We start from the raw sequence: 57671 nt of genomic DNA, 5'->3' as shown, positions 1-57671 counted from the left end.
AGTCGAAAAATCGATCTAGTTATATTGAGGGTAAGACCGTATTTATTACAAATATATTAGAAAAAATAAACTAAAGCAGCATGGAATACATGCTGCCTATTGTTTTGAAATAGAAAGCTGCCATTATAAAACAAATACAAACTGGCCCTGTTGATTGATGCGGTTACTAAATATAATAGGAAACAAAATAGAAAAGAGCGGAAAAGAGGGAGCTTATGTACATACCAAAATATTTCGCAATACAAGATGAAGAGATGAAGTACGAAATAATGGAACAAAATAGCTTTGCGACATTATTTTCTCAACATAACGGAGAACCATATGCAACGCACTTGCCGTTGTTATTAAATAGGGAGGCCCTTACTTTACATGGTCACTTCGCACGGCCGAATGAACAGTGGAAAGATATTGGGACTCAGCAAGTACTAGCTATATTTCAAGGACCACATAGTTACATCTCTCCGTCATGGTATGAAACAAACAATGCAGTACCAACATGGAATTACGTTGCAGTGCATGTATATGGTGAATTAGAAATTGTTGAAGATGAGAAGACATTAGTAGATTCTCTTCAAGATTTAGTAAATAAATATGAAGATCCAGAGAGCACCTACTCACTTAATGATGTAGATCCGAATTATATGGGAGGATTAAGTAAGGGAATAGTTGGATTCAAAATAAAGATAAATAAAATAGAAGGAAAAGCGAAGTTAAGTCAAAATCATTCTGTAGAGAGACAGAATTTAGTTGTGGAGAAACTTGAGAAAGTTGGTAGTGAGGAGAGTAAGAGGATTGCGGAGTTGATGAGAAAATAAAGCCTACATGAAAGGGAAATATTCTAAATAAGCGTATTTAAAAAGACATTCTTAATTGAAGGTCTTCCGTTTTTTAAAGTGCTTTTTCAGTTGTTGTTGAGTTGTAGTCTTTACTTACGTCAACGGATTGAACAAGGTCAGGTCTTTGGGGTGCCGGGGTGTCCCCAATGTTTAATGCTACATATCCTAACTGTGTTTTCGGTGTTTCTGAGGTGAAGCTTAATCCAAGAGTTGTGATGCTAATAACAGCTAAGCCAATGATGCTCAATTTAATCTTTTTCATTATATCAAAGCTCCCTTTTCTTCATGTTTTTTTCTTGCTTGATTGGCCATGTAAAAGTATTGACTAGCTTTTATATGGTCTTCTTTTTCATAAAACATATTTGCTAGAACATCAGTGTACTCTTGTATACATTCCCAAAGGTTTTCTGTTTTAAAGTAAGAAATTCCTTCCAAAATTATCATTTCTAAATCATTTATAGAAGTTTTATTATTTAGTTCTCTTAAAATCATGAAACGATATTGAAACTCTTTGTTTTCTAGTTTATTTGAAATGTTTAATCCTTTTTTTATAAGTTCTTTAGCCTGAGTATATTCTCCAAGCTTGTAGTATTCACGTGCTTCAACAAAAAGTGCTTTAAAGTGATTTGGTTGCTTAGTTGTAACCTCTGAAATATGACGCATTGCTAACTCTGAAAGGTTTTGACTTGCATATAGCCAAGCTAAATTATGTCGTACTCTTAATGATAAAGTCTCCTCTGAATACTTCTGTAGAATATTTAATGCTGAATCAAGTCTAATTTCAGCTTGTTCAAACTGTTTTAAATCAATACAAGATAAACCAAAGATGTTATCACACAAAGCAACATTAATTTCACAGTTTATATGTTTTGAAAAAATCGCTTTAGCTTCATTTGCAGATTGGATTGCTACTAGTGGTTGATATGTTTGATAATAATAGGAAGCTAAGCGGTAGTTAAATTCAGCATTCTCTAGTTCGTCAGATACGTGTATTAGCAGCTTTTTAGCGTTCTCGAAAAGGTGTTTTGCTGCATTGTAGTTTCCAATAATTGTATTGTGAATAGCCTTGAAAAAATGATAATAATAAGAAAATAGCCCATTCTCTGGAAGTGGGAAAGAATCAATTTTATTAAAATCATCTTTATTAATATTTAAACCATCTGTTAAAATTTTGTATCTGAAATTAAAAAGTGAATAATACAATTGTAGGTTTGTATCTTCTTCTGAATTAGAGATGATATTTTCAATATCTTTTTTTATTTTTGTTGCATGGGTAGTTTGATGCTGTAAGATAGCTCTATACCAGTCATTAAATAATTTTGTAATTTGTTCATTACCTTGTAGTTGAACGTTCATGAAATCCCCTCACTTTTTGAATATTCTTATAAAATATAGTATCAAAAATAAAAATATTTAGGAATGATGTTTTATATTTCTCAATATTTGTTTAACAAGCTTACGAGTAAGTCTATTGGAATAATGTAGAATTTGTTTTGGATTAAAGAAATGGCATCGGGGGATGTGCATTTTAAAGTTTTAGTTGAGTGGGGGATATAAAAAGGGTGCGTTCACACAATTTATATGAACGCACCTTTTTACATATTAAACAATCAAGTCCCACAAAAAGTACGATAAGGGCGATTCGTCGGTGCAGGCGGAATGCAGTATTCTTCTTGATCTGTAGAATACGCATAAGGATTTGATAAAGCTTCAAGAAGTTTCTCCATTACGCTATAATCGCCATTTGTGACAGCTGCTTCTAGTGCTTCTTCTACACGGTGGTTCCTCGGGATGATGGATGGGTTATTATTTTTCATCATCTCGTAGGCGTTTTCTTTCGAATGTTCTTGTCTTTCTAATCGAGATTGCCACAGTTTGTACCATTTTTTAAATTCAGGACTATCGAATAGAGGGATATTTTCTAACGTATCAAGAGTTAATGAACGGAATGTATTAGTGTAATCTGCTTTATATTTCTCCATCATTTTTAAAAGTTGCTCAATAAGTGGTTGATCTTGTTCTTCGGTACTAAATAGTCCTAATTTCTTTTTCATTCCAAGGAACCAATGGTTTTCATACTGTACGCTAAATTTCGAAATTTCGTCTTGGGCGATTTTTAATGCTTCTTCTTCATCTTCGTGCAGAATTGGTATTAAAGATTCTGCTAATCGAGCGAGGTCCCATGCGGCCATATATGGTTGATTTCCATATGCATAACGACCTTGTGTGTCAATAGAGCTAAATACGGTTCCTTGATTGTAATTGTCCATAAATGCACAAGGACCGTAATCAATTGTTTCGCCACTAATCGTTATATTGTCAGTGTTCATTACACCGTGGATAAATCCAACAAGTTGCCATTTTGCGATAAGACTGGCTTGTCTTTTAATGACTTCTTGTAGTAATGCAGTATATCGGTTTTCATGAGCTTCAATTTCTGGGTAATGCCTTTTTATCGTATAGTCAGCTAGTGATTTCAGGTCCTCTATTGAACCACGAGCTGCAGCATATTGAAATGTACCGACGCGTATATGGCTACTAGCTACTCTAGTTAAAATTGCTCCAGGTAACTTTGTTTCACGATATGTTGCTTCACCAGTTGTGACAACTGCTAAACTGCGAGTAGTCGGAATATCAAGTGCATACATTGCCTCACTAATGATATATTCACGTAGCATCGGACCGAGTGCAGCACGACCATCTCCTCGGCGTGAATAGGGAGTAGGGCCAGAACCTTTCAGTTGAATATCGAAACGCTTACCTGAAGGAGTAATTTGTTCGCCAATTAAAAGAGCACGACCGTCGCCTAACATATTAAAATGTCCGAATTGATGGCCAGCATATGCTTGAGCTAATGGATGAGCTCCTTCTGGGAGTGCATTACCAGCGAAAATAGCAATTTCAGCTTCCTTTTTCAGTTCTTCAGGGGTCAAGCCAAGAGATATCGCTAATGAATGGTTTAGTTTAACTAACTCCGGTGAACTTACGGGAGTAGGGGGGATTTCTGTATAAAATGATTGTGGTAAAGTCGTATAACTATTATCTAAATTCCAACCTGTTTCATTATTTTTAGTCATTGTATCTCCTCCTTTTTGTATTTTAAGTTATGTATTTGTACGTATGTATTCTTTGTAAAGTTAACTAAAAGTATAATATAATATTTCCCCTTGCAATCTATTGTAAGGACTTCATTGCACTATGTCTATTTAACAGCAAATTTAAAACCTCCATTTTAAGAAAATGGAGGTTTTTATTATTGTTTAATTTTTACAATTATTTTTCCTTTTGCTCTTCCAGACTCTGAATATTCCATTGCTTTTTGAGCATCTTCAAAAGGGAAAACTCGATCGATTACCGGTTTGATTTTTCCGGCTTCAATATAGTTTGCAATAGTACGTAATTGATCCCCGCTTGGCTTCATAAATAAAAATGAATATTGAGCATTATGCTTTTTTTCAAGTGCAGTAAGTTTTTTGCTGGCTAATGAAAATAAGAGAGTTTTAAAGAAGCCTGAACCAAATTCTTTACCGAAGCGAGCATTCGGCATACCTGAAACTGAAACAATGTTTCCTCCGCTTTTTATAATATTGAATGATTTTTCAAGTGTTGTTCCGCCGATTGTATCAAATACTGCATCATAATTTTTGAGTATTTCTTCAAATTTTTCTGTTTTGTAATTAATAATTTGATCTGCGCCAAGAGACGTTACTAAATTTGTACCAGCTTCACTAGCAGTCGTTGTAACAGTAGCACCCATTATTTTTGCTAACTGAATTGCGAAAGTACCAACACCACCGGACCCAGCGTGAATTAATATTTTTTGTCCTTTTTGTAAATGCATAATATCATGTAGTGCTTGATAGGATGTTAAGCCAACGAGTGGAATCGACGCGGCTTCCTCAAAACTTAAATTTTTTGGTTTTAAAGCTATATCATCCTCATGAATGGCTATATATTCCGCGAAAGTACCGATCTTATTTTTTCTTGGACGTGCATATATTGCATCGCCGACTTTAAAACGAGTTACTTGCGATCCAACCTTCACGATGACACCGGAAAAGTCATTACCAAGGATTAGAGGCATTTCATATTTCAGTAACATCTTTACTTTTCCATCACGTATTTTAAAATCAATTGGGTTAATACTAGCTGCATGAATTTCTGCGAGCACTTCATACCCATTAATTTCAGGAGTAGGTACCTCTGCCATACGCATTGGGACTTTTCCATATCTATCAATTATCATTGCTTTCATTTCTTATACCTCCAAGTTTTAATAAAAGTTTTGCAATAGCTTCTCAATATCTAATACAAGATTTTTTAATAAACCTAATTTTGTACGTATATCAATATAATAAAAATTCTTTGTACCTTCTTTTCTCATTAAAATAATGCCAGCTTCTCGTAAAATCTTAAGGTGATGTGATACTGCTGGACGGGAAAGGTGTGTTTGCTTCGTAATTTCTCCTACACGTAATCCTGTTTGACATTCCGTTTCCATTAGCACTAATAAAATAGCTTGACGTGTTTCATCACCAATTGCCAATAATACTTTTTGAGAATCAATAAAATCTTTTTTTATAATATTTAATTGTTCTTGTTTATTCATTTCAATCACTTTGCCTCCAGGTAATTAGTCGAAAGGTTTAAGATGATGAACCATTACTTCGATACGGTAATGCTACATGATTGTTGTATGAGGTGCAATATTGAGAAAGAAAATCGAGACGAATGAATTTTTTATTGTTGAAAATTATAGGGAGATAGAAAAGGGATTGGAAGGATTACATAACACAATAGATGAAGTTTTAAAAACAAAAAATGATGTAACAATAAAATAAGCGGTCGTAACCTTGTATAATCCATAAGGTTACGACCGCTTATAATGTTTGTATTATTTTTGATTTTTACGATAGAACATGGTTCAACGTAAAGTACATTCTTTTGTTTTACACTTTCATACAGACACAATTCAGGTGGATTATAGATGTATGAAAAGGTAAAAGGAATTTTGGGGCGTAATCTATCTATATGATAATTCAAAATGAAATATAAGTCTATATTTTAATGTTTTTTTTGATTATATTTATGTCACTGAGCTCAGAACAATGATGTGGAGGGTAAATATATGAAATCGAATTATGTACCAGTTTTAATTGTTGGAGGGGGATTATCTGGGTTAGCGTCTGCGTTATTTCTTGCAAAACATAATATTGAGTACTTACTTATTGAAAGGCATCCGTCTACTGCCATTCATCCGAAAGCAGGCGGTCTTACTTTACGTACAATGGAGTTATTTCGAGAATTAGGTTTGGAAAAAAGAATTAAATTGGCAGGTAAAGCATTAGAGAACTGCAGAGGAAGAATAGCGGTTCATACAATAGCTGAGGCGAATAAAGAAGAATTGGAACAAATGAGAGCGACGCAATACGGAAACGATGAAGAGTTACTTCAAAAAATAGAAAAGATTAGTCCATCAAAACAAACTGCGTGTTATCAAATTATTTTAGAAGAGATGATGTTACAAGAAGCGAAAACATTAGGCGAGCAACTATCTTTTTATCATGAATTAGTTTCATTTGAACAAAATGAAAACGGGGTAAAAGCAACGATTCGAAATCGTGAAACAGAAAAAGAAAGTGTCATACATTGTGACTATGTAATTGCAGCGGATGGAGCGAAAAGTAAAATACGTGAGCAGTTAGGGATTAAAACTGAGGGTCGTGGAACCATTGGTGGCTATTATATGAATATTTATTTTGAAGCTGATTTAAGTGAGTTTATACAAGGAGATGCATTCGGTTTTTCGATGGTACTTCATCCGGAGGTTCTTGGTGCACTTATCCCGGTTGATAACGTAAAAAAATGGATTTATCATGTAGCCTACGATCCATTAAAAGGAGAGGGGCTAGAGGACTTCACTATAGAACGTTGTAAACAAATTATTCAAATAGCAATTGGAAGTACAAATGTTGAATCAAAAATATTAAGTGTTTTACCGTGGGAAGCCGCTGAAAGTACAGCGGTGAAATTTCAAGGAAATCGAACCTTTTTAGTTGGCGATTCTGCACATATTATGCCGCCAACAGGAGGATTTGGTTCAAATACAGGAATACAAGATGCGCACAATCTAGCTTGGAAATTAGCGGCTGTTATAAAAGGGAAGGCAAAACCAAAATTGTTAGAAACATATCATGAGGAGAGACACTCTGTTGCAAAATTAACGACAGCTTATGCAAGTAGTTTACTGTTTCGTGCTGCGAATAGAGAGGAAGGCAGTTTGAATAATATGGATGGTTTAGTTGTTACAGTTGGATATCAGTATTGTTCAGAGGCGATTATAGATGATTCAGTCACTCCGCATAGAATGGATAGCATAGAGTTGAACGGAAGACCTGGAACGCGAGCGCCACATTTATGGGGAACGTATGAGGGGAAGAAAGTTTCTACATTAGACTTATTCGGTAACAGTTTTGTATTACTTACAGGAGTAGAAAATAGTTCTTGGGCTGAGGCAGCACATGCTGTTTCAGCTAAATTAGGAATACATCTAAAAGGGTATCGTGTTGGCTTAAGTGGAGACTTTATTGTTCCAGAAGATATTTTTAGCAAATTATATGGTATAGAGAATGGAGGTGCTGTATTAATTAGACCAGATGGCTTTATCGGATGGCGTTCGGAAAAAACGGTAGTAAATCCAGATATAGTATTGGAAGAGGTAATGAGAAATTTATTATGTGATTTTTAAGTAACTACAGAAATATTGTTTTATGTACTTCACTGTACTGAAAAAAATATTCACAAATTTCAATAGGTTTGATATGATTAAATTCGACAAGTTAATAGAGGCCGGAGATATTTGAGAAAAGCCATAAATTTATTTAGGGATACAGGAGTGTATTCTAAATAATTTATGGCTTTTTTTATTGAATGAACCGTACAAAATAGGGAGTTACATGTGAAAAGGAGGGCTATAGAAATTAAATAGGATAATACTAGTTTTCTATATTAATAATATAGAAAACATTTGTAAGATTGGAATTTTAATATAGGTTTATAAAAATAATGAAAGTGTGTCTTCTATTTCGTGTAAATCTCATTAGCTTGTTGAAATTTGCAACGTAGGAAGGATTAGAAGGATGAGAAAGATTATTAGCGTTTTAGTTATTTTCTTTATGACGGGAAGTATCTTTGTTGGGGGAGCTGTTCATGCGAAAGCAGAAGGGAAGCATGAATGGAATACGAATAAGCTTTTAAATATTGCACATCGCGGAGCAAGTGGACATGCACCTGAGCATACTTTTGCTTCTTATGATTTAGTTAAAAAAATGAAAGCGGATTATTTAGAGTTAGATATTCAATTAACAAAGGATGGCCAATTAATTGCAATGCATGATACAGCAGTTGATCGCACTACAAATGGAACAGGCGAAGTACGAGATAAAACGTTAAGCGAAATAAAGAGTTTAGATGCTGGATCATGGTTTAATAAAGCGTATCCAGAAAAGGCTAAGCAAGAGTATGTTGGGCAAAAGGTTCCAACTCTTGAAGAAATCTTCCAAAAGTATGGAAGAAGTATGAAGTATTATATTGAAACAAAATCACCAGATGTGTATCCAGGAATGGAAGAGAAATTGTTGACGTTGTTACAAAAATATAATTTAGTAGGCCAAAACATGTCTTCTAGCCGTGTTATGATTCAATCATTTAGTAAAGATAGTTTGAAAAAGATTCATAGTATGAATGAAAATATTCCGTTAGTTCAATTGCTTTGGTATTATCCAAATGAAAACAATGAAATTGTTGAATGGTCTGGTATTACACATGAACCGAAAAGTGTAACAAATGATGATTTTCAAGAAATTAAAAAGTATGCAGCTGGTATTGGACCAAACTTACGTAATGATAACGGAGAACTAATTATTGATGAGTCATATATGAAAATGGCTAGGAAAAATGGACTGTTAATTCACCCTTATACAATTAATGAGAAACCCGATATGAGACTGTTAATCAAATGGGGTGCTACAGGAATGTTTACAAATTATCCGGATCGATTACATAGTGTATTAAAGGAAAAATAAGTGGAAAAGGGTATACCAGTGTTTTAGGTATACCCTTTTTAATTTAACTCCCCGATAAACGTAATCTCTTTTTCATAGCATTCATCTGCATCATAAATAATTTCTTGAAAGTGAAGCGTTTTGAAGGAATGACAAACTGAAATTTCCCATGTCTCCCAAAAATCAATTTCATTTGAAAGAAGAATCCATTTTTGAAATTCACTATCTCTATTAAAGAAATTATGAAAGTAGTCCTCATTTTTAAATATAATGATTTGCGAATCCCATAAATTATTTATAGAAATCAAAACAACAACTCGATATGTATGGGTATCGCTCGGTTTTATATTTATTAAATGATTTGCTTGATTTAATAAGGTTTGAATACATAATCGTTTTACTTTTCTAGGCGTTTTACAAGAATCGATAAAAGCTTGAGAAACTGGTAAAGGCATATTCCAGTATTCATCGTTATAGAAAGTAGAAGGGAACATTTTTGTATGTTCCTCAATTCGCTTTATCATAGTGTTTGTTTTTCGTTTCATACCACGTATTTTCTTTTCACGCATTGTGAGTCATCTCCATAAATTTTTGTAATGCAGCAGAGTGATATATATCTTTTCTAGTAATAAAAGTAGTAGGAACTTTTTGGAAGCTATTTGGTAAAGGATTGAATGATATGTCATGTTTATGACCATTTAAAATAGACTTCATCATAATTGCTATGCCCATACCTGATTTTACACATGCGAGTATCGCTTCAATTGTTCCAAACTCAAATACTCGCTTAGGTGAAATTCCTTCTTCTTGAAGCCAATCTTCTAATAAATTTCTATAATAGCACCCGTGACTAAATGCAAGTAAATTCATGTCTCCTATGTCTTTAAAGGAAGATAAAGGCTTTTTGCTAATGAGAACTAATTCTTCTTCACGAAATATATTTGTATGAAGTTCGGCATGCTGAGTAGAGCCAGCTATAAACGCTCCGTCCAGTTTTCGTTCTAGTACAAGCCTAATTAATTGTTCCGTCGTATTTGATTCTAAAATTAATTCGACTTTTGGGTATTTCTCATAATAGGCCATTAATATAGATGGAAGTCTTACAGCGGTTGTAGATTCTGTACATCCAATTTTTAAAGTGCCTCTTGGTTCTATCCCATTACTTTGAACTGCTTTAACAGATTGATCCATTAAGTGGATAATTTGTTTGGCGTATGTTAATAAAATCTCACCGTTAGAAGTTAAAGTTACACCTTTTCCGTTTCGATAAAATAAAGGCACACCTAATTCGTTTTCTAGTTGTTTCATACGCATTGTTACGCCAGACTGTACATAGTTTAAATTTTTAGCTGCATGAGATATGTTTTTTTCTTTCGCAACTTCGTAAAATACAGTTAAATCTTTTATATCCAAGTATCATCCCTCCAGAAAAGGTATCATTTTTTTTGATGGATTACATGATAAATCTTTATTTTATATGATATCAGAACTTTCATACAATGGAAGGGGATGGAGGGATTATTGTGTTAATGGAAGAAAGGGTGAATAGTACTTATAAGTGGGTTATGTTAATTTTTGCGACGGTTGCTCAAACAACAGCGACACTTATAACGTATGGTGTTGGAGCGTTTGCTTTATTTTGGAAAGAAGAATATGCATTTACGAATACGGAGATTGGATTGTTAGTAAGTGTTGTAAATATAGGACCGCTATTTTGTATGCTTTTTGTCGGGCGGCTACTTGATCAATACAATGAAAAGTTGTTAATTTCGATAAGTTCATTTTTACTAGGAAGTTCGTTTTTACTGACTAATATGGTCAATGAATTTAATAGGTTACTCTTTGTACTTTTATTAGTAGGAACGTTTTATAGTGTTTCGCAGCCAGGAGGAAGTAAGGTGATAATGAAGTGGTTCTCAAAAGAAAATCGCGGGTTAGCGATGGGGATTAGACAAGCCGGTATACCGATTGGTGGTACATTAGCGGGAGTATTGATCCCGTTTCTTACAATAAAATATAATATGGCCTATGCGGTAAATAGCATTGCATGTATTTGTATAATTGGAGGGTTTTTATTTTTTATATTTTATAAGGAACCATATATTCAAGAGAAAGTTAAACAAGAACGTAGTAAACTTTCTTTTTGGATGCAGTTAAAAGAAGTGATGTGTAAAAAAGAGTTGTATGCAATTTATATAACTGGCATTTGTATGATTTCATTGCAAATGGTGTTAGTTGCACACTTTATAAAATTTTTAGTATTGGAACAATCAATCACGCCAATTTTAGCTGGAAAAGTATTTTCCGTTATGTTCTTTTCTGGAATGGTTGGTAGGGTTATGTTAGCAGCTACTAGTGATTTGTTTTATAAGGGAAATCGGCGTATCCCCTTATTTATAACTGTTTGTATTTCTATTTTCCTCATTCTAATATTAGTAATGAGCATACATACAATAACGAATGTATTGTATGGTGTAAGTGCATTGTTAGGGTTCTTTTCAATTGGATGGTTTAGTCTTTTTATAGCTGAAGTTGCGGAATCAGCAAGTGAAGAATCGGTAGGGATGACAGTGAGTTTTGCACTTACATTAAATCAAATTGCAATTATTGCTGCGCCTGCTTTATTTGGTTATATTGTAGATAAGAAGGGATATACGTATGCGTGGTTATGTATAGTTGTATTACTAACTATTTCATCGGTTAGCTTATATGGGAAGTATAGAAAATGAAGGAATGTTAGCAATGTAAATTTTTTATGAAGAAAGTCTAAAGAAATGTTGAATGAGCGACATTTCTTTTTTTATTTGTTGTATAATCAAAATGTAAATGAGATTCGTTTTCAATTTCGTTCATTGCCTCTTTTGAAATTACCTGTAATTTTAGCCATAATTAGCTGTTTTTCTTTATCGTTATTTGCATGATTTATTTTATTTAAAAATTTTTTAGCGTCATTTCCTTTTAATGTAATAATTTGTTTTCCGTAATATTCAATTAATAACATGTTATTTTTTGTTATCCGATAATGAAACATCTTATCATCTAAACGATTGCGTTTATCGGTGTTTTTCATAGTACATCTCCACTCTTTTTAGTATGTAACAAATGTTACAAAAGAATTTGAAATTATAGTGTAATGCATCCGATTGTATGTTGGAAATTTTGCAAGAAAGAAATACAATAGAGAGTAGTCAAAATTGAAAATGAGAAAAAGGAATCTAGTTTTAACAGAGTGAATATTAAATAATATTATAATATACTTGATAATTAAAAGATATAAAATAGAATGGATATACGTTAAGTGAAACTAGATAAAAGAGGGTTCCTAGTATGTTAAAGAAATGGTTAATCATTTTCTTTATTTTTGCTGTTTTTTGTGGAAGTGTTGTTACACTAATACATGCAAATAAAGGAAAAAAATATGATACAAAGGCATTTTCTAATGTAAATAGTAAGCAAAAAGATGTTAAGCAGGAAATTGATGCGAATGAGAAAAAGCGTTATGAAATTGCAGCTGGAAAACTAGATCAGTACTTAAAAGATAAAGGATTTAATGGGAGTGTTCTTGTAGCAAGTAAAGATCATGTCATTTTACGAAAAGGCTACGGTTATGCGAATGTGAAAGATCAAGTATTAACAACGCCAAGAACGAAATATCGCATTGGTTCTATTACGAAAACAGTTGTTGCAATATCTATTATGCAACTAAAAGAAAAAGGGAAGTTGAACATTGAAGACAATGTAAATAAATATATCCCATCGTTTCCAGCAGATAAAAATATTACGTTACGAAACTTGTTAACACATACGTCTGGATTACCAGAACAGGGACAAGGTAGTGTTGACGCAGCATCACGGTTAAAGTTAGTAACGTGGATTGGGGCACAAACGTTACAATTTCCAGCAGGGACAGGATGGAAATATACAGATTATAATTATATGGTGCTTGCATATATTGTAGAAAAAATATCAAATAAACCACTTGCTGAATATGTGAAAGAAAATATTTTGACTCCTGTTGGAATGAATGAATCTGGAATGGGCGCAACACTCCCAGAAGATATTTTCTTAGCAGAAGGGTATACGAAAAAAGATAATAAGTTAATAGCCACACCTCGCTTAAAAATGAACTGGCTGTATGGTTGTGGTGAAATGTATACGACTGTTGAAGATATGAAAAAGTTAGATGAAGCTATTATGGATGGTAAACTACTTTCTAAACAAAGTGTATCAGATATGTTTTCTGCATCACCTGCAAGAAAATATGGATTTAGTTTCTATATTTACCCAGATTATTATCATAACCACGGTGTATTAGCTGGCTGGAACACTTTTAATAATTTTAACTGGGATAAACGAACGTTTGTCATATTATTTTCTAACGTCCAAAATGGTATGAATGATGCATTTAATCAAGAATTTAGGAAAATGGCGAATGATTTAATAGAAGGAAAATAATTATAAAAAATCGGTATTGATATGGAATTATCAATACCGATTTTTTTATTTTGTAAAGTTTTACTTACTGAATAAAGTGAAACTTTAATCAGTGGAGAGGCTTTGTTCATCCACCACTGAGTAGAAGCCCTCATCAATCGGGCTTTTACGGGCAACAGGGCCCCACTTAAATTCTTTGCTTCCGCTGAATTTTGAGGTGGGGGTCTTACTGCCCATAAATAGCGGGATAAATAGGTAAGAAAGGCGATTGGCATTTGAATAAATCTAAATAGGTAGTTAAATGTTAAGTAATGCAAAGAACAATTGGTAATTTTTACATTGATAAAAAAGCTTGAGCTTCACACTATGTGAAGCTTTACATTATTGGAGACAAGAACAGGAGGTTGAAAAAATGAAAAAAGCAATAAAGTTTTGTTTAATAGCTACATTATCTACAACGATTATTAGTGGATGCTCTTTTGAGGGGAACAATGAAAATGTTAAAGGGAAAGAAGGGGAAAAAGTAGAGGTACAGAAAAATGCTGGGAAATATACGATGCCAGATGAAAAAGATAAACATGAAGGTACATGGCTGCAATGGCCACATGAATACACATATGGTGAAGAGTATAAGAAGGAAGTTGAACCTATTTGGGTTAAGATGGCAAGTGCTTTAACTGAGGGTGAGAAAGTCCACATTGTTGCATATGACCAGGAAGAAAAAGAAAGAATCAATAACCTTTTAACAGATGAAGGGTTAAATATGGAGAAGATTGATTTCTTTATCGCGCCTACTGATGATGTATGGGCAAGGGACAGTGGACCAATTTTTATTTATGACAGCAATAAAAATCTCAAAATATTAGATCCAGCATTTAATGGTTGGGGGAAGAAAACACCGTATAAAAATGATGCTCAAATACGTAAAAATGTTAGTAAACAATCAGGAATTGAAAGAGTTGATTGGGGAAAATTTGTCCTTGAAGGCGGCGCAATTGAATTAGACAGCAATGGGACTGCTTTATTAACTCGAAGTGCGGTGACGAATAAAAATAGAAATCCTGATTTATCAGAAAAGGAGATTGAAAAATATATAAGTGACCTTGGGGTATCAAACTTTATTTGGTTAGACGGAGTACCTAATTTAGATATTACGGACTTTCATATTGATGGATTTGCTAAATTCCATAATAAATCTACCATTGTAACGATGAAAGAAGATGACCTAGCCGAATGGGGTTTATCTAATAAAGATATGGATACATTGTTAGATGCAAAAAATGCTTCAGGACAGAAATATAAGTATGAATACTTGCCGCTTAGTAAAGAAAAGGTTGCTTTAGAAAATGGAAAAACTCTCGATTATAAGGGGTCATATATCAATTATTATATCGGAAATACAGTTGTATTAGTGCCTAATTATAATGATCCGAATGATAAAATCGCAAACGATACGATTCAGAAGTTATACCCAGGTCATAAAGTAGTCGGTATTGATGTGAGAGAGTTGTATAAAAACGGCGGTATGATTCATTGTGTGACACAACAACAACCTATTGCATTGAAGTAATTGATTGTAATTTCGTTGTTCTGCTATATAGACAAAATAGGTGGAATCTTATTACCTATTTTGTCGTTCCTTATTATTTATAATAATAAAATTTTAATATAATGATAAATTAATTATAGTGTATATTCGCTTTTCGTTTTATATGGTAAAGGAGAAAAATGTTTGTGTTAAAGAATTTTAAAATAGTGTTTTCGTATTTCCCTATCGTTTTACAGTACATTTTAAATGTAACTTTAATTTGCTTAGGGGTTATTCTAAGTGTGTTTCTTATGAAAGAAGTCATTCAGTTTATACAAGAACTGAAATTGGATGGTAATGAATCGAGTTATCATTTAATCATTTATTGTTGTTTTAAAATACGGTATTAAAAAAACTTGTCAAGAGTCAATATAAGGCTTAACGTCAGCCTTATATTTTTTTTATAAATATATAATATTTCTCCATGCTATAATCCATTCATAAAATGTACATGTTGCATGAGTTGTAACGAAAAAAGACATAAATTTAGGAATAGTTGGCTTTGTAAAATCAGTTATGTAACTACTATTAAAAAGCGAGATGAATAATATGGAACAAAAACATAATGGCATTATTTTTACTGCAATACCAGACGAATCAAATGAATATTATCAACCATTTTATGAAGACTTGATTTACTTTAATGAATGTTTAAATGAAAAGAAATCAATTGCGGATCAACTTATATCTTTATCTGTTGAAGAACAAGACTTTCATACGAGCTGTTTTGAGTATGATGATATTTGGCTAAGAGATGTTGCACCGGTTGTCACAAATCATCTAGTTAAATTTAAATATCGACCAAATTATTTGCCAGATGATCAAGGGCGATATTTAGATCAACAATTTAATAAATGGTTGAAAAAGAATGACTTTGAATATGTAAAATCCCCATTAATATTAGATGGTGGTAATCTTATTTGGAATAAAAAAGATACTGTAATATTAACAGAACGCATATTTGATGATAACGATGATTGGACAGAAGAGGAAATTATTGAGCAGTTAGAATGGGATTTAGATGTGAGCCGAGTTATTATTATTCCTGCTGAAGAAGGGGATGTACTAGCACACGCAGACGGAATGGTTAAATTTATTGATGAACATACAATGTTTATTAGTGATTTTTTAGGGGATCATGAATTTACATATAGTGTTCAAGAGATTATTAAAGAACAAATGCCAGAAGCTGAATTTATAGTTGTTCCTTCATCATATACAGAGAAAGGACAATATGATCAAGAGATAGCATCGGCAAAAGGGTTGTATATAAATATGTTAGAATCATGTGATGCTCTTTATGTTCCTAAGTTTGGACTAGCTAAAGATGAGGAAGTTTTACGATATATTCAACAGTATACGGAGAAACAAGTTATTCAAATTCATGTAGGAGAAATATCAACAATGGGGGGCGCGATGAATTGTTTAACGTGGTATTGTCCAAGTCATTTGTTACCTTCGAAAATGAGAAGATTGAAAAATCAGAATGGAAATTTTTCAATGAAGAAGATTTTTGATTGGTTTTAATAAATAAGTAATGAAAAGAAAATATATTCAAGGAGTATTGATATGTATACCATCGCTGAGTTTTCTCGGATTTGTAAAATGAGTACGCGGATGTTAAGACATTATGACAAAGAGGAGATATTAAAACCGGCATATGTGAATCCGGTTAATGGGTATAGGTATTATGAACAAGAGCAACTGGAAGTAGCGCTGAAAATAAAAAAGCTAAGGGAGTATAAATTTCCTCTTCCAAAAATTAAAATTGTTTTGCAGTCATCGGATCAAGATTCGTTTGTTCAACATATACAATCACAAATTATCGAGTTGTCTCAGGAAGTGAAACAAAATTTACAGGTTATTTCAGAAATGAATGAAATGGTAATGGTGAATAGTAGTCTAAATATTGCTCGCCATAGAAGTTACGATATATTAATGGGAATGAGGAACGAAGTAACGTTAATTACTCAAAGAGTAAAAATAGATATAGATGATATGGATGATTATTTTTATGACTTATATGAAGAGGTACAAAAAAATAACTTTCAAATAGTTGGTTCTCCATCTGCAGTCTTTTATGATGAAGAATATATTCCAAGTAACAGTGATATTGAGTTAAGAATTCCGGTTATGCAGGGGAATGATGAAGACGTAGCACAAGAGTATGAAATGAAACAACTAAGTCCACATCATATCGTTACTACTATGCATTATGGAAGTTACGACTATATAGGTTACGCTTATATAGCGTTAGAAGAATGGATTGAAAGAAATGGGTATGTAATAATTAATTCGCCATATGAGGTTTATATAAAGGGACCTGAATGTGATTGTTTAGCAGAAGAGTATGTGACACAAATTTGTTTTCTAGTTACGAAAATAGAATGAGAATAAGGATTGACATTAACATTATGTCAATCCTTATTCTATGTATGAAAGCAATTTATCATAATAAAAAGGAGAAGTAAAGAATCACCTTATAAAGTTGCTACAAGTAAATGAAGATATTCCTGTTGACCTTAACACGATGTCAAAGTATAGACTGTACGTACATTCATATAAGGGGTGAACACGTATGAGAAATATAGAGAATAGTTTGTTTTATATGCCTGCGGAATGGGAGAAACATGAAGGTACATGGCTCCAATGGCCACATGATAAAGCACATAGAGGTGAAGGCTTCAGAGCTAAGTTAGATGATATTTGGATATCGATGGCAAAGGAGCTTCACTATGGAGAAAATGTCCATATTGTTGTATGTGATGAAGAAGAGAAAATACATGTCCAATCGAAGTTAATTGAAGCTAATGTAAATATGGATAAAATTGATTTCTTAATTCAAGAAACTGATGATATTTGGATACGAGATAAGGGACCAATCTTTGTAACGGATAAGGAAGGGAATCGCTGCCTAACGCACTGGATATTTAATGGTTGGGGAAATAAATATCCGTACGAAAAAGACGCTAATATTCCGAATAAAATAAGTGAAATGTATCGTATTCCAAAAGTTGAATCTAGTGTCTGTCTAGAGGGTGGGGGAATTGAGATAAACGGAAACGGGACCTTAATGGCGGCGAAAACGTCTATTATAAATGAAAATCGAAATCCCACACTAAGTCAGAAAGAAATTGAAATGGAGTTAACGAAATATTTAGGAGTAACAAATTTTATATGGATAACTGGTATACGCGGAGAAGATAATTATGATGAAGATACGGATTATCATATTGATGGCGCGGCACGGTTTGTAAATGAAAATACGATACTGTATGAATATGATCTTTTCGATGAAGGAGAGCCATACCTTTTGGAGGCGTACGAAAAGCATTATCAAGAATTGCGGCAAGCGAAAAATATAGATGGAAAGCCATTTCAGCTCATTCCAGTACCAGTAACAAGAAAAGTGGTAAAAGAAGCAGATTGTAAAGGATCGTACTTAAATTTTTACATTGGTAATGAAGTTGTATTGGTACCTATATACGGTGATGAACATGATAAATTAGGGCTTCAAATCATTGAAGGTCAATTTCCAGGGAGAAGAATTGTCGGTATATATGTTAACGAATTGTATGCATACGGTGGTATGATTCATTGTGTGACGCAGCAGCATATAGAATAGAGTAATTCAAATAAAAAGCATGCAGAGTATATACTCTGCATGCTTTTTATAATGTTGAAAACTCCTCAACAAGTTGAGTGAATTGTTTTAATGCACTTTCAATCGGTTCTGGCGTTGTTAAATCGACGCCAGCTTTTTTCAATAAGTTTAATGGGTAGTCTGAACTTCCGCCTTTAAGGAATTCAATATAATTTTTCTGAGCATCCGGATCACGGCTTAATAGTTTATCAGCGATTTGAATGGCAGATGCGAATCCAGTTGCATATTTGTATACGTAAAACGGGCGATAGAAATGAGGGATTCTAGCCCATCCGTATTTTACTTCTTCATCAAATACAAGTGAATCACCGTTATATTCTTTAAATAGCTTTTCATAAATTTCACTGAAGACTTGTGCATGTAATGGTTTACCTTGTTCAGCCATTTCATGTGTGATTTTTTCAAATTCTGCAAACATAATTTGTGTAAAGAAAGTACCTTTAAATTTCTCAATAAAATGGTTAACTAAATGGTTACGCACGTTCGTATCTTTTGCTTCTTTTAATAAATAGTGAATTAATAACACTTCATTTACTGTAGAAGCGACTTCTGCGACAAAGATAGAATAATGTGCAGAAATTCTTGGTTGGTATCCATGTGAATAGTGCGTATGCATACCGTGACCGCATTCATGAGTAAGAGTGAACAGGCTGTTTAAATCATCGTGATGATTTAAAAGAATGAAAGGATGAACGCCGTATACACCAAAGTTATAAGCACCAGAACGTTTCCCTGGTGTTTCTCTTACGTCTATATATCTTTTATCTTTAAAACTTTTTAATGTCTCAATATATTCTTCTCCTAAAGGAGCTAGTGATGCAATCATAATGTCAAATGCTTCACTATATGGGATGTCTTGTTTTGCACCTTCTACTAAATCGACGCCTAAGTCGTATTGTCTTAGTTCATCTACGTTTAATTTTTCTTTTCGAATTTCATTGTATGTATGTAATGTTTGAATGTTTTTTTTCGTTGTATCAATTAGGTTTTCATATACTTCTTTCGGAACCATATCGCCAAATAATGATTTCTCTAGCGCTGATGGATAGTTTCTTAATTTCGAAACAGTAACATTATTTTTAATAGCAGCGGATAAAGTAGATGCGATGGAATTCTTTAACTGAACATATGGTTTGTAATATGCTTTATAAGCTTCTTTACGCTTTTCACGATTCGTATCTTCTATTAACTTTGCATACATTCCGCGTGTTAAGTTCACTTTTTCTCCATCGTCAGTCGTCACTTCACCAAATAATATATCTGCATTATTTAACATACCAAATGTGTGCTGTGGAGAAGAAAGAGCTTCACCCATTTGTGATAAAATTTCTTCTTGGTCCTTATTTAATACGTGTTTTTTATAACGGTATAATTCAAATAAGTCTTCTTTATAATATTGTAAGCCTTCTGTTTCTTCTATGTAAGAATGTAATGTGTTTTCGTCTATGCTAAGTAAGAAGGGGGAAAAGAAAGATTTCGCTGCACTTACTTTCACGTGTAATTGTGATACTTTATCGACAAGAGATTGCGCGTCAGTATCGCGTGTATCAAGGTCAGATTGTAATCGTGCATAAGCGAACATTAAAGATATTATGCTAGAAACTTCTTCACTCTTCGTTAAATAAGCTAATAAACTATTGCCATCGTGAATATTTCCATTAAACTCGTGTAATTCCTTCGTTAATACTTCAATTTTATGAAAATCACTTTCCCAATCTTCAATTGTATGGTAAATGTCTGTTAAATCCCATTTTTCTATATCAGCTACTTGTAATCGATCTTTAAGTTCTGTCATAATCATTTCCTTTCTAAACATGTAGTTATATTTCTATATAACTATGAAATACAACAAATTGCAAAAAATCCCTGCTGAAAATTGAAAAGCCCTGCTGAAATAAAAAGGCTTACTTACTTATAGTGTAATTCCGAATTTTGAATGTAAAAGGTTTGTATATTGCATGTCTGTAACGGTTTCTTTCGTTTTTTTACCATTTTTTGCTACTGTAAGGCTATCTTTCGTTAAAGAGGCATGCCCATCTTCAGTTAGTTTTACAATAAGAGGTACTTTATTAAAGGGTGATCCTTCATGTTCAACGATAATTTTTTGTGCTGTATTTGCTTTTTCTTCATCCACTTCTTCTATATAAAATGCATAGCCTAACGTCCAATCATCAGCAGAAGATTGATCCAAGAACTCATTGTTTTTCCGCATCTCTAAAATGTAGTTTCCCTTTTCGGTCATTTCTTTACGAATACGATAATCTCCTGTAATAGAGTGAATGACTTCACCTGAGAAAGGGACAGGGGCAAGAGGTAAGTATGATCCGAATCCTACTTCAATTAAATAAAGTTCATTATGATGTGTTAAAACGGTTGCGATATGGCCAGAATCAACAGCCCATATGGAGTTTGCAGCGTTATAAACTGTTCCTGAAACGAGATGAACATCGAATCCAGAATCTTTCAGGAAGTAATACATAGTAGGGTTGAGTTCATAACAAAGACCGCCACGGTTATTTACTAAAATTTTCTCTTTCAAATTTTCTTTTGATATTTCTTTAAAATTCTTTTCGAGAATATTTAAGTTTTCAAAAGGAACAGTTTGTGCCATTGCGTACATAATGTTAGATAAATCTTCAAATGAAACTGTGTCTTTTTCTTCTATATGTAATCGTGCGAAAAATTGTTTTTGAAAGTCTGTCATCGAAATCCCTCCGTTATGCTTTTATAGGTAAATTGTAAACAATCTTGAATAGGATGTGAAATTAAAACTACGTTGAATATTTGAAATTAGATTAAAAATAATATGAGAGAGTGAGAGATTGCTACTTTACTAACGGTGGGACGAATATTATAATAATTCTGATAAACTATGCAAACGCTTTCTTGGAAGGGGATGGTGTACAGATGTTTAAAAGAATAACAATAGTCGGATTGTCAGTTGTTATGTTTTTACCTAGTATATATGACGGGAGTAAAGCATATGCAGACACAGTTAACAATGGAACGTTAATGCAGTATTTTGAGTGGTATGCTCCGAATGATGGAAATCATTGGAATCGTTTGCGTACTGATGCTGAAAATTTAGCGGAAAAAGGAATTACATCTGTTTGGATACCACCTGCATATAAAGGAACTACGCAAAATGACGTAGGATATGGAGCATATGATTTATATGATTTGGGGGAATTCAATCAAAAGGGAACAGTGCGGACGAAATATGGGACGAAAGCACAATTGAAGTCTGCAATTGACGCTTTACATAAGAAAAACATCAATGTATACGGTGATGTAGTTATGAATCATAAAGGTGGGGCTGATTATACAGAAACTGTCACAGCAGTTGAGGTAGACCCGAGTAATCGGAATATTGAAGTATCAGGTGATTATGAAATTAGTGCGTGGACGGGATTTAACTTTCCAGGGCGTGGAGATTCTTATTCTAATTTCAAATGGAAATGGTATCATTTTGATGGAACGGATTGGGATGAAGGAAGGAAATTAAACCGAATTTATAAATTTAGGGGCATAGGTAAAGCATGGGACTGGGAAGTGTCTAGCGAGAATGGGAATTATGATTATTTGATGTATGCAGATCTTGATTTTGATCATCCAGATGTTGCGAATGAAATGAAAAAATGGGGAACGTGGTATGCGAATGAATTAAATTTAGATGGTTTTCGTTTAGATGCTGTTAAACATATTGATCATGAATACTTGCGCGATTGGGTAAATCACGTTAGACAGCAAACAGGGAAAGAAATGTTTACAGTAGCTGAATATTGGCAAAATGATATCCAGACTTTAAATAATTATTTAGCGAAGGTTAATTATAATCAATCTGTGTTCGATGCACCACTTCATTATAATTTTCATTATGCTTCAAAAGGAAATGGAAATTATGATATGAGAAATATTTTAAAAGGAACGGTAGTTGCGAATCATCCTACACTTGCGGTTACTCTAGTTGAAAATCATGATTCACAGCCTGGTCAGTCATTGGAATCTGTAGTGAGCCCTTGGTTCAAGCCGCTGGCATATGCATTTATTTTAACGCGTGCAGAGGGGTATCCTTCTGTTTTCTATGGTGATTACTATGGTACAAAAGGAAATAGTAACTATGAAATTCCAGCGTTAAAGGATAAAATTGATCCGATTTTGACGGCACGAAAAAACTTTGCATATGGTACGCAACGTGATTATTTTGATCATCCAGATGTGATTGGCTGGACAAGAGAAGGTGATAGTGTACATGCTAATTCTGGTTTAGCAACATTAATCTCTGATGGACCAGGAGGGGCAAAGTGGATGGATGTTGGAAAGAATAACGCAGGGGAAGTATGGTACGATATTACGGGTAATCAAACAAATACTGTAACAATTAATAAGGATGGTTGGGGACAATTCCAAGTAAGTGGAGGATCAGTTTCCATATATGTTCAGCAGTAATTTGGTGATGAAATAGGAGAGGGAAATATAAGTTTTCCTCTTCTTTTTATATTGTTATCCTTCCTAAATCTTTATGTTTATAAATGAACTAGTCGGCTTTTGAAACACCAAGAGATGCATTGGAATAAATAATGTCATCTTATTCGTACTCGAGGAACATCTCCTTACTGTGATTGCTATAGAACTAAATATTAGTATGTTTTTAATGTGATTTTAATAGATATTATATTTGCTTTACGATAAAATTATTATAATGCAAAATTACACTATTATCATAAAATGATAGTTAATGGGTATTTTTATACTTGTGGTTATTAGTGTTTTCTAAAGCAAGATGATGAGTTTTTATTATTCAAGTTAGCGAAGATAGTTTGATGTAGCGCTTTTTAGAAGAAGTTCTTTATATAAATCGTAATTTAAAATCCATAGGCACATTTCTGTATAGGTGGTAGTAGCAAAAGGAGAGGCAATATGAAAAGAACAATAATGAAATATAGTATAATGTTTAGTTTATTACTATTAACATCATGTGATATATCCAATGAAGAAATTGAACAAAAAGCACAAAGTTATACAAAATCGGAGTATGGTATGGTTGTTAAATTAAACGGAGTTGAAACTCTGGATAACGGAAAGGACTTCCTTGGTCCAAAGGGGCGGATAGTTACTGTGCAGCAAGTCGATGAACCACACTTGCAATTTCAACTGTACTTCGAGGGGCAAATCTCTCCAGAAGTAAATAATGATAACTATGAAAAGAAAAAGGAAGCAAATAATTTACAAGGAAGATTTAATACATATTATGGAGAGAAAAACACTATATTTACTTTTGATCAAATGCAGACTGGGGATAATGTTTCCGATAAGAATACTGAGGAACAAATAGCGAAGAAAAATTTGCAACAGTATTATACGGCAGTTTTTAAAAGTAATACTGTTTTAGATGTAAACAATTCTGTACATATGGAAACATTAGCGGGGGTTGCAAGAAGTATTCAGGAATTTAATAAAACGATTGAAAATAGTAAAAGTAATGTAGAAGATATAACGATTCAGTTGCCAAATATTAATAAGGATGTACTACAAAATATTCCTGTAGATTATATAGTAACGGCTGAAGATGCGAAAAAGACCCTTGAGAAAAAGGTTGATTATATGAACATTTTACAGTCTGCAAGGAAATAGTTTGACACCTTTACTTCTTACAAAACATATAGTATGATGATTTCAGTAAATTAGATTTCAATGACTATAATATAAATTAATGAGAGGTGCTTTTTGTGAGTGCGGTAGGTACTAAATAGGAAAAATTTAATGAAATAAATCGGATAAGACCAGGGGATTTTTATGTACATCATACCCCTAATTTTGTCATGCATTTATTTCAAAACCTATGAAGATACCTACAATACTTTATAAAGCGTGTAATAAGGGACTGCCATCTATTTTTTTATGGCTTATTTCCTCATATGTTATTACAAATGCCTTGTAAATGTAAAAGCTGCGGTATCCCCGCAGCTTTTTTGTATATGTTTTTATTGTATAATTATGGGATTTTATATATGACTCATTGGAATCTAATGAGTAGGTATCTTCATTTATGATAAAAATCAATCATAGTGAGGAGAAACAAAATGAATACGATGACTTTTGAAAAGCTACAATATAACGAATTAAAGGATATAGTGAAATCTTATTGTGTAAGTGGATTAGGTAAGGAATTATTAAACAAATTAGAGCCGAGTACGAGTATAAAAGTAGTGAGAAATCGGTTGAATGAAACGACAGAAGCACGAGCTATATTAGATGCAGAAGGGCATGTTCCTTTCTTCGGCATTTCTAATATTGCTAGTACAATTCAAAAATTAGAAAAAGGGATGATTTTAGATCCAGAAGAATTAGTCAGTGTTTCAGACTTTTTACGCGGATGTAGAAAGATTAAAAAGTTTATGTTAGATAAAGAATTTTTTGCACCAGTATTAGCTTCTTATGCAAATTCAATGACTGAATATAAAAGTATTGAAGAGGAAATTAACTTTTCAATTAAAGGAAATAGTATTGATGCAGCTGCAAGTAAAGAGTTAAAACGAATTCGAAATAATATCGATTCTGTAGATGGGAAAATAAAAGAACGTTTAACGAAGTTTTTAAATAGTAGTGCAAATAAGAAATTCATTCAGGAATTCTTTATTAGTAAAAAGGATGACCGTTATACGATTCCAATTAAATCTTCCTATAAAAACCAAGTTGCTGGAAGTATTATTGAAGCCTCGGCAAAAGGTTCTACTGTATTTATAGAACCGCATACGGTTACGAAATTGAATGCGGAACTAGCGGGTTTGAAAGCAGAAGAAGCGGTTGAAGAATATCAAATTTTAGCGACTTTATCAGGAATGGTGTTAGAAAACATTTATAGTATAAAGATTAACATGGAGCTAATTAGTCAGTATGATATGGTATTTGCAAAAGCGAAGTTTAGTAAATCGATCAATGGAATAGAACCGAAGTTAAATGATCATGGCTACGTTCATTTAGTGAATTGTAAGCATCCGCTTTTAACAGGGCAAGTTGTACCCTTAAATTTTGAAATTGGTCAAGAGTATCGTAGTTTAATTATTACAGGGCCGAATGCGGGCGGAAAGACAATTGTATTAAAAACGATTGGATTGTTAACATTAGCTACAATGTCAGGTCTTCATATTGCAGGAGATAAAGGTACAGAAATCGCTATTTTTGAAAATGTATTTGTAGATATTGGTGATAATCAAAGTATCGAAAATGCACTAAGTACATTTTCATCTCATATGAAAAATCTTTCTGAGATTATGAGGATGTCAAATAATAATACGTTACTTTTATTTGATGAAATAGGAAGCGGTACAGAACCGAATGAAGGTGCAGCACTTGCAATATCTATTTTAGAAGAGTTGTACCTTGCGGGATGTATTACCGTTGCGAGTACGCATTACGGAGAAATTAAACGATTCTCAGAAATGCACGATGACTTTATGAATGCAGCGATGCAGTTTAATAGTGAAACGCTAGAGCCGCTTTATAAATTAGTTATCGGAAAATCAGGAGAAAGTAATGCACTTTGGATTGCGAATAAAATGAGCGTAAAAGAACATGTGCTGAAAAGAGCGAAAGAGTACATGGGAAATAAAGAGTACGCTTTAGAAAAAGTGAATGAAAGTAAAATTAGAAAACCGAAATTTGTACAAGAAAAAAGAGAATTTCATTATGAGTACAAAATCGGCGATCGTGTGAATTTATTAGATTATGATGATTTTGGTATCATCTATAAGGAAAAAGATAATTTTTATAACGTTGTTGTATATTATAACGGTGAATTCGTTGAAGTAAATGTAAAACGTATTACTTTAGAGGTAGCAGCGAAAGAATTATACCCAGAAGGATACGATTTAAATACACTATTTGTTGATTATAAAGAAAGAAAAATGCAACACGATATTGAGCGCGGATCGAAAAAAGCACTGCGTAAAATTCAAAAAGAAATAAGAAAGAATAGAGGATAAGTTAAAATGGTAACGATTAGACAAGAACAAAAAAATGATTATAGAAAAACAGAAGAAGTCGTAAAAGAAGTATTTTCACTTGAAGAATTTAGTGATAAAACAGAACATGAACTTGTAAAACGTATTAGAGAATGTGACGCGTTTGTTCCGGAGTTATCAATCGTTGCAGTAGATGAGGAAATAGTCGGTCACATTATGTTATCTAAAATTGCGATAGAACAAGGTGGAACTTCTGTAGAATCGCTAGCACTTGCACCAGTGTCAGTTGCTAGGGGCCATCAGAAGAAAGGAATTGGCGGAAAACTGATCACGGCTGCTTTAGAAAAAGCGAAAGAACTTGGATACGGATCAGTTGTAGTATTAGGACATCCAGAGTACTACCCGAAATTTGGTTTTAAGAAAGCAAGTGAGTGGAATGTAAAAGCACCGTTTGAAGTGCCTGAAGAGGTATTTATGATAATGGAATTAACAGAAAATTCTCTTCGAGGTGTAGAAGGAATTGTACAATATTCGAGTGCTTTTGCTGAGTAGGAGTACCGGTTAAGAAATGTAATCATAAAAGATGCTATCTTTTTGTATGGATATACAGAAAGATAGCTTTTTTTATTAAGCGGATCTACTGACGTATATTTTGCTCAATGAATAATTGAGGTGTTAAAATTGATATAGAAACGTAAAGGGAGAGAATGAAATGAATAAGCGAGAAACAGATAGCAATGAGAATGTAGTGACGTTATATGTTACAAGACACGGTAAAACAATATTAAATACGAATCATCGCGCGCAAGGTTGGGCAGATTCTCCTTTAGTAGAAAAAGGTGTTGAAGTTGCCACAAATTTAGGAACAGGATTAAAAGATATTCATTTTATGAATGCATATAGTAGTGATAGCGGCCGCGCAATTGAAACTGCTAATTTAGTATTAAAATATAGTGAGCAATCAAAATTAAAACTTGAGCAAAGAAAAGATTTGCGAGAATTAAATTTCGGTATTTTTGAAGGTGAAAAACTTGAGAATATGTGGGATGTGGTTGGAAAAGCTGCAGGCGTTGCATCACCAGAAGAACTCTTGAAGCTTTCTATTCAAGAAGTGATTAATCTTATTAGAGTAGCAGATCCGACAAAACAGGCGGAAGATTGGGAATTGTTTTCTACTCGTATAAAAACAGAGATAGATAAAATTAGTGAAGAATCTGCTGCAAATGGTGGCGGTAACGTTTTAGTTGTCGTTCATGGGCTTTTGATTACTACCTTAATAGAAATGTTAGACAGTAGCAAAACAAAACTTGGAGTGGAAAATGCTAGCGTGACGAAGATTGTATATCAAGATGGAACATACACAGTTGAGTCTGTTGGAGATATGAGTTACGTTGCAAAAGGGAAAGAAAGTGTGGAAATATAAAAATAAGAAAAGGAAGGTAGAGAACTCTAGCTTCCTTTTTATTTTTTAATATATCATTTATTAATTCGAATCGGAATATTCCGTTAAAAATGAACTATGAAAATTATTGTAATGGTATAATTAGAGAGTAGGAACAACAAATTAGTTTGCAGTGTATTGGAGGGACATTAGCCTTACATTTCATCTCGGAATCTAAAGTAAGTATACGAGAAATAAAGTGAAACTTTAATCAGTGGGGTTTTCTTCATCCCCCACTGATTATCATCCCTCACCAATCGGACTTTAATGGGCAGCCCGCCCCCCACCTAACTTCTTTGCTTTCGCTGCATTTTGAGGTGGGGGTCTTACTGCCCATTAAAGCGGGATAAAACAAAGTAAGGAATGTGTGAATATGGGTGGTACATGGTATGTGATTTATGTTCAATTCTAAGAAGAAAAGAATATTAACAATTATATGGAGAAGTGATTATGTTGATTAAATTCGTTCATTTGTTATTTGGGAAACCGTGTGAAAAAGGTGATTCGCTCCAAACTAAGTTTCCACGTTTTATTTATTGGAGTGCAGTTGTATTTTATTTTTTTGGAATGCTATTATTTGGGATTCTTTCTTTTATTGATACTGTATTTATTGGATCGTTGATATCAGGAGGTTTGTTCTTTCCTTTAATATTTAGATTCATTTATTATATAAACTTAAAAATGAGGGGCCTAGAAAGAGAAGCGTAGAGAAAAAATATAAATAACAGGGTTATTGAAAAGAAGCGAGATTGATGTTAAGAGATAATAAAGTTGTTTAATTCTTATTGAATTAACGGTGCAGGATAGTTGAATAAGGATGATGATATACTTAAGGGGGAATTTACTTTATTTTATAATTTATGAGGTGGAAAATGGACTCTTTAGAATTAAACAAATCTAAATATATTGTCTCTAATATCAAAGAAATTTTGCATAAAAAGCTTATTCTTGATAAACCGTTAACTAAAGATGAGGTAAAAAAATTAAAACTAGTTAATCCCCCTGTATACGAAAAAGAGAAGTATCTCATTCAAAAACGGTGGTTTTATAGTATTAATATCGGAGAATGGGAAGATGTGGAGATTATTATTCAGGGGAATAATGAAAATCCCGATATGGAGATTATCGAAATGGCAGAAAAAACATTCGATGAACTCCATCTACATATAAGCTGTGCATTAAAATATTTACAGAAATTCTTCCCTAATCAAGAAATGAAGAACTACTATCTATCCACAATATTTTTTGGAAAGATGGTTAATTTTGACGATTATATATTTTCTGGGTTTAGTTTAGCTTTTATTTATGATGGTCACTTTGAGTTTCAGTATAAAGTAAAATTTAAAAACGATGGATGGCCTATTGGTTTTGAAGGTGGGCCACTTTAATAATAATAGATAATTTTTTCTTATTGAACTAACGGGTGCTTTAGTTGAACAAGATTTAAACAACATTATTATTAATTTTTGTCTACAAGCACATTTAAATGGTTAGAAATTAAACAACTTTAAAGGGCTTTACTACAATATGATTTGTAGCCAGGCTCTTATATTTTTAGATCAGAATTAAATAACTTTATTATCACTTTACAATTGAACATAAATAACGTTAAAAAAGGAAGCAAAGAAATACATTCTAGCTTCCTTTTTTATTGGAACGATTATGGGATCAATAAAATCTTCCCTGTGCTTTTTCGGCTCTCTAATAATTCATGAGCACGGGCACCATCTTGTAAAGAGAATGTAGTAGAACTTGCGATCTTTAATTTTTCGGTCGCAATCCATTCGAATAATTGAGAGGAGCGTTCTATTCTCTCTTCATAAGATGTAAGCACGTTCCAAAGGTCTCCGCCAGTTAAAGTTTTCGAAGTATCCATAAGCATACGTGGATCAACTGGCGCAGGATTACCGCCGGCCATTCCGTAAAATACGACAGTACCGCCAGTTTTAGTAGCATTAAAACTCTCCTCTAATGTAGAACCTACTGATTCATATACAACATTTACTCCATCACCATTTGTTATTTCAACTACTTTTGTATGCCATGCTTCCGTATATAAAAAAACGTGATCAGCACCAGCTAATGTAGCTATCTTTGCTTTTTCTTTTGATGACGTTAGGCCGATTACTTTTCCGCCTAGTAGTTTAATTATTTGAATAAGAAGTTGCCCAACACCACCAGCTGCAGCGTGTACTAAAGCTATATCACCTTGTTTTATTTCATAGCTATCTTTCGTTAAATAATGTGCGGTTAGACCTTGCAATAAGACAGAAGCGGCTGTTTCAAAAGAGATAGAATCTAAAAGCTTAATTGCTTTCTCAGACGGAACAGCAACTAGCTCTGCATTTGCAAATGGGACATCAGCAAATGCAATACGATCTCCAGGATTAATATTCGTAACGTCAGCTCCTACTTTTTCAACAATGCCAGCCCCTTCATAACCTAATATAAAAGGCGGGGTACCAGCGAGATGATAATCACCGCGGCGTCTATAAATGTCGGCGAAATTTAAACCGATTGCTTTCGTGCGGACAATAATTTCATTTGGATTTATGATTGGATCATTTAGTTCTTTATATTGTAGTACATCCGGATTTCCGAACTGTTCGAAACAAAGTGCTTTCATATGGAATACCTCCATTTTTATTGTTTGTAGATGCTCTTTATCATACAATACAAATATCAATAGACAAAGAGGATTATTTCGATGAAATCAATCGGGAATATCGATTGAAAAGAGGGACGATAAATGGAGATAAAACAATTAATTACATTTAAAGTAGCGGCGGATACTTTGAATTTTACACAAACTGCGAAGAAATTAAACTTTGCTCAATCGAGTGTGACAGCGCAAATTAAAACGTTAGAAGCTGAGTTAGGTACGCCGTTATTTGAAAGATTAGGAAAACGCCTTTTCTTAACTGAAGCAGGTAGGAAGTTTCAACTATATGCCGACAAGATGATTGCGCTCAGCAACGAAGCAAAAATGGCTGTGAAAGATGATGAAGAAATAGCAGGTACGTTAATAATCGGTGCGCAAGAGAGTCAATGTACATATAGACTTCCTTCTATATTAAAGAAGTTTAAAGCACAATTTCCTCAAATAAAACTTATATTTAAACCGGCACATTCCAATAAAGATGCGAAGGAACAATTGATGGAGGGAAAAGTCGATCTTGCATTTATTTTGGACGAATGTAAAACAGAAGATACTTTACATGTGGAGCCGCTTATGAAAGAAGAATTAAAAATAGTAGCTGCTTCAGGGCATCATTTACTCGAGAAAGCTTCCATCTCTACAAAAGATTTAGAAAGTGAGACGTTGTTGCTAACAGAGCTAGGGTGCTCGTACCGGACTTTATTTGAAGAGCTACTTCGTACAGAAGATGTGTATCCAGCAAATAAAATTGAGTTCGTTAGTGTCGAAGCAATTAAACAATGTGTTATTGCAGATTTAGGAATAGCTGTGTTACCAGCAATAGTAGTAGAAAAAGATATACGAGAAGGGATGATAAAAGAGTTACATTTAGAAAATGAAATCTCACCGATTTATACACAAATTGCTTGGCATAAAGATAAATGGATGACAGCGCCACTGCAGCAATTTATTGATGTAACGAGGGAGTTTTTTACAACAGATTAAGTGGAGAAATATTTATTTTATATAAAAGAAAAAATGGCAATTTTGTATAAAGAACCGATGCTTGCATGTAACAAGTATCGGTTCTTTTATGTTTTAAATAAAGGATGCTATAAAATGTGTATTTCTCAACTTTTTTTCTTAGACGGTTACGTAAATTTCTTCGTATATTCCAATAATCATAAGGAAATTTACAACGTTTAGTCGTTTCCGTAAGATGCCTCTAGGAAGCATGAAAGGAGGGGCGTACACAGGGGATAGATTGTCTTTATTATACGTACTTATTTTGAGGGAGGAAATTGAAAATGTTTAAAAAGTTAATGAAAGTATGTGTATTAAGTGTAGCGAGTGTAGGGCTATTATTTAGTTTCCAAGGAAGTACATTTGCTGCTACTGATTTAAGTAGTTACTATGACGGGAAAAATCCAGCAACAACGAAAGTATACGGAGGTAGTACAACGTGTGATGCAGATGGATTTAATGCAAAGTCTACAGCTGTGTATGAAGGGAGTAAAAAAGTAGGGACAGTGTATTTACGTTACAGCAATAAATGTCATGCAGCTTGGGCTAAGTTTGTTTTAGATCAACCAGCACCAGCTGTGTCTGGAGGAGTGTATGCGTACGCTGTTGTGAATAAATACAAAAATGGTGTATTTCAAAAATCAGTCACTTCTAATCAGGGAAACGGTACAATAAAAACAGGTCAAACGAGCACGTATACAGGAATGGTATTTGATTTAACTGCTGATTTCGGATACACAGCAGAGGCTGAGGCGGTTACGTTTAATAACGGTTATGGAAAAACAGGACGCTATTAAAAAGGAGTGGAATACTTTGAAACTTTTAAAAAAGCTAAGCGCATGTTTTTGTCTATCATTGCTCGTTTTAACTAGTGTGTTTAGTACGACTGGTAATGATAAAGCATATGCAGAAGATCATTCGTATGATGGAAAAAGTCCGTATTACAATAGCTGTGACCAATCAGCAGTAACGAAAGAAAAGAAATGGATTGATTCCAATTCTTATGTGGAATTAAAATTTAGCACGACGTGTAAGACAGCGTGGGCAAAAGTTACTGTAACCCGCCCAGCAGTATATAATAATGAAGCTGATGCAAGAATTGTAAGAAAAACAGATGGAAAGGCATACACTTGCGACAGTGCTGGAGGAAATGGTGTTGTAAATAAAGGGCAAACATCATGCTATACGCCAATGGTATATGATTTAGATCCAAGAAAGGCACAGGCGCAGGGGAAACATGCCATTCCGAATAGTGATGCATATAATTATGCGGAGACTATTTGGTATTGATGAGGAAATGGAGAATGTAAGATAGAATATTTTAAGAGCATGTTTTGAGTGGTTTTCAAAGCATGCTCGAATTGTATTCATTCTAATTTTTTTAGTAATCATGGACCATTGAATTAACTAAGGTCTGTATCAGGAGGAGTATATCCAAGATGCCTAGCCATTGATACAATTTGTCCTTTATGATGAAATTCATGTGTTTCTGTATGAGTTAAAAGCCATAGTGGTGTTGTACTCCAAGGTTCTTTTTGCCACTTTACTTCATTTGCTATATTTTCGAGCCAACGGTCATTGTATTCATCTAAAAAACGTTGTACAGTCTCATCTACTAACTTAAATCTAGCACGGACTTTTTCCACATCTGCATGCTCAATTTTATAATCACTAGCGAATGAAAAATCTGCTCGTTTTTGTTTGAATGCGAATGATCCAAGCCAGTATCGATAGCAATCGGCTACATGAATATGTGTCTTTATAATGCCACCGCTCCCGAAATTCGGAACAGTGCTATGTAATTTTTCTAGTGGGATTTCTTCCAAAAATGAAAATAGAGTTTCTCTTGTAGAGCTAATAAGATTATATTGTTGTTTTAAAATATGTAACATGTAAGTACACTCCTCTTTTATTTACATAGTAAGTAATTCTATATTTACGAGGAGGGAACCTTTTTATTATTTTTAATAAGCATATTAGATGTATTTCTTATTTATTTCTGATAGATTAAACAAGGTAAAACTTTAATGAATTGAACATTCTTAGTTCATAATAAATTGTACATCAAGAAGGGGAACGATAACATGAATAGACTAGTGGGTTTAAAACAATTTGAAATAACGCGCGGGGCATTACTTAAATTTATGGAGACGCTAGATGATAAAATTGCAGATACGCAGCCAGAGGGTTTTAACAATACAATTCGTTGGCATATTGGTCACGTGTTAACAGCAGCAGAAGTTTTCATGTTTGGAAAAGAATTCAAACAATTACCAACTGAATATCCAGGTATGTTTGGATATGGATCAAGACCATCTAAATGGAAAACAGAAGGACCATCATTAGAAGTGTTAACGACTCAATTAAAAGAACAAGCAAAGCGTATTAACGAAATGCCAGCAGAAGCATTTGAAAATAAACTACCAGAGCCGTTTTTAGGATTGGAAACTGTTGGTGAGCTTTACGGTATGATGCTTTATCATGAAGCTGATCATATTGGGCAAATGAAGGCGATGGAACGTATTATTAAAGCTCTTTAGTCTTAATTGCATATAACAAGCAATACAGTTGTAATGTTAAATAATATATACAAAAAAGGTAGATAAATTATTATCTACCTTTTTTGTATAACTTCTTGAAGGATTAGAGAATTTTATAATTTTTTAGGTTGTGATTATTAATTGTAGTATTCCTAAATATGGAATATAAGTATAATGATAGAGAAGAACTAGAAATAGGGGTGAATACTATGATTACATTAGAGCAAAAGTTAGAGCAATATAAACATACATATGTACAGTTAAAGGGAGAACTAAAATGGAAAACGAGTGATTCTCGAACAGGAATGATGATTGCTGCTATGTATGCAGGTAGTGATAAATTGTTTAATCTCGAACGTTTTTTAGAAATTAGTAGTTATATTAAGAATCAAGTAGGGATGTTTTCATACTTAAAGTCTTATCATCGTTTTGTAGTGGCCGCAACATTAGATATTCACTTTACAGATTACAAGAAAGCTTTTCGGACGTTTTTAGATTTATATGAACAATTGGTCACTGGTGGCTTTAGCCGGAGTATATTTACTTATCTCGCAGCAGCTGTGCTTTTAACAGAAGAAAATGAACAGCATGGCGCGCACATTCAGCGTTCGATGCAAGTATATAAACGCATGAAAAAGGATCACCTCTTTCTTACAAGTACAAATGATTATCCGCTCGCGGTTTTATTAGCAGGACAATCAGAGAATGTAGAAACACTTATGGATCGTGTAGAACGTCTGTATCAGAAACTAGCGAAAGCTGGTTTGCGTAAAGGGAATGATCTTCAGTTTTTAAGTCATATTCTTTCACTAAAGAAGGATGTCCGGGAAGAAATGTTAGTTGCAACATGTACAAACATATGGAATTTGTTAAAACAAGAAAAGGTAAAAGTGAAACAGATGCATTATCCAGCAATCGGGCTACTAGCGTTACTTGAAGATGGAGAAAAAGAGATTTATGCTATTAAAGCGTTGATTGAAAAACTGCAGGGGGAGAAATTATTCCGTTGGCATACAGATACGAATATTCTTATTGCTATTCAACTGTTCGTAAGTCAGAAAGGTGAGGAAAGTAAAGCTACCAACACAGGTTTACAAACTATGATAGAAGTCCTCATACAAGCACAACAAGCAGCTATGATGGCAACGATTGCCGCTTCATCTGCAGCAACATCTTCTGCTAGTAGTAGCTCATAATATGTAACTACTTTAATAAGGAAGGTAAAAAAGCCCATCACTTTCTAATGAGTGATGGGCTAACTATTTTTACATAATCAGCATTATTTTTTCGACTCTTTCAAATGTTTGAGTTGTGTAACAATCATAATGCTAATAACAACGAGTAAAAACCATGAACTAATTTTGCTTAAGTGAACGAGATTCCACGCTTCCCGTTGATTTGGATATTGCCATGCTCCGAAAAATGTTGCGATGTTCTCTGCAATCCAAATGAAGAATCCGATAAGGAAAAAGGAGAGAACGAGTGGCATTGTATATGTAACGCCTTGTAATGAAAATTGTACAAATGTGCGAGAGAAAACAATGAATAGTAGTAAAGTTAATATCCATCTAAAATCGTATGTAAAGTGGTGTGTGAAAAAATTGAAGTAAATCATAGCTCCTAACGGCACGGCAAAAATAGCTTTCGGCCAATGATGCATTTTTAAATGCAACCTTCTCCACGCTTGGCATATGTAACTTGCGACACTTGCGTACATAAAGCCGCTGTAAAGTGGAACTCCAAAAATCTTTGAATACGCCTCTTCAGGATAACTCCATGAACCGAAATGAACTTTATATATTTCTAGTAAAAGGCCGATGAGGTGAAAGACAGTAATTACTTTTAATTCGTCTTTCGTCTCAAGTCCAGTCTTGTACATAATCCACTGCATAAGAAGACATGCAATGAGTATGAAATCATAGCGATATAACCCTGGAATAGAAACGATTTTTGAAAGGGCTAGTGTTAAGAAAATAACGACTGGGAATAAGCAAGATAATGCTTGCTCGTAAGTGAAGTGTAGTAGTTGTTTTATATATAACATTGGGTCACCTTCGGTATTTTTATTTGAAAACTCGAAATAATGATTAAGTATACTACACTTTTAAAAATAAGCTAGTAGTCTATTTTGTGTGTATTTGTAATTTTTGGAAGGGAATTGTAATAAGTATTTTAATATTTAGCGAAGTGAAAAAATAGTTTGCTATTTAAAAAAAGTGGCGATATAATATCTAAATGAAAATGATAATTATTATCAATAATAATTACAAATAAAAAATAATTATAAAAAACAACTGAATATAAAGGATGAAATGAAACATGTTACATAAGTCTACTGTACATGCTGGTAATAACCGCTGGATACATATTAAGTTCATATGTTTCATGAGCTTAACAATTTTATGTTTAATTGGATCTATATTTTTAGCCATTTCATTTGGTGCAAAAGATATTCATTTACAAACGGTGTGGGGAGCGGTTTTGGATTACAATCCGAAACTAACACAGCACCAAATTATTTATGAATTAAGGCTCCCGAGAGTAATTGGTGCAGCAGTTGTAGGGGCAGCTTTTGCGGTTGCTGGTGCTGTTATGCAAGGTGTAACACGAAATCCTTTAGCTGATGCAGGTGTACTCGGAATAAATGCAGGTGCGATGTTTGTAGTAGCACTTAGTTTTGCCTTTTTTCCGCATATGCCATATTCCTATTTAATGATTGTCTCTTTTATTGGAGCGGTTTTAAGTACAGTACTCATTTTTATTATCGGATCGGCCACATCAGGCGGATTAACACCAATGAGGTTAACGATTGCTGGAGCGGTTATGGCAGCGCTTTTACATTCATTAAGTTCAGGTGTTGCGATTTATTATGATTTAAGCCAAGATTTAGCGTTTTGGTATGCTGGTGGTGTTGCAGGGGTTAAGTGGGAACACTTGAAATTTTTAGTCCCTATTATTCTTATAACGATTATTTTTGCGACAATGCTAGGGAGATCTATTTCACTCATATCAATGGGAGATGATGTTGCTACAAATTTAGGAGTGAAAACGAACCGAACGAGAATACTAGGGATGATTATAGTAGTCATTCTTGCAGGTGTATCTGTTTCAGCTGTTGGTTCTATCGGATTTGTAGGACTCGTTATTCCGCATATTGCTAGAAAATTAGTTGGTGTTAATTATCGACTCATTATTCCTATGTCAGCATTATTAGGTGCTATGTTATTAGTTTTAGCTGACCTAGGAGCAAGAGCAGTAAACCCTCCTAAAGAACTTGCGATAGGAATTATGGTAGCTCTTGTTGGAGTTCCGTTCTTCCTCTATATAGCACGTAAAGTTGGGAGGGAGTTGTAAGTGAAGAAGATTTTAAACACAGATAAAAAAAGAGCCATTACTGTAACTACAATATTCGGTTGTATTGGTATCGCTGTTATTTTACTTAGCTTAAATACAGGGACACTGAGTATAGAGCCACTTAAAGTAATTCAAACACTTTTTGGTTATGGTGATTTTGAGAGCGCAACCGTGCTATATGATTATCGTATGCCAAGAATTATAATCACCATGTTAGCTGGTATTGGCCTTGGGATTTCCGGTGCGATTTTGCAAGGATTATCCCGTAATGCACTTGCAGACCCTGGTATTCTTGGACTGCATTCAGGTGCATCTTTCGGGCTAATTATATTTGTTACATTCTTTCATTCTATTAATGAAAGTGCATCCATTTTAATACCGTTATTTACATTTGGCGGAGGAGTATTAGCTGCATTTCTTATTATTTTACTTGCGAGTGATCGGTCAAATGGTTTACTTCCCATTAGACTTATTCTCGTTGGTATTGCAGTTTCAGCTGGTTTTAGTGCAATTTCGTTATTTTTCTCTCTCAAGTTAAATGATGAGACGTATACATTCGCTTCTAGATGGCTAGTTGGTAACGTGTGGGGAAGGGATTGGATTCATGTCCTTGCATTATTACCTTGGATTTTCATACTAACCCCTTATGCGTGGCTAAAATTTAAAACGTTAAATGCATTGTCACTAGGTGATAGTGTAGCGGCAGGACTTGGTGTTTCTGTTCAAAAAGAACGGTTATTACTTTTAGCTACAGCGGTTGGATTATCTTGCGCAAGTGTATCGATGGCAGGAGGGATTGGTTTTATCGGTTTAGTTGCTCCGCATATCGCAAGGAAGTTAGTAGGTACTACATATCAACACTTTCTTCCTTTAGCTGGCATTATCGGAATGATTATTTTAGTGCTAGCAGATACGATAGGTCGTTCTATATTTGAGCCAAACTCTATTCCAGCTGGTGTAGTAGTGGCGGCATTAGGAGCACCGTATTTTCTTTATTTACTTACAAAAACAAAATAAATACTTCAAAGAGGAGAACATATGAAAAAGAAACTTACTATTTTATTTAGCATGATGTGTATTTTAGTATTAGCAGCATGTGGTCAAACGAAAGCTAATGAAGAGGCAACGAAAAAAACGGAAAAAAGTAATGATCCAAAAATCGCCTCTATGTCCATTCATTTAACAAATAATTTACTTGCATTAGGAATTACACCAGTAGGTTCTGTTATTGGCGGAGATTTAAAAGATTTCTTACCGCACGCAAAAGAGCAGTTGAAAGATACGAAGAAACTTGGTGTTGTAACAGATCCGAATATGGAAGCGTTACTTCAATTGAAGCCAACTGACATTTATGTGGATGAAAAATACGCGGGCAAAGATTTAGCGAAATACGAAAAAATTGCAAAAACACATTCTTTCAATTTAGATGAAGGTACGTGGAGAGATCATTTAAAACAAGTTGGTAAACTTGTAAACCGTGAGAAAGAAGCAGATAAATATATTCAAGATTACGAAGAGCAATCAAAACGAGTAAAAAGTTTAATAGATAAAGAGCTAGGTAATAACGAAAAAGTAATGGCAATTCGCGTTACTGCAAAAGAATTACGTGTATTTAGTACAAAAAGACCGATGGGACCAATTTTATTCCAAGACTTAGGATTACAACCTGCAAATGGTGTAGAGAAAATTGATGGAAATCGCCCTTTCGAAGTCATTTCACAAGAAGTATTACCTGACTTTGATGCAGATGCGATTTTCGTTGTTGTAAATAGAGATGATAAAGCAAAAGCAGCATTTAAACAACTTCAAGAAACGCCAATTTGGAAAGACTTAAAAGCAGTTAAAGGCAAGCACGTATACATTATCAATGATCAACCATGGCTGGACTATTCTGCTTTAGGAAACAAAATGGCAATGGATGAAGCGGAGAAAATGTTTACGAAATAATATAGTTTTGCTATTAGGAAAGGCCCTCTAAATTTGGAGGGCCTTTCTATTATTGTTAGAATAAATAAAAAATTATACAATGAAGTTAATTCAATATGGAGGAGATGTGCCAATGTCAGCGCTTATTGTAAGTATCCCCGTTATTTAAAAGGGGGAGTTTGAAATGACAATGAATCTTTTTCAAAATAAAACGATTAAATTATCAGCTATTAGAGAAGCAGATGCTGAAGTAATGGCTATGTGGTAAGAAGATAGTGAGTATTTAAGGAATGTAGATACAGATGTAGCATTCCCGCAATCGATACAAGAAATAGCAAGTGATGGGCTATTAAAGGGACGGAGATCGAATAGTGTTTCTTTCATGTTAAGGACAGTTCAAGATGATCGCTTAATTGGTTTTGTTGCAATTCATGGCATAGAGTGGAATAACAGAACGGGTTTATTAGCTATTGGTATAGGAGATGCGAATGATAGGGGGAAGGGATATGGAAGAGAAGCGATCTATCTTATCTTAAAATATGCTTTTTATGAATTGAATTTACACCGCGTCGGTCTTGATGTTATTTCTTATAATAAAGCTGCTATTGAGTTGTATAAAAAGATGGGTTTTCGGATGGAAGGCTGTATGAGAGAAGCGGTTCAAAGAGATGGGAAGTGTTTTGATCGTATCATTATGGGGATATTGCGGGATGAATGGATAGAGCTGCAAGGTTAGAAAGTACATTCAAAATTATATATGTAGTATGCAGGAGATATAATGATAATTGGCGAATTTTTACAATGTACTGATTGAACTTATAAGGAGTCATGAAAAATGAATTTAGAAAAAAGTAAACCAGTAAATGAAGAGGTCGCTGAATTAAAGGAATTAATTAAAGAATTACACGGAAGTGTACATCAACTTCAAAGTGAAGTGCAGCAATTAAGGCATGAAAGACCGGTTGTTGAAGTAAGAAAAGGTGTTCAATTATCACCAGCAATCGTTGGACAAATTGGTGGTATGATATTGGGTGGATTAGCAATTATCGGTATATTTTGGTGAACGAAAAAAGGTTTGCAGCACGCATGCTGCAAACCTTTTGTATTTGACGACATAATTTCATGCAATACAACTTTTACATTAAATAACGTAAATATATATAAGCATGTGATAACAAGAGTGCAACAATAGTTAATGGTAAACCAATTTTTAAGAAGTCCATATAAGAGAAGCCATGTCCTTCACGTTTTGCAATACCCGCAACGACTACGTTTGCAGATGCACCGATTAGTGTTCCATTTCCTCCTAAGCAAGCTCCAAGAGATAACGCCCACCATAGTACTTCGATTTGCGGAGAATCGACAGATAGTCCGAGTCCTGTAGCTAAGTCTTGAATAAGAGGAATCATCGTTGCGACAAATGGGATATTGTCGATTGTCGCAGATGCGATGCCAGATACCCATAAAATAAGTATAGCTGCGAATCCGATGTCACCGTTTGTTACGTCGATTACTTCTCTTGCAAGTGAAGAGATAAGTCCGATATCAATTAACCCGCCAACGAGAACAAATAATCCGGCGAAGAAGAAAATGGTTACCCATTCAACATGGGCAAATACATCTTCAATATCATGTTCTTTCACGCCGATTAACATAAGAAGTGTAGCGCCTGTCATCGCGATAACAGCAGCGTCTACATGAATAATCGAATGAAGTACGAAGCCTAAAATAGTTAGTCCTAAAATCGAAATAGATTTTAAAAGGAGGCTTTGATCTTTAATGTAATCTTTTTCGTTTAATGCCATTAGTTTTTCGATTTGTTCAGGTGTTGTTTTTAGTTTGTTACGATACATGAAGTAAATAATGCCAAGTGTCACGATAGAAATAATAATTACGATTGGAGCTAAGTTAAGTAAAAAGGCGTTAAAGTCTAAATGCTTGTTTGCTGATCCAATCATAATATTAGGTGGATCACCGATTAATGTTGCTGTTCCGCCTATATTTGAAAACAGCACTTCTGAAATCAAATAAGGCACAGGATTTACTTTTAAAATACGTGTAATGGATAGCGTAACAGGAACGATTAATAAAACAGTCGTTACATTGTCCAAAAATGCTGATCCGACAGCAGTTAATAGGGATAGTAATAATAAAATGCGAATCGGTTTTCCGCCAGCTGCTTTTGCCGCTTTAATGGCCACAAATTCAAAGACGCCTGATTGACTCGTAATATGTACGAGAATCATCATCCCAATCAAAAGGGTAATCGTTTCCCATTGAATATGTGATGTGAAAGCAGTATGTAAATCTACAACTCCAAAAATAATCATAATAGCAGCACCGAATAGTGCGATTACAGCACGATTCAATTTCTCAGAAATAATAAATCCGTACGTGATTAAAAATACGGCAATTGCAAAATAATATTGCCAATTTGCTACTTCATGTGCTGACTGTTCCAATCATGTCACCTTCTTTAAATTATGTATTCAATTGTCGAAATGTATCTCGCTGCAATAATACGGGATAAAATATATTGTAGCAAATTCAAAAAAGAAAGAAAACTATTTAACAAAGTGAAGGAAAAAATGTATTTTTTACATATCATATAAAAAATATAAAAAACACAGTGCAAATTATTAGGAAAAGTGAGCGTTGTCCTCTAATATAGAGATAGCAATTTACATTATTTTTGCGTAAAATGGTTTAAAGAGGTGAATTCCGATGGAAATAGTAAAAGATAGTTCTCTTATTCAAAATGAAATTGAACGTTTTGTAAATAAAGATGTATATATTCATTTAGAAACGACAAACGGAGCGTATGCATCACACATAAATGAAAAGATGATGACAGTTGGTGCTTTCATTCGAAATGCGATTATCCGTTTTGAACGCGGGAAGATAACTGGAACAAATCCATACCGAGTTGGTCTGAAAATGGATCACGGTTGGGTATATGCTGAAGGTATTACGCACTGGGAAGTAGACGATCAAGAGCGTTTATTACTAGCTGGACATGATAATTTAGGTCGCTTAGCAGTTGCACTTGAGTTAAGCTTAACACCATTTAAGTAAGAAGGAGGGAAACTTATGGAGAGACATGTACTTGTTGTATTTCCGCATCCAGATGATGAAGCATATGCTGCGGGAGGAACAATTCGCTTATTAACAGATCAAGGAGTACCTGTAACATATGCATGTGGTACTCTAGGACAAATGGGACGTAACATGGGTAAGAACGTATTCGCTAACCGTGAAACGATTCCACATATCCGTAAGAAAGAATTGAAAGATGCTTGTAAAGCGATGGGTATTAAAGATTTAAGAATGCTTGGCTTCCATGATAAAACGTTAGAATTTGAAGATGTTGATTTCGTTGCTGACAAAATTGAAGCAATCATTCAAGAAGTAAATCCATCTCGAATTATTACATTTTATCCAGAACACGGTGTACATCCAGATCATAATGCATTTGGCCGCGCTGTCGTTCGCGCTGTATCACGTATGCCAAAAGAAGAGCGCCCAGTTATCCATGCTGTTGCGATTACGAAAAATCGTGAGGCAGTATTAGGAGAACCGGATGTTGTAAATAACATTAGTGAAGTATTTGATCATAAATTAACTGCATTAGGTGCGCACCGTTCACAAACAGAAGCAATGCTTGAAGACACGCATGCAAAAATAAAAAACAAAGATGCAGCAACATTAAAATGGCTGCAACTTGAACAGTTTTGGACTTATAAATGGGAGTAGGCTAGAAGGATACCTTCTAGTTACTCTTACATAGAAAAGCGCCGTCACTTGTGATGGCGCTTTTTTTATTGAAGACTATATATTTCTTAAGGGGCTTCAAAATTTTTAAATTAACGTGCAGTATAGCCTCCATCAACAAGAAGTGTTGTACCATTAACAAAACTAGCTTCATCACTTGCTAAAAATAAGACAGCTTTAGCGACTTCTTCTGGTGTTCCAAGTCTGCCTTGTGGATGAAGTGAAGCTAAATATTCTTTCTGTTCAGGATTAACACTACCAAGTAAAGGGGTGTCAATATAACCGGGGCACACCGCATTAATACGTATTCCATATTTAGCGTAGGCAGTACATAAATTTTGAGTTAATAGTTTCACACCACCTTTTGCAGAGGAGTATGCTGTTGGGGTAGGTAATGAAACAAAACTATGAATCGAACCAGCGTTAACGATGACACCACCTGTACCTTGTTTAAGGAATTGTTCAATCGAATATTTATTAGAAAGGAATACCCCAGACAAATTAATATCAATAGTTCTTTTCCATTTTTCATAGGATAATTCATTTGCCGGTGCATCATCAGCAACGCCGGCATTGGCATACATAATATCTAATTTACCGTATGTACTTACTGTCTCATGAATTAGCTGTTTAATATCTGCCTCTTTTGTTACATCAGTTTTAATAAATAACGTATTATATCCATGTGCATTCAATTCATCTGATAGTTCTTTTCCACGTTCAGAAAAGTCAGCAATAACTACTTTTGCACCTTCTTCGATAAAAAGACGAACAGTAGATTCGCCAATTCCACTTGCTCCACCAGTTATGATTGCTACTTTGTCTTTCAATTTCATATAAACCTCTCCATTCATCAATGAATTTAAGTCGAATTTTAAAATCTGGTTATATCACTATTAACCTTAAATAGTAAGTAGATAGAAGAAAAAGCTCGCGTTTACTTAATTGTGAGAGTGCTATTTTTTCTTTAGTGTACTTTTTGATACAGTTATGGACGAAAATATTAATTTGGTCAATCTTATCATTAGATTGAATATTTGGTAAAGAGCTCTCGAACAGAGCGAGTACGGATGCTAAAAAATTAAAATAAATATGAAGTATTATTTGTAGGGTAAGGAACAAGGGGGAGAGGCATAACGAAAACTACTACTCTATTTAAATAGGAAAAACCTTGCAGGGGGGCAAGGCTTTAAACAGGGTATTAAAAATGGTTGATTTATTAAGAAGAACTTCTTCTTGTGAATAAACTAATTTTAGCATGATAACTCATGTGTATGTGTTACGAATTTGTGAATAAAAACTCAATGATAAAAGTATGAGTGAAAGGAAATAATGTATTTGAAATATGTATTATTACAGAAAGTTTAGTTGAAATAGTGAGGAAAATAAAAAAGCGCAATGAGCAAAATAATTAAGAGACGAATTATATGAAAGATTAGTGGAACGCCTACTATTTAATTCTTTAGAACTGATTTTTAATAATGCATATAAGAAGCGTATATTTTGAATTATTTAATAGAATAATATATATTTATATTGATTTAGTGATTTTAGTTTGTTAAAAATGGGGAAATCGATATGAAGGTTAAATTTGCCGTAATAAAAGATGAGAGCTTTGATTGTAGTTTATTGGAAACAAAATTATTGAAAACTTTTAAAGAAGTAGATTGTGAAGCAGATATTGTAAAGGTTGAGGATGAAATTTTTGAAAACAATGATGTACAAACGCATTTATCAGAAATAACCATTCATGTTACTGGAAAAAATATCGGATATAGATCCGTTTCAGCCAGTATATTTATTGTTCTAGAGAGTTTATCAATACAGCTATTTCGTATTCATATTAGTATACTTTAAGCAGTTCAAAAATTGGCTTCTTCAGAAAATCATACTGATTATATGGAGTTGTAAATATGAAAACAATAGAAATTATCGTAGGTGCTTCCGAATGTTGGATTGCACCTTGTTTGTTGTTAAATAAACAAGGGGTTCCTTTTAAAATTTTAATGTATCTTAACGCTAATTTATAAATAGAAGAATAGAAACATGTGAGTAATTCAATTAGATTGTACAAATAATTTGGTACGCGGATATACGCAATGTATTCACAGGTAAGAGGGTTGTCTCATAATATATATAGATTTTTCTATTAAGATGAACAGAGGGTGTGAATATATGGAAGATGTTTACGCTAAAATTGACAGTCTCAAGGCGGAGCAAAAAGAAATGATGAGAGACATTCGAAATTTAGAAACGCGTACCACTATTAATGAGAAAGATATAGCAACAATCAATAAGCAATTAGAAAAAATAAGTACAAACACTACTTGGATTTTGCGAATTATTATTAGCACGATAATAATGTCAGTTTTAGGATTAATATTAAAAGGAATGATTTAGTCTTGTGAAATAGAACGATATAAAAGAAAGGGGGGAGCTCCCTCTTTCTTTTATGTAAATGGGAAGCTATAAATTTTCTGTTTCCTTTTCACCTGCATATTTTTCCTCTAAAGAAATTAATAGAGGAATGGATACGGTTACTAGAGTGATTAAAGTAGTTATAAAAGATTTAGAAAGAGAAAAAGAACCTTCAATTAAAGGTGATAAAAACTTGAATGAAAGTAGACTTGTTATGAAGGAAATTACTAAAAAGCTAAAAAGAGAGATATTTTTATTCTTTATAGATGTTTCTATAAAGTCTTTAACACAGGTTATTACAACAAATATAGTTAATATGATAAGAGAAACAAAATAATGTGTTAAATTCGTCATACTAATAGTAGGATCGTCTATTATGTAAGCAAGTAACTTAGATACTAATATTCCTCCAAACAATAAAATAATAAAAGCAAGTAATCCTTCCAATATATAAGTGCTCAAATTGTCTTTCTTGTTAAAGAGTTTATAGTTTAGAGTAGATTGGGTTATTTGAATTAGGAATAGGCTAATAATCCATACATAATATACAATTGGTAATTCTCCTGAGAATAGAGAAATTAGGAAATTTAATACTGTCCTTAAAATTTCAATCATTACGAAAGTCCTCCTGTTTGTAAGCTTGTGACATTAAAATATGCTAGTCTATCGTTTAATAATTAAGTTTATGAATTCAAACTATTTCTAATTATTCCATAAAAAGGTGAATGCATCAAGTTATCTTTTTAACAATCCTCCAAGGCCGAGCACTAGTAAAAGAAACGCAATATGTAATATAATTGAAAAAGTATATTTAAAAATCGATGTTAATATTACCCTCCTATAAGTATTAACATACGTAATTGAGGTGTTTTCTTTGTTGTTTTATGACCGGATTTCTATAATGGCCCCTCCTGTTCCGTAGCTAAGGAAAGTCTTTTTATTTCTGAGATTTTCAAAGTTATAGGAGGGTATGAAAAATGAAAAAAGTCTCAGTACCATCACTTTTGTTAATGATTGTTCTTGTCGCATTTCCGCAAATTAGTGAAACGATTTACACACCGTCTTTACCGGATATTTCAAAGGCGTTACATGTAAGTAATAATGAGGTGCAGTTAACGCTTAGTGTGTATTTTGCTGGATTTGCTTTAGGTGTATTTTTTATTGGATGGCTATCAGATATAATTGGCCGTCGCCCAGCAATGTTATTTGGAATTGTCGTATATGGCGCTGGGAGTTTCTTGTGCTTTATTGCAAATTCCATTGAAGTTTTATTGGTAAGTCGTTTTATTCAAGCGTTTGGAGCAAGTGCAGGATCAGTTGTGACGCAAACGATTCTTCGTGAAAGTGTAGAAGGGCATAAGAGGCATGTTATGTTTGCTCAAATTTCAGCAGTCATTGCTTTTACACCAGCGATAGGACCGTTAATTGGTGGCTTTCTTGATCAAATGTTTGGATTTAAAATAGTATTTTTAAGTTTAGTAGTTATGAGTATCGGTATTTTTCTGTATACGTTTGTTTCTCTTCCTGAAACAAAAACGGGCTCAGTAACGAATAAAATAAATGTATTTTCAGTCTTGAAGAGGTTAATTACAAATCGGAAAGTGGTAACATATGGGCTGTTAATTGGAGGAGCAAATGGTGTTTTATTTAGCTATTATGCAGAAGCGCCGTTTATCTTTATTGAATACTTTCAGTTATCGCCTAGTATGTATGGCTTTCTAGGAATTGTTGTAGCATCTGCTTCTATTGTTGGAGCGAAAATTTCAAAACGTTTACTTGCTACTTATAAACCAGAGAAAATTATATATATCGGTTGTCTTGTAATGACAGGGGGAGCTATCCTTTTATCTGTTATTACGTTTGTGGGATCAAATCCGAATGTAATATATATGGTTGTATTTTTAATAGCGATGTTTATATTGCTATTAGGAATTGGAGTAGCGTTACCTAATTGTTTAAGTTTAGCGTTAGTAGATTTTCAAGATGTCATTGGTACAGCTGGAGCGTTGTTTAGCTTAGGATACTATGTAATTGTAGCGATGACAATTTGGGGAATGAGTCAATTGCATACGGGCTCGTTACTGGCGATGCCACTTTATTTTCTGGTTATAGTAGTTATAATGGCAGTGTTTACTAGGGTATTTATCTTTGGTAAGCAAACTTCGAAATCGATTTAAATATGAAATCGTAATAGAGTCTCATTTTTTAATGAGACTCTTTTATATTTTATCCCGTTGTTTTGAGGCAGAAAGGTTTCTGCTTCAAAATTTGGCTGGAGTAAAGAAGTTAGTAGTTTATTAATATATTAAATTCCTTATTGGTATATGAATCGAATGTGTGGGAAATTACGTTATCAACTATAAAGGTTGAAGTATTTGAGATATGAAACCGAGGAAGATAGCATCTCCTCGGTTATTTATATTGTAATAATATACATGCCGGAATCATATTGAATAGATGTATTTTATTGTTAATTTAGTTAAAAATTAATCAGACTTATGTATAATAATTTATTGAAAAAATAATTGAATTTTTCAGATTAATGAATTAATATAAGGTAAGTAATTTTAAGATTTATAGAATATTGGAAGATGAAAGGTTTTGAGAATTTTATTAGGAGCACAAAACGATTTTAGGATAGCTTTAAAGCTAGTGTAAAATGACGTTTGCTTCATCATTTTCAGGGCCGAAAGGAATTAGGGGAAAGCATCTTGTGTTAAAATGCGGTTATGAATCATCTAAGAGGGGGAAGTGAAGTGGCAAACAAAGAATTGAAAAGAGGTTTAGAAGCACGTCATATTCAAATGATTGCTTTAGGCGGAACGATTGGTGTTGGTTTGTTTATGGGGTCAGCCAGCACAATTAAATGGACAGGTCCGTCAGTAATGCTTGCTTATGCAATTGCAGGTATTTTCATCTTCTTCATCATGCGTGCCATGGGAGAAATGTTGTATATGGAGCCAAGTACAGGCTCATTTGCGACATTCGGTCATAAGTATATTCATCCACTAGCTGGTTATATGACAGCGTGGAGTAACTGGTTCCAGTGGGTTATCGTTGGGATGTCAGAAATTATCGCGGTTGGAGCGTATATGCAATATTGGTTCCCGGATTTACCAGCTTGGATACCAGGTATAATTGCAATGGTTATTCTTGGTGCAGCTAACTTAATTTCTGTTAAGTCATTTGGTGAATTTGAATTTTGGTTTGCGATGATTAAAATCGTTACGATTCTATTAATGATTATTGCAGGATTTGGCCTTATTTTCTTCGGAATTGGTAACGGCGGAGAAGCGATTGGCATATCTAATCTTTGGTCAAATGGCGGTTTCTTTACAGGTGGTTTTTCAGGATTCTTCTTTGCATTATCACTTGTAGTTGGAGCGTATCAAGGTGTGGAATTAATCGGTATTACTGCTGGTGAAGCGAAGGATCCAAAGAAGACACTTACAAGAGCGATTCAAAGTACAATTTGGCGTATTTTAATTTTCTACATCGGTGCTATTTTCGTTATTGTAACTGTGTATCCGTGGGATCAATTAAGTACAATTGGTAGCCCGTTCGTAGCAACTTTTGCGAAGGTTGGTATTACGGCAGCAGCTGGATTAATTAACTTCGTTGTTATTACAGCAGCAATGTCTGGTTGTAATAGTGGTATTTATAGTGCTGGACGTATGCTGTATACGTTAGGTGTAAATGGACAAGCACCGAAGTATTTCACGAAACTTTCTGGAAATGGTGTGCCTTTATTTGGTACAGTTGGCGTAATTATCGGTCTGGCGGTTGGTGTTGTTTTAAGTTATATCGCACCGAAAAACTTATTCGTATATGTATATAGTGCAAGTGTACTTCCTGGTATGGTACCATGGTTCGTCATTTTAATTAGTCAAATTCGTTTTAGGAAAGAAAAGGGAGCAGAGATGAAAGATCATCCGTTCAAAATGCCATTTGCTCCTGTAACAAACTATTTAACAATTGCCTTTTTAATTATGGTATTAATCGGAATGTGGTTTAACGATGATACTCGTATTTCATTAGTTGTAGGTATTATTTTCTTAGCTATCGTTACAATTAGTTTCTATGCTTTCGGAATAGGAAAGCGAGCTCCGTTAGACGTTCAAAATAATAAAGAGATTTCAAGTAAATAAAGAAGAGGCTGTTCATCTGGAACAGCCTTTTCTTATTGTTGTTATTTGTCGATAAATCGATATAACTTGTCGAATCGTTGATATAATTTGATTTGTGATAGATATATTCGAAAAATCGTTGATATAATTTCACATACTACCTATCACTATCATGATTAAAATTTCTCTAATACGATTTTCCCAATGGTGTGCCCGCTTTCAAGTAGTGCATGTGCTTTTTTTAGTTTTCAGCGTTAATCGGTGTTAATGTTTCATTTAAAGTAAGAATTCTTTACTTCTATATTATAGATGGTGAAATACTGCATGTAAAAAAATACCCTCTTTTTTATGCAAGCTGTACTGATAGTCTAGAAGGAGTTTATTTCTAAAAAGAAGAATTTTTTACTGTATTACTTTATCCAAAACTAAATGTAAAGGTGGATACATAATGACAGTAAAGAAACTTTATTTCATCCCAGCAGGTCGTTGCATGTTGGATCATTCGTCTGTTAACAGTGCGTTAACACCGGGGAAACTATTAAACTTGCCGGTGTGGTGTTATCTTCTGGAGACGGAAGAAGGTCCTATTTTAGTAGACACAGGTATGCCAGAAAGTGCAGTTAATAATGAAGGGCTTTTTAACGGTACATTTGTTGAAGGACAGATTTTACCGAAAATGACTGAAGAAGATAGAATCGTGAATATATTAAAGCGTGTAGGGTATGAGCCAGACGACCTTTTATATATTATTAGCTCTCACTTACATTTTGATCATGCAGGAGGAAATGGTGCTTTTACAAATACACCGATTATTGTGCAGCGAACCGAATATGAGGCAGCACTTCATAGAGAAGAATATATGAAAGAATGTATATTACCGCATTTGAACTACAAAATTATTGAAGGGGATTATGAAGTGGTACCAGGTGTTCAAGTATTGTATACGCCAGGTCATTCTCCAGGCCATCAGTCGCTATTCATTGAGACGGAGCAATCCGGTTCAGTTTTATTAACGATTGATGCATCGTACACGAAAGAGAATTTTGAAGATGAAGTGCCGTTCGCAGGATTTAATCCAGAATTAGCTTTATCTTCAATTAAACGTTTAAAAGAAGTTGTGGCGAAAGAGAAACCAATTGTTTTCTTTGGTCATGATATAGAGCAGGAAAAGGGTTGTAGAGTGTTCCCGGAGTATATATAGTGCAAAAAGTCATGAGTTCGCGTGCTCATGACTTTTTCATTTAAATAATTTTTTTAAATAAATTATAAACTTTTTTTGAACTATCTTCGTTTAACTGATAGTACGTAAGGTTTACATCATCAGGAGTATCTTGCTGAGCAATCATCACTTCGCTGCTGTGATGATCAACTATCCATATGAAATATTTTTTATAAGTTCCATCCTCGAAAGTAATCCACATATCACAATCTATTAAATCTGATCCTTCTTCATCCAATGTTAATTTTCCTTTTTTTGCGGTATTCATACTGTTAATAAATGTTTTTAATTCATCTGTTTTTGTGAGAAAGATATCCTTTTTTGTTTTAATTGATTCTACATGTATATCTTTTATTTCCTGCTTTCCTAAAAAAACAGGGGGCTCATTTGGATCTCGCGAGCTTGAAATAATAGTAGCTTTCTTTTTCGGTTTGTTTGCAGTATAGAGATCTTGAATAGATTTTCCCGAGTTTACAAACCATACAATTCCACAAATAATTAATACGCTACCTAGCAATAAAATAATTTTTTTAATAGGGTTTTCTCCTCTCTATTATTTCGTGTGAAGAGCTTTTCTATTAATATATGATAGGTAAGCGTAAAGTATTATAGTTGAACTTGGTTATGCTTCACAGTTTTTATCGGGCGATCTATGAGTAAATTGTAAGTGAGCCCAATTAATACGAAAATGCCACCGATAACTTTACCGATTGAGAGTTCATTTGTCAGGAAGAAATCAATGATAGTCCCCGCAAATAATTGTCCGATAAAGATGAGTAATGTTAAATAAAAGGCTGATATTTTAGGAGTAATATAGTTGGATAATGAAATAACGATAACGCCTACTAATCCGCCTAAGTACACAGCAATAGGAATAGATTGTAACGTCTGCATTGGAATATACAATGAATCTGAACTGAAAATTAAAAATAACATAGAGAAAAATAATCCAGTAATATAATTAAAAAACGTGCCTTCCCAATTTCCAATTTCCTTTGCTAAATTCGCGTTAATAATTCTAGCAACAACGATAGAAACACCAGCTAAAATAGCGATCGTAATATATAACATTTTCTTGCCCCCATTAATAAATTGTCATGATTATAATTCCAGAAGAGATGAAACATAATCCAATTAGTTTTTTCTTTTCAAACTTTGCAACTTTCATTCCTAATAAGCCGAAATGATCGATAATGATGGAAGCAATAGATTGACCGAGTAAACTTAATGCGATCGTAATAGAAGCACCAAGGACGGAGAAACTTATATTGTTAAAAAGAACAGTGAATACTCCAATCGCTCCAGCGCTATATAAAAAAAGTGGAATACTTTTATCGAAACGAATTTTATTTTTGTTTATGATTAAAATGAAGATAACTGCAATTAAACCGACAAGGTGAATGACCACGCTTGCTGTGTACTTGCCAATTAACTCAGATAAAATCCCATTCAGTGGAAGCATAACGGCGATGAGCACACCAATAAAGACAGAAAGAAAGTTATACAATGTAATATCCCCTTTGTATTTCATATTTGTAATGACTGTATCATGCTGAAATTGTGTATTGTTATGACATATGTCATAGTGGAAGAAGAAAATTTTGATTACAATGGGGATGAGTTGTAAAGGTGGGGAACTATGAAGAAAGTATGTAATTCTATTAAATTAGCAGAGTATATGAAGAAAAATAATATTGATTCATTTTTTAGTCATGATATGAAGCCATATATGGAACTTATATTTTTTAAAAAGAATGAGTTTATTTGTAGAGAAAATGAAGAGATAGATTATTTATATTTCTTTGTTGAAGGAAAAGCGAAAGCGTTTAACACATTAAGTAACGGGAAATCCGTATTACTGTGTTTTTATGATAGTTTGCAGTTACTTGGAGATGTGGAGTTAATTCATTCCCAAAGGATTACATCAAATGTACAAGTAATGGCAGATTCATATTGTGTTGGTTTACCATTAGGAAAAGTGAGAAATAAGCTATTTCATGATGCGAAATTTTTAAGATGTATTTGCGGATCATTAGCACATAAGTTAAACCGACTTTCCAAAAACAGTACAATTAATTTATTGTATCCGCTTGAAAATAGACTTGCGAGTTACATGTTAGCAGCAGGGGAACGAGCAGTTCAGCATGAAAATAGAATTGTGTTTAGTGGGAATTTAACGGAAATAGCGGAGTTGTTAGGAACGAGCTATCGGCATTTGTTGCGAACATTAAATATTTTTTGTGATAAAAATATAATCAAGAAAAACAATGGTTGTTTTGAAGTAGTGAATGTAGAAGTTTTGAGGGAATTGGCTGCGGATGTTTATAAATAATATATTAAAGTAGGGATTAAGATGAAAATAGCTATAATTTCAGATATCCACGGAAATAGTCACGCTTTAAAATCGGTATTAAAAGATATTACACGTCGCAAGGTCGAAATGATAATAAATTTAGGAGATAGTGTGTACGGGCCGTTAGATCCTTTAGAGACAATTGAAATATTAATGAGTAGCGAGATGATACATATTAAAGGCAATTGTGATCGCATGCTTTGGGAACCTATACAAGAGCAATCTGCTACACTAACTTTTGTTCAAAATCAATTAACAAATTATCATATAGGTTGGTTAAAACAACATCCTTCACAATTTATTGTAGACGATATGTTATGTTGTCACGGTACGCCAACTTCAGATGAAGTGTGTTTGTTAGAAGAGATGAATGAGAATGGTGCAATATTAAAGAATGAAAAAAATATAATGGATCAACTCCAAAATATAGAACAAAAAATAATAGTATGTGGTCATACACATATTCCTAGAGTTGTTTATTTAGCGAACGGAAAGATCATTATAAATCCAGGAAGTGTAGGACTTCCAGCATACAAAGATGAGTTACCTGTTATGCATAAAATGGAATCAGGAACTCCGCATGCAAAATATGTAGTGATAGAAAAGGTTTTGGAAGAATGGACAATTGAACAAATTTCAGTTCCTTATAATTGGGAAGAAGCTGCTGGATTGGCTGTTCAACAAGAAAGATATGACTGGGCACAGGCGCTAAAGACTGGGAAGATAGAATGAAGGGGAGTTTACTTTATGGTAAACTGCTCTTTTTTATTTTGAGTAGATATTGAATCATATAAAAAGAAAATGTTATGATTATGGAAACATATGAATATATGAACAAATATTCATATGTAAAAGAAGGAGGGATTAGAATGATAGACCTAATTATTATTGGAGCGGGTCAAGCTGGATTAACAATGGGATATTACTTGAAGCAAGAAGGGTATAATTTTTTATTACTTGAGGCAGGAAAACAAGTTGGTGATTCATGGAGAAATCGATATGATTCTTTGCAGCTTTTTACCCCAAGGTCTTACAGTAGCTTGCCGGGTATGGCGTTAATAGGTGAAAAAAATGAATTTCCATATAAAGATGAAATTGCAACTTATTTAGAAGAATATGCAAGACATTTTCAATTACCGGTACAATTACAAACGGAAGTTCTAAAAATAAAGAAAGAAAAAGAAATATTTGAATTACATACTCCTACAGAAGTTTTACAAACGAAAAAAGTTATTATCGCATCAGGTGGTTTTCAGCAACCATTTATTCCCTCAGTTTCAGCAAATCTATCATCACATATTTTTCAAATACATTCATCACAATATAAATCATCACCGCAAATTCCACAGGGGAAGGTACTTGTAGTAGGTGGCGGGAATTCAGGAATGCAAATAGCAGTAGAACTTGCAAAAACGCATGAAGTTACGGTGTCTATTAGTCATCCTTTAACGTTTTTACCGTTACAACTTTTTGGAAAAAGTATTTTTAATCTGTTAGAAAAAATGGGTTTATTGTACGCTGAAATAAATACAAAGAGGGGAAGATGGTTTCAGAAGAGAAAGGACCCTATTTTCGGTTTTGAAGGTAAGAAACTTATTCGTAATGGAGCAATCAAACTGCAAGAAAAAGTAGTAAGTGCATCAGGAAATAACATTATGTTTCAGAATGGTGATATTTATAGTGCAGAAAGCGTTATATGGTCAACTGGTTTTGTTCAAAATTATAATTGGATTGAAATTGAACAGGCAGTGAATGAGAAAGGATTTCCTAATCATATAAAGGGAATCAGTCCAGTAAAAGGATTGTATTATATCGGTTTACCATGGCAATCTCAAAGGGGTTCCGCACTTATTTGTGGTGTAGGAAAGGATGCAGCGTATGTACTTTCTGAAATCAAAAAAATAGATCAGTAGCGATAACTACTGATCATCCATATGTACATGAATTAGGAGAGGTCAAACATTTATTAACTTTATTATAATAGATTTTTATAGAATTAAAAACTGAAAATTCAAATTTAATGTTGAGAAAGTTTTTTGTATCGAAATATATGAAAAATAGGGATTTTTATTGAAACAGAAAAAGATATTTCTATTTTAGTAAATTATGATATAGTCTAAATAAGCGTGTTTTTCCATAAATGTAATTATTTTCATTGTAGTTTCGTTTATATGAGGGAAGGAGAAGTAATTATGAAGTTTGATGATCAACGCTTATTAGGAGTCCGATTAGGTTCTGTACTTGTGACAGAGGAAAATCAATATTTAGTAATTAAGAAAAAAGATCATTATGCACTGTTAAATATACATAATTTAGAATGCACACATGTTGAAGTGCAGTTAGAACATTTGGAAGAAATGTTGCGGGAAGATTTCCAAGAAAGTATAACGGAGATTATCGCACCAGAACATATAAAAATTGTTGCGAAAAATGTTATATAGATAAAGAAGCTGGAAGGAACTGCTTCTTTATTTTCATTATAAGGATAACGTTTTTACAACTTCACCAATGATCCCTTCCATTTGATGAACACCTAAATCGGAATTGGTCATAATAACAGCACCATTCCCGCAGTATGGATAACAAACCATCATACATTGAAATCCAACGCCCCATCCGAGTGAATAAACCTGTAATTCTTCATTAGAATCATCTAGAAAAACACCTAATCCAGTCCATTTTGAGCAACCTTGAGGAGAAATCATGTCTATTACTAATTTTTGAGAAAGTTTTAGTTTACCCTTTCCTTGTAAGGAATGAATGATTTCAATAACTAAAGCTGATAAGTCAGTTGGTGTTGTCCAAATGCCTGAAGCAGCTGCGAATGGATAAAATGGATACTTCTCATTTGTTACAGTTCTATCTTTATTATGTCCGCAAGCAAAAACATCGGTTTTATCTATGTCTTTTGGAGAGAAAAGTGTACTATATTTCATTTGTAGTGGCTGGAAGATGTGTTCTTCTAATAACTGACTAAATGATCTTCCTGTAATATCTTCAAGTAGTAGTTCGGTTATACAAAAGCTTGCGTCTGAGTAGTGAAATTCACTTTCTGGTTTATAAGTTACCTCTATAGGTACGGGGCAATATAGTGTTTTACCGGAAAGGAGCTCAGACATATTAGGTAAGCCTTTTGCAGGTGTATAATGTTCAAAACTATTAGGTGGATCAATGAGTCCAGATTGATGGCTTAATAAGTTTCTCAAAGTGATGCTTTTTTGTGAAGTAAATAGATTAGTAGGAATGTTCCAAGATGTGAGTTTATCATTTACGTTTTCATCTAAATATACGATACCTTGCTCTGATAATGTTAGTACGAGCATTGTAGTGATGAATTTGCTGATAGAACAAGAATTAAAGAGAGAATTTGTAGTAACAGCTCTAGTTGTTCCAGCTTCAAGTGTTCCAAAGGCAGTCACTTCATCTAGTTGGCCATTACGTATAACAGCGAGGCTTAAACCTGCAACGGAATATTGATTCATTTTCTCGTATATATTGCTACTTTTTAAGTTCATGGTGACTCCTTTCTTTAAAGACAGAATATTATTTTTCTTTTTTAGTTAGTTTGAAGTGAACTTTTGAAAAAATTTGTCTCGGTACATGTACATAACCCATGAGATTGTTATTAAAGAAATGATGATTTGTTTGTTTTTAATTGGTGCATTGAGAACAAGCCAACCAACTATATCAAATAATAAATGTAGCACGATTGAAAGAACTACAAATTGAAGTAACGTATTTAAAAATCTTTTCATAAAGTGTCCCCCTAAAATAATAGGTTTTATTAACAGTTTGATATAGTGGTATTTTACAGTAAATGTGTCCTGTGGTAAAATTTACATAAGTTAGTGAAATAAAACAAATGAAAGTTAGTAAGGGGGAACACTTATGGAATTCTGGATGGTTATACTAATATTAGCCTTTGGTTTCATTTATATCGCTGAAAAATTAGCTAGAATTGAAAAGAAAAATGATGCGCGTTTAAAGAGAATTGAAGATAGATTACAATTAATTACGAAAGAAATGGGAATTGTAGAAAGAGAACCTGAAATTAATAAAGAACTACGCCAGCTTGTAGAAGAAGGAAAAAAAGTTACAGCAGTTAAGAGAGTAAGAGAAGCTTTTGGTTTTTCCTTACTAGAAGCGAAGCAATATGTTGATAAATTATAAAAAAGATCATCCATTTGAACTGAACCCAAAAAATTAGACAAATATATTAAGCAGCTACTAAGGATTGAACTCTGTATTGCACAGGGGACAATCCTTTTAGTTTTGTTTTAATTCTTTTGTGATTGTAGTAATGAATATAAGT

General features: G+C 33.6%; 61 protein-coding genes and 2 pseudogenes (1 of these 63 running past the window's edge). 40 read left to right on the top strand and 23 right to left on the bottom strand.

The features are described from left to right. Both D1166_RS23900 and D1166_RS23895 read left to right on the top strand, forming a co-directional pair. Positions 1-74: the 3' end of a GrpB family protein gene (locus D1166_RS23900; RefSeq protein WP_000813523.1), read on the top strand. It extends 454 nt beyond the left edge of the window; the window shows 74 of its 528 coding nt (coding positions 455-528); its start codon lies beyond the left edge, outside the window; it ends in the stop codon at positions 72-74. Between the two features lie 141 nt (positions 75-215). Further along, complete coding sequence (locus D1166_RS23895; RefSeq protein ID WP_097856311.1) at positions 216-815, top strand: FMN-binding negative transcriptional regulator; 600 nt, start codon at positions 216-218, stop codon at positions 813-815. A 73-nt stretch (positions 816-888) separates the two neighbouring features. Here D1166_RS23895 and D1166_RS23890 read toward each other — a convergent pair whose 3' ends face one another. The 5 genes from D1166_RS23890 to D1166_RS23870 form a co-directional block, all read right to left on the bottom strand. After that, positions 889-1098, bottom strand: a complete 210-nt coding sequence (locus D1166_RS23890) for a hypothetical protein (RefSeq protein WP_000721431.1) — start codon at positions 1096-1098, stop codon at positions 889-891. Then, positions 1098-2192, bottom strand: a complete 1095-nt coding sequence (locus tag D1166_RS23885) for a response regulator aspartate phosphatase (protein ID WP_001102728.1) — start codon at positions 2190-2192, stop codon at positions 1098-1100. The genes D1166_RS23890 and D1166_RS23885 overlap by 1 nt, the downstream gene beginning before the upstream one ends. A 254-nt stretch (positions 2193-2446) precedes the next feature. Continuing rightward, complete coding sequence (locus D1166_RS23880; RefSeq protein ID WP_000164925.1) at positions 2447-3913, bottom strand: protein adenylyltransferase SelO; 1467 nt, start codon at positions 3911-3913, stop codon at positions 2447-2449. Between the two features lie 176 nt (positions 3914-4089). After that, complete coding sequence (locus D1166_RS23875; protein WP_000646448.1) at positions 4090-5091, bottom strand: NADP-dependent oxidoreductase; 1002 nt, start codon at positions 5089-5091, stop codon at positions 4090-4092. Positions 5092-5109: 18 nt separating this feature from the next. Continuing rightward, positions 5110-5454: an ArsR/SmtB family transcription factor gene (locus tag D1166_RS23870; RefSeq protein ID WP_000571870.1), complete on the bottom strand. Its 345-nt coding sequence runs from the start codon at positions 5452-5454 to the stop codon at positions 5110-5112. 91 nt (positions 5455-5545) lie between these two features. Between D1166_RS23870 and D1166_RS31905 the strand changes: the two genes are divergently transcribed. The 3 genes from D1166_RS31905 (at position 5546) to D1166_RS23860 (ending at position 8920) form a co-directional block, all read left to right on the top strand. Then, complete coding sequence (locus D1166_RS31905) at positions 5546-5677, top strand: hypothetical protein (RefSeq protein ID WP_001227549.1); 132 nt, start codon at positions 5546-5548, stop codon at positions 5675-5677. Positions 5678-5964: 287 nt separating this feature from the next. Continuing rightward, positions 5965-7584: an FAD-dependent oxidoreductase gene (locus D1166_RS23865; protein ID WP_097856312.1), complete on the top strand. Its 1620-nt coding sequence runs from the start codon at positions 5965-5967 to the stop codon at positions 7582-7584. 391 nt (positions 7585-7975) lie between these two features. After that, a complete protein-coding gene (locus D1166_RS23860) occupies positions 7976-8920 on the top strand; it encodes a glycerophosphodiester phosphodiesterase (protein ID WP_001226364.1) in 945 nt (314 codons plus the stop codon). Between the two features lie 38 nt (positions 8921-8958). Here the strand turns inward: D1166_RS23860 and D1166_RS23855 are convergent, their stop codons facing one another. Further along, complete coding sequence (locus tag D1166_RS23855; RefSeq protein ID WP_001208331.1) at positions 8959-9468, bottom strand: DUF3916 domain-containing protein; 510 nt, start codon at positions 9466-9468, stop codon at positions 8959-8961. Next, a complete protein-coding gene (locus D1166_RS23850) occupies positions 9461-10312 on the bottom strand; it encodes a LysR family transcriptional regulator (RefSeq protein ID WP_000351684.1) in 852 nt (283 codons plus the stop codon). Before D1166_RS23850 ends, D1166_RS23855 begins: the two co-directional genes overlap by 8 nt. Positions 10313-10398: 86 nt before the next feature. Here D1166_RS23850 and D1166_RS23845 point away from each other — a divergent pair, with 86 nt between their 5' ends. Further along, entirely contained in the window at positions 10399-11628 is a 1230-nt protein-coding gene (locus tag D1166_RS23845) for an MFS transporter (protein ID WP_118043442.1), read from the top strand. A 110-nt stretch (positions 11629-11738) separates the two neighbouring features. Here D1166_RS23845 and D1166_RS23840 read toward each other — a convergent pair whose 3' ends face one another. Further along, positions 11739-11969 (bottom strand): hypothetical protein, encoded by a 231-nt coding sequence (locus D1166_RS23840; protein ID WP_000798789.1) that lies wholly within the window; start codon positions 11967-11969, stop codon positions 11739-11741. A gap of 257 nt (positions 11970-12226) precedes the next feature. On the opposite strand from D1166_RS23840, the gene D1166_RS23835 reads away from it, so the two are divergent. The 5 genes from D1166_RS23835 to D1166_RS23810 all read left to right on the top strand — a co-directional run bounded on the left by D1166_RS23835 (position 12227) and on the right by D1166_RS23810 (position 18546). Then, positions 12227-13354, top strand: coding sequence for a serine hydrolase domain-containing protein (locus D1166_RS23835; protein WP_000915173.1), 1128 nt, complete (start codon positions 12227-12229; stop codon positions 13352-13354). A gap of 391 nt (positions 13355-13745) precedes the next feature. Further along, entirely contained in the window at positions 13746-14903 is a 1158-nt protein-coding gene (locus D1166_RS23830) for an agmatine deiminase family protein (protein WP_000709177.1), read from the top strand. A 567-nt stretch (positions 14904-15470) separates the two neighbouring features. Beyond that, positions 15471-16448, top strand: a complete 978-nt coding sequence (locus tag D1166_RS23820) for an agmatine deiminase family protein (protein ID WP_000435521.1) — start codon at positions 15471-15473, stop codon at positions 16446-16448. A gap of 42 nt (positions 16449-16490) precedes the next feature. Beyond that, the gene (locus D1166_RS23815; protein WP_000287984.1) at positions 16491-17312 is read left to right on the top strand and encodes a MerR family transcriptional regulator; all 822 of its coding nucleotides are present in this window, start codon (positions 16491-16493) and stop codon (positions 17310-17312) included. 187 nt (positions 17313-17499) lie between these two features. Then, entirely contained in the window at positions 17500-18546 is a 1047-nt protein-coding gene (locus D1166_RS23810) for an agmatine deiminase family protein (RefSeq protein WP_001244181.1), read from the top strand. A gap of 46 nt (positions 18547-18592) precedes the next feature. On the opposite strand, the gene pepF is transcribed toward D1166_RS23810, so the two are convergent. Beyond that, positions 18593-20380 (bottom strand): oligoendopeptidase F, encoded by a 1788-nt coding sequence (pepF, locus tag D1166_RS23805; RefSeq protein ID WP_000137545.1) that lies wholly within the window; start codon positions 20378-20380, stop codon positions 18593-18595. A 117-nt stretch (positions 20381-20497) separates the two neighbouring features. Beyond that, positions 20498-21289: an arylamine N-acetyltransferase family protein gene (locus D1166_RS23800; RefSeq protein WP_000129195.1), complete on the bottom strand. Its 792-nt coding sequence runs from the start codon at positions 21287-21289 to the stop codon at positions 20498-20500. 203 nt (positions 21290-21492) lie between these two features. On the opposite strand from D1166_RS23800, the gene amyS reads away from it, so the two are divergent. The 7 genes from amyS (at position 21493) to D1166_RS23765 (ending at position 29378) form a co-directional block, all read left to right on the top strand. Continuing rightward, the gene (gene amyS / locus D1166_RS23795) at positions 21493-23034 is read left to right on the top strand and encodes an alpha-amylase (protein ID WP_000476400.1); all 1542 of its coding nucleotides are present in this window, start codon (positions 21493-21495) and stop codon (positions 23032-23034) included. A 471-nt stretch (positions 23035-23505) separates the two neighbouring features. Next, complete coding sequence (locus D1166_RS23790; RefSeq protein ID WP_000831441.1) at positions 23506-24219, top strand: hypothetical protein; 714 nt, start codon at positions 23506-23508, stop codon at positions 24217-24219. Between the two features lie 449 nt (positions 24220-24668). Beyond that, positions 24669-26570: an endonuclease MutS2 gene (locus D1166_RS23785; RefSeq protein WP_001095189.1), complete on the top strand. Its 1902-nt coding sequence runs from the start codon at positions 24669-24671 to the stop codon at positions 26568-26570. A 6-nt stretch (positions 26571-26576) separates the two neighbouring features. After that, a complete protein-coding gene (locus D1166_RS23780; protein WP_047386565.1) occupies positions 26577-27101 on the top strand; it encodes a GNAT family N-acetyltransferase in 525 nt (174 codons plus the stop codon). Between the two features lie 160 nt (positions 27102-27261). Continuing rightward, positions 27262-27972: a histidine phosphatase family protein gene (locus tag D1166_RS23775; protein WP_001042050.1), complete on the top strand. Its 711-nt coding sequence runs from the start codon at positions 27262-27264 to the stop codon at positions 27970-27972. Between the two features lie 468 nt (positions 27973-28440). Next, positions 28441-28698 carry a hypothetical protein gene (locus D1166_RS31900; protein WP_000905656.1) on the top strand — a complete coding sequence of 86 codons (258 nt, stop codon included), beginning with the start codon at positions 28441-28443 and terminating at the stop codon, positions 28696-28698. 164 nt (positions 28699-28862) lie between these two features. Further along, on the top strand, positions 28863-29378 hold the full coding sequence (locus D1166_RS23765) for a hypothetical protein (RefSeq protein ID WP_030026782.1): 516 nt from the start codon (positions 28863-28865) through the stop codon (positions 29376-29378). A 272-nt stretch (positions 29379-29650) separates the two neighbouring features. Here D1166_RS23765 and D1166_RS23760 read toward each other — a convergent pair whose 3' ends face one another. Beyond that, positions 29651-30616: a quinone oxidoreductase family protein gene (locus D1166_RS23760; RefSeq protein ID WP_000645241.1), complete on the bottom strand. Its 966-nt coding sequence runs from the start codon at positions 30614-30616 to the stop codon at positions 29651-29653. A gap of 123 nt (positions 30617-30739) precedes the next feature. Between D1166_RS23760 and D1166_RS23755 the strand changes: the two genes are divergently transcribed. From D1166_RS23755 to D1166_RS23740, 3 genes are all read left to right on the top strand, one after another. Beyond that, positions 30740-31633: a LysR family transcriptional regulator gene (locus tag D1166_RS23755; RefSeq protein ID WP_000403877.1), complete on the top strand. Its 894-nt coding sequence runs from the start codon at positions 30740-30742 to the stop codon at positions 31631-31633. A 302-nt stretch (positions 31634-31935) separates the two neighbouring features. Next, positions 31936-32448, top strand: coding sequence for a YjfA family protein (locus tag D1166_RS23745; protein WP_000473747.1), 513 nt, complete (start codon positions 31936-31938; stop codon positions 32446-32448). A gap of 16 nt (positions 32449-32464) precedes the next feature. Continuing rightward, the gene (locus D1166_RS23740; protein ID WP_001986411.1) at positions 32465-32941 is read left to right on the top strand and encodes a DUF2690 domain-containing protein; all 477 of its coding nucleotides are present in this window, start codon (positions 32465-32467) and stop codon (positions 32939-32941) included. A 113-nt stretch (positions 32942-33054) separates the two neighbouring features. Here D1166_RS23740 and D1166_RS23735 read toward each other — a convergent pair whose 3' ends face one another. Continuing rightward, entirely contained in the window at positions 33055-33543 is a 489-nt protein-coding gene (locus D1166_RS23735; RefSeq protein ID WP_000902395.1) for a DinB family protein, read from the bottom strand. Between the two features lie 192 nt (positions 33544-33735). Here D1166_RS23735 and D1166_RS23730 point away from each other — a divergent pair, with 192 nt between their 5' ends. Together D1166_RS23730 and D1166_RS23725 are read left to right on the top strand one after the other, a co-directional pair. After that, the gene (locus D1166_RS23730) at positions 33736-34191 is read left to right on the top strand and encodes a DinB family protein (protein WP_001081117.1); all 456 of its coding nucleotides are present in this window, start codon (positions 33736-33738) and stop codon (positions 34189-34191) included. 158 nt (positions 34192-34349) lie between these two features. Then, positions 34350-35387: a DUF4003 domain-containing protein gene (locus D1166_RS23725; protein WP_100070331.1), complete on the top strand. Its 1038-nt coding sequence runs from the start codon at positions 34350-34352 to the stop codon at positions 35385-35387. A gap of 83 nt (positions 35388-35470) precedes the next feature. Here the strand turns inward: D1166_RS23725 and D1166_RS23720 are convergent, their stop codons facing one another. Then, entirely contained in the window at positions 35471-36235 is a 765-nt protein-coding gene (locus D1166_RS23720; RefSeq protein ID WP_000965751.1) for a DUF817 domain-containing protein, read from the bottom strand. Positions 36236-36510: 275 nt separating this feature from the next. Between D1166_RS23720 and D1166_RS23715 the strand changes: the two genes are divergently transcribed. From D1166_RS23715 to D1166_RS23695, 5 genes and pseudogenes are all read left to right on the top strand, one after another. Further along, positions 36511-37545 carry a FecCD family ABC transporter permease gene (locus D1166_RS23715; RefSeq protein ID WP_000902724.1) on the top strand — a complete coding sequence of 345 codons (1035 nt, stop codon included), beginning with the start codon at positions 36511-36513 and terminating at the stop codon, positions 37543-37545. Continuing rightward, positions 37546-38562 carry a FecCD family ABC transporter permease gene (locus D1166_RS23710; protein WP_000722672.1) on the top strand — a complete coding sequence of 339 codons (1017 nt, stop codon included), beginning with the start codon at positions 37546-37548 and terminating at the stop codon, positions 38560-38562. A 21-nt stretch (positions 38563-38583) separates the two neighbouring features. Further along, positions 38584-39492, top strand: a complete 909-nt coding sequence (locus D1166_RS23705) for an iron-hydroxamate ABC transporter substrate-binding protein (protein WP_000728224.1) — start codon at positions 38584-38586, stop codon at positions 39490-39492. A gap of 163 nt (positions 39493-39655) precedes the next feature. Then, positions 39656-40207: pseudogene (locus D1166_RS23700) on the top strand (GNAT family N-acetyltransferase). A 99-nt stretch (positions 40208-40306) separates the two neighbouring features. After that, complete coding sequence (locus D1166_RS23695; protein WP_001047523.1) at positions 40307-40534, top strand: coiled-coil domain-containing protein; 228 nt, start codon at positions 40307-40309, stop codon at positions 40532-40534. 73 nt (positions 40535-40607) lie between these two features. Here D1166_RS23695 and D1166_RS23690 read toward each other — a convergent pair whose 3' ends face one another. After that, positions 40608-41933: an ArsB/NhaD family transporter gene (locus D1166_RS23690; RefSeq protein WP_000437992.1), complete on the bottom strand. Its 1326-nt coding sequence runs from the start codon at positions 41931-41933 to the stop codon at positions 40608-40610. Between the two features lie 262 nt (positions 41934-42195). On the opposite strand from D1166_RS23690, the gene D1166_RS23685 reads away from it, so the two are divergent. Further along, a complete protein-coding gene (locus D1166_RS23685; protein WP_000407045.1) occupies positions 42196-42546 on the top strand; it encodes a YojF family protein in 351 nt (116 codons plus the stop codon). A gap of 15 nt (positions 42547-42561) precedes the next feature. Then, positions 42562-43224: a bacillithiol biosynthesis deacetylase BshB2 gene (gene bshB2 / locus D1166_RS23680; protein ID WP_000439486.1), complete on the top strand. Its 663-nt coding sequence runs from the start codon at positions 42562-42564 to the stop codon at positions 43222-43224. 110 nt (positions 43225-43334) lie between these two features. Here bshB2 and D1166_RS23675 read toward each other — a convergent pair whose 3' ends face one another. Further along, positions 43335-44078, bottom strand: coding sequence for an SDR family NAD(P)-dependent oxidoreductase (locus tag D1166_RS23675; protein WP_000768021.1), 744 nt, complete (start codon positions 44076-44078; stop codon positions 43335-43337). Positions 44079-44820: 742 nt separating this feature from the next. On the opposite strand from D1166_RS23675, the gene D1166_RS23665 reads away from it, so the two are divergent. Both D1166_RS23665 and D1166_RS23660 read left to right on the top strand, forming a co-directional pair. Next, positions 44821-45099 (top strand): hypothetical protein, encoded by a 279-nt coding sequence (locus tag D1166_RS23665; RefSeq protein ID WP_000865018.1) that lies wholly within the window; start codon positions 44821-44823, stop codon positions 45097-45099. 318 nt (positions 45100-45417) lie between these two features. Next, positions 45418-45642: a hemolysin XhlA family protein gene (locus tag D1166_RS23660; protein ID WP_000390471.1), complete on the top strand. Its 225-nt coding sequence runs from the start codon at positions 45418-45420 to the stop codon at positions 45640-45642. 66 nt (positions 45643-45708) lie between these two features. Here the strand turns inward: D1166_RS23660 and D1166_RS23655 are convergent, their stop codons facing one another. Then, positions 45709-46275, bottom strand: a complete 567-nt coding sequence (locus D1166_RS23655) for a DUF5823 family protein (protein ID WP_000570032.1) — start codon at positions 46273-46275, stop codon at positions 45709-45711. Between the two features lie 362 nt (positions 46276-46637). Between D1166_RS23655 and D1166_RS23650 the strand changes: the two genes are divergently transcribed. Both D1166_RS23650 and D1166_RS23645 read left to right on the top strand, forming a co-directional pair. Next, positions 46638-47837 (top strand): multidrug effflux MFS transporter, encoded by a 1200-nt coding sequence (locus D1166_RS23650; protein ID WP_000758011.1) that lies wholly within the window; start codon positions 46638-46640, stop codon positions 47835-47837. Between the two features lie 579 nt (positions 47838-48416). Next, positions 48417-49808, top strand: a complete 1392-nt coding sequence (locus D1166_RS23645) for an amino acid permease (RefSeq protein WP_001284405.1) — start codon at positions 48417-48419, stop codon at positions 49806-49808. Positions 49809-49963: 155 nt separating this feature from the next. On the opposite strand, the pseudogene D1166_RS23640 reads toward D1166_RS23645, so the two are convergent. Further along, positions 49964-50070: pseudogene (locus D1166_RS23640) on the bottom strand (zinc-binding alcohol dehydrogenase family protein); the annotation flags it as partial. A gap of 165 nt (positions 50071-50235) precedes the next feature. On the opposite strand from D1166_RS23640, the gene aiiA reads away from it, so the two are divergent. Beyond that, positions 50236-50988 carry a quorum-quenching N-acyl homoserine lactonase AiiA gene (gene aiiA / locus D1166_RS23635; protein WP_000216582.1) on the top strand — a complete coding sequence of 251 codons (753 nt, stop codon included), beginning with the start codon at positions 50236-50238 and terminating at the stop codon, positions 50986-50988. A gap of 40 nt (positions 50989-51028) precedes the next feature. On the opposite strand, the gene D1166_RS23630 is transcribed toward aiiA, so the two are convergent. The 3 genes from D1166_RS23630 to D1166_RS23620 form a co-directional block, all read right to left on the bottom strand. Continuing rightward, positions 51029-51523 carry a YhfM domain-containing protein gene (locus D1166_RS23630; RefSeq protein WP_000901696.1) on the bottom strand — a complete coding sequence of 165 codons (495 nt, stop codon included), beginning with the start codon at positions 51521-51523 and terminating at the stop codon, positions 51029-51031. Positions 51524-51612: 89 nt separating this feature from the next. Continuing rightward, on the bottom strand, positions 51613-52077 hold the full coding sequence (locus D1166_RS23625) for a DMT family transporter (protein ID WP_000965814.1): 465 nt from the start codon (positions 52075-52077) through the stop codon (positions 51613-51615). 13 nt (positions 52078-52090) lie between these two features. Beyond that, positions 52091-52537, bottom strand: coding sequence for a DMT family transporter (locus tag D1166_RS23620; protein WP_002005482.1), 447 nt, complete (start codon positions 52535-52537; stop codon positions 52091-52093). Between the two features lie 108 nt (positions 52538-52645). On the opposite strand from D1166_RS23620, the gene yeiL reads away from it, so the two are divergent. From yeiL to D1166_RS23600, 4 genes are all read left to right on the top strand, one after another. Beyond that, positions 52646-53338, top strand: coding sequence for a transcriptional regulator YeiL (gene yeiL / locus D1166_RS23615; RefSeq protein WP_000754828.1), 693 nt, complete (start codon positions 52646-52648; stop codon positions 53336-53338). A 21-nt stretch (positions 53339-53359) separates the two neighbouring features. Continuing rightward, positions 53360-54091 (top strand): metallophosphoesterase family protein, encoded by a 732-nt coding sequence (locus D1166_RS23610; protein WP_000684251.1) that lies wholly within the window; start codon positions 53360-53362, stop codon positions 54089-54091. A gap of 137 nt (positions 54092-54228) precedes the next feature. After that, the gene (locus D1166_RS23605) at positions 54229-55272 is read left to right on the top strand and encodes a flavin-containing monooxygenase (RefSeq protein WP_000566229.1); all 1044 of its coding nucleotides are present in this window, start codon (positions 54229-54231) and stop codon (positions 55270-55272) included. 279 nt (positions 55273-55551) lie between these two features. Then, positions 55552-55800 (top strand): hypothetical protein, encoded by a 249-nt coding sequence (locus tag D1166_RS23600; protein ID WP_000666948.1) that lies wholly within the window; start codon positions 55552-55554, stop codon positions 55798-55800. Between the two features lie 36 nt (positions 55801-55836). On the opposite strand, the gene D1166_RS23595 is transcribed toward D1166_RS23600, so the two are convergent. Beyond that, positions 55837-56874 (bottom strand): serine hydrolase domain-containing protein, encoded by a 1038-nt coding sequence (locus D1166_RS23595; protein ID WP_001050195.1) that lies wholly within the window; start codon positions 56872-56874, stop codon positions 55837-55839. 45 nt (positions 56875-56919) lie between these two features. After that, a complete protein-coding gene (locus tag D1166_RS23590; RefSeq protein ID WP_000819663.1) occupies positions 56920-57114 on the bottom strand; it encodes a hypothetical protein in 195 nt (64 codons plus the stop codon). 133 nt (positions 57115-57247) lie between these two features. Here D1166_RS23590 and D1166_RS23585 point away from each other — a divergent pair, with 133 nt between their 5' ends. Next, positions 57248-57529: a hypothetical protein gene (locus tag D1166_RS23585; protein WP_000397713.1), complete on the top strand. Its 282-nt coding sequence runs from the start codon at positions 57248-57250 to the stop codon at positions 57527-57529. 46 nt (positions 57530-57575) lie between these two features. Here D1166_RS23585 and D1166_RS23580 read toward each other — a convergent pair. Beyond that, positions 57576-57671, bottom strand: a 96-nt coding sequence (locus D1166_RS23580) for an IS3 family transposase (RefSeq protein WP_130055901.1), incomplete at its 5' end; no start/stop codon positions are given.

This window comes from Bacillus sp. ISO11, assembly GCF_003458115.1.
Taxonomy (GTDB): domain Bacteria; phylum Bacillota; class Bacilli; order Bacillales; family Bacillaceae_G; genus Bacillus_A; species Bacillus_A cereus.
Note: the sequence above shows the minus strand (reverse complement) of the source record. Positions and strands in the feature narration are given on the sequence as shown.

Coding starts and splice junctions, on each gene's coding strand:
- amyS (WP_000476400.1), top strand. CDS start 21,493: ATGTTTAAAAGAATAACAATAGTCGGATTGTCAGTTGTTATGTTTTTA.
- D1166_RS23620 (WP_002005482.1), bottom strand. CDS start 52,537: ATGAAATACAAAGGGGATATTACATTGTATAACTTTCTTTCTGTCTTT.
- D1166_RS23735 (WP_000902395.1), bottom strand. CDS start 33,543: ATGTTACATATTTTAAAACAACAATATAATCTTATTAGCTCTACAAGA.
- D1166_RS23715 (WP_000902724.1), top strand. CDS start 36,511: ATGTTACATAAGTCTACTGTACATGCTGGTAATAACCGCTGGATACAT.
- D1166_RS23625 (WP_000965814.1), bottom strand. CDS start 52,077: ATGTTATATATTACGATCGCTATTTTAGCTGGTGTTTCTATCGTTGTT.
- D1166_RS23685 (WP_000407045.1), top strand. CDS start 42,196: ATGGAAATAGTAAAAGATAGTTCTCTTATTCAAAATGAAATTGAACGT.
- D1166_RS31900 (WP_000905656.1), top strand. CDS start 28,441: ATGTTGATTAAATTCGTTCATTTGTTATTTGGGAAACCGTGTGAAAAA.
- D1166_RS23590 (WP_000819663.1), bottom strand. CDS start 57,114: ATGAAAAGATTTTTAAATACGTTACTTCAATTTGTAGTTCTTTCAATC.
- D1166_RS23785 (WP_001095189.1), top strand. CDS start 24,669: ATGAATACGATGACTTTTGAAAAGCTACAATATAACGAATTAAAGGAT.
- D1166_RS23755 (WP_000403877.1), top strand. CDS start 30,740: ATGGAGATAAAACAATTAATTACATTTAAAGTAGCGGCGGATACTTTG.
- D1166_RS23765 (WP_030026782.1), top strand. CDS start 28,863: ATGGACTCTTTAGAATTAAACAAATCTAAATATATTGTCTCTAATATC.
- D1166_RS23880 (WP_000164925.1), bottom strand. CDS start 3,913: ATGACTAAAAATAATGAAACAGGTTGGAATTTAGATAATAGTTATACG.
- D1166_RS23840 (WP_000798789.1), bottom strand. CDS start 11,969: ATGAAAAACACCGATAAACGCAATCGTTTAGATGATAAGATGTTTCAT.
- D1166_RS23675 (WP_000768021.1), bottom strand. CDS start 44,078: ATGAAATTGAAAGACAAAGTAGCAATCATAACTGGTGGAGCAAGTGGA.
- D1166_RS23815 (WP_000287984.1), top strand. CDS start 16,491: ATGTATACCATCGCTGAGTTTTCTCGGATTTGTAAAATGAGTACGCGG.
- D1166_RS23775 (WP_001042050.1), top strand. CDS start 27,262: ATGAATAAGCGAGAAACAGATAGCAATGAGAATGTAGTGACGTTATAT.
- D1166_RS23845 (WP_118043442.1), top strand. CDS start 10,399: ATGGAAGGGGATGGAGGGATTATTGTGTTAATGGAAGAAAGGGTGAAT.
- D1166_RS23760 (WP_000645241.1), bottom strand. CDS start 30,616: ATGAAAGCACTTTGTTTCGAACAGTTCGGAAATCCGGATGTACTACAA.
- D1166_RS23790 (WP_000831441.1), top strand. CDS start 23,506: ATGAAAAGAACAATAATGAAATATAGTATAATGTTTAGTTTATTACTA.
- D1166_RS23695 (WP_001047523.1), top strand. CDS start 40,307: ATGAATTTAGAAAAAAGTAAACCAGTAAATGAAGAGGTCGCTGAATTA.
- D1166_RS23865 (WP_097856312.1), top strand. CDS start 5,965: ATGAAATCGAATTATGTACCAGTTTTAATTGTTGGAGGGGGATTATCT.
- bshB2 (WP_000439486.1), top strand. CDS start 42,562: ATGGAGAGACATGTACTTGTTGTATTTCCGCATCCAGATGATGAAGCA.
- D1166_RS23855 (WP_001208331.1), bottom strand. CDS start 9,468: ATGCGTGAAAAGAAAATACGTGGTATGAAACGAAAAACAAACACTATG.
- D1166_RS23820 (WP_000435521.1), top strand. CDS start 15,471: ATGGAACAAAAACATAATGGCATTATTTTTACTGCAATACCAGACGAA.
- D1166_RS23720 (WP_000965751.1), bottom strand. CDS start 36,235: ATGTTATATATAAAACAACTACTACACTTCACTTACGAGCAAGCATTA.
- D1166_RS23895 (WP_097856311.1), top strand. CDS start 216: ATGTACATACCAAAATATTTCGCAATACAAGATGAAGAGATGAAGTAC.
- D1166_RS23705 (WP_000728224.1), top strand. CDS start 38,584: ATGAAAAAGAAACTTACTATTTTATTTAGCATGATGTGTATTTTAGTA.
- D1166_RS23595 (WP_001050195.1), bottom strand. CDS start 56,874: ATGAACTTAAAAAGTAGCAATATATACGAGAAAATGAATCAATATTCC.
- D1166_RS23875 (WP_000646448.1), bottom strand. CDS start 5,091: ATGAAAGCAATGATAATTGATAGATATGGAAAAGTCCCAATGCGTATG.
- D1166_RS23835 (WP_000915173.1), top strand. CDS start 12,227: ATGTTAAAGAAATGGTTAATCATTTTCTTTATTTTTGCTGTTTTTTGT.
- D1166_RS23610 (WP_000684251.1), top strand. CDS start 53,360: ATGAAAATAGCTATAATTTCAGATATCCACGGAAATAGTCACGCTTTA.
- pepF (WP_000137545.1), bottom strand. CDS start 20,380: ATGACAGAACTTAAAGATCGATTACAAGTAGCTGATATAGAAAAATGG.
- D1166_RS23780 (WP_047386565.1), top strand. CDS start 26,577: ATGGTAACGATTAGACAAGAACAAAAAAATGATTATAGAAAAACAGAA.
- D1166_RS23655 (WP_000570032.1), bottom strand. CDS start 46,275: ATGATTGAAATTTTAAGGACAGTATTAAATTTCCTAATTTCTCTATTC.
- D1166_RS23585 (WP_000397713.1), top strand. CDS start 57,248: ATGGAATTCTGGATGGTTATACTAATATTAGCCTTTGGTTTCATTTAT.
- D1166_RS23725 (WP_100070331.1), top strand. CDS start 34,350: ATGGAATATAAGTATAATGATAGAGAAGAACTAGAAATAGGGGTGAAT.
- D1166_RS23665 (WP_000865018.1), top strand. CDS start 44,821: ATGAAGGTTAAATTTGCCGTAATAAAAGATGAGAGCTTTGATTGTAGT.
- yeiL (WP_000754828.1), top strand. CDS start 52,646: ATGAAGAAAGTATGTAATTCTATTAAATTAGCAGAGTATATGAAGAAA.
- D1166_RS23860 (WP_001226364.1), top strand. CDS start 7,976: ATGAGAAAGATTATTAGCGTTTTAGTTATTTTCTTTATGACGGGAAGT.
- D1166_RS23730 (WP_001081117.1), top strand. CDS start 33,736: ATGAATAGACTAGTGGGTTTAAAACAATTTGAAATAACGCGCGGGGCA.
- D1166_RS23605 (WP_000566229.1), top strand. CDS start 54,229: ATGATAGACCTAATTATTATTGGAGCGGGTCAAGCTGGATTAACAATG.
- D1166_RS23830 (WP_000709177.1), top strand. CDS start 13,746: ATGAAAAAAGCAATAAAGTTTTGTTTAATAGCTACATTATCTACAACG.
- D1166_RS23660 (WP_000390471.1), top strand. CDS start 45,418: ATGGAAGATGTTTACGCTAAAATTGACAGTCTCAAGGCGGAGCAAAAA.
- D1166_RS23810 (WP_001244181.1), top strand. CDS start 17,500: ATGAGAAATATAGAGAATAGTTTGTTTTATATGCCTGCGGAATGGGAG.
- D1166_RS23885 (WP_001102728.1), bottom strand. CDS start 2,192: ATGAACGTTCAACTACAAGGTAATGAACAAATTACAAAATTATTTAAT.
- D1166_RS23800 (WP_000129195.1), bottom strand. CDS start 21,289: ATGACAGACTTTCAAAAACAATTTTTCGCACGATTACATATAGAAGAA.
- D1166_RS23650 (WP_000758011.1), top strand. CDS start 46,638: ATGAAAAAAGTCTCAGTACCATCACTTTTGTTAATGATTGTTCTTGTC.
- D1166_RS23600 (WP_000666948.1), top strand. CDS start 55,552: ATGAAGTTTGATGATCAACGCTTATTAGGAGTCCGATTAGGTTCTGTA.
- D1166_RS23745 (WP_000473747.1), top strand. CDS start 31,936: ATGTTTAAAAAGTTAATGAAAGTATGTGTATTAAGTGTAGCGAGTGTA.
- D1166_RS23890 (WP_000721431.1), bottom strand. CDS start 1,098: ATGAAAAAGATTAAATTGAGCATCATTGGCTTAGCTGTTATTAGCATC.
- aiiA (WP_000216582.1), top strand. CDS start 50,236: ATGACAGTAAAGAAACTTTATTTCATCCCAGCAGGTCGTTGCATGTTG.